The following is a 57,671-nucleotide window of genomic DNA, read 5'->3' on the forward strand; positions in this document are numbered from 1 at the left end:
GCCGTGTATCCTGATCAAAAAGTGTATACTGTTTTTGAGAATATTGAAAAAGGTTTAAAATATGCCAGACAAATCATCGAAGAGCGAAGAAATATTGAATGTATTCTTTATGGGATAGATCAAAGGGTATTGCATTGCGTGAATTGCGATAATTTTGAAGCATACTAAGGATACTGTTATTCCAGCTTTCTCATTTTTGTCTTCAATGATTCCATTAAATCGCTGCATTTTAAGGTATACTGTTCTACCTGCTGATCGCTAAAATCTTCCAGATCAGTAAACGAGAGGACTAATTTCTTTTTGATGACCGGCATTTTAACTAATTTTTCTTTTTCCTGATCATAATAATTCCAGTTTCCGATGTATTGATGAGTGATCAGATTTATGGAGGAATTTCCACTGCCATCATTTGCAGCATTTCCAAATTCGTACCTGCTCATGCTGATCAGTCTGATACTTTTGGTTTTTTTATCGTATCGGAAGAAGCAAGTATATCCAGCTCTCATCCAGTTGTTGAAAAATTCAAAGCCATTTTCCATCGGCCTGATGCCGGTCATCACCAATTCAATGTTGTCAATTTCTTTGCTTTTGATCTCTTGAAAAGCCTGACTCGATAATTTACAAATGATCCTGGCAGCTGCTTTATCAAAAAAAATACTGTCAGGATGCTGATCTGCATCCAGGTCTTTAAGTAAGGTATCTGGTTTGAGCTCCTGTCCACAGCAAAAAGAAGCTAGGACCAGGGTAAACAAGATGGTAAGGAAGCTATGTTTTCTCATTTAATTCAGGTAGGCCATAAAAATAGGATGTTTATGGTGAAATATTCTTTTTATATCCGAAATTGCCCTCATAGATCCTTCTGATCTTATATTTTGATGGGCAGTAAAATTATTCGGTTTATTTTTTTCGGAAATTACTTCGTGGGCATACTGGCTGTTGCCTTAACGCTGGAAGCGACTATGCAGCTTAAATTACCCTACAATTCCATCAATTATTATTTATTATTGTTTTTAGCACCAACCATTTATTATACCTACGCTTACCATAAAATGTCTGCGCAGCCCGTACCAAATAATCCAAGGAGTCTATGGTATTTCCGGCATAAAAATTTTATCAAATGGAGTCAGGTACTGCTGTTTACAGTGTGCCTAGGATTGGCAATAAGCCTGCTTTATCAGAATTGCCAGAATATCCTGAACCTGCCAGTCAATTACTGGCTCGCCATTGGCGTCATTGTTTTTGCAGGCGCTTTTTATTATGGCTTGCTGCCCAAATCTTTCCGGCAATTGAACCTGAGAAATACGGGCTGGCTAAAGGCTTTTGTGATTGGTTTTGTCTGGGCTTGCTGTGCCAATGTCATGCCGCTGATCATGCTCAAAATAGAAACCGGTGTCGGTTATCATGATCCGCTGCTCTGGACCTGGTTGTTTATTAAAAACTGGATGTTCTGTACAGTGAATGCTATTATTTTCGACATAAAAGATTATCCTACAGATTCTAATAAACATTTGAAAACTTTTGTAGTTCAGTATGGCTTAAGAAAAACCATTTTTTACATCTTGATTCCGTTGTTAATTATTGGGATCATGGCCTTATTCATCTTTGTCAGTTATAAAGGCTTTGGGCCAATTCCATTTCTACTGAATTTATTGCCTTTCCTACTCACGATTTATATTGCTTATACGATGAGGCGTAGAAAAAACATCTTATATTATCTCATGGTGATTGATGGATTGATTTTGTTCAAAGCCATTTGCGGGATGCTGGCCATGCAGTTTATGCCAATGCCTTAAATTTATGTCAGCTTTAATCTATGCTCTTACTTTAATTTATGCTTCTGCTTTAATTTTATGGAATTGTCTTAAACACGCGGATTGATGAAGAACAACTACGATAAAATAGCACGTTATTATGATCTACTGAGTCGCCTGGTTTTCTTTAAATCACAGGTCAATGCACAGATTGATCAGCTTCGCTATCTTCCGGGAAAAGGGAGGATTCTGATTGTTGGAGGAGGCACAGGCTGGATTTTGGAGGAAATAGCTAAAGTTATTCCGGAAGGTTTACACCTGGTCTATGTGGAGATCTCCGCGAAGATGATGGCCTTATCAAAAGAAAGATCTGTTACCGGAAATACCGTTGAATTTGTAAACCTTGGAATTGAAGACTTTTCTACTGATCAACCTTTTGATGTGATCTGTACGCCTTTTTTATTTGATAATTTTGCAGAGGAAAACGCGGTAATGGTTTTTCATCATCTCGATTCAATGCTTAGGAATGGTGGCCTATGGTTTCATACGGATTTCGATTTAGCAGTAAATAAGGGGAGAGGCGATGTCCGGCAGCCCGATAATGGAGATTGGTGGAAAACAGTTTTCTTAGCACTGATGTACCGGTTTTTTAAATTAGTAGCGAATGTGGAAGCATCGAAATTGATCAATATGAAGCCTTGTTTTGAGGCCGCGGACTATAAGGTGCTGGAGCAAAAGCACTATTACAGAAAGTTCATTCAGAGTTTAGTACTGGAAAAATCAGGTCAAAAAAGTATAGATTAACAGTAATTCAGCTACTCATTTCTCCCAATGCCGAAAACATGATAAGGAGGGCTTTGATTTTTTAGTCGTTTTTAATATAGTTAAATTGCGAACCATGATTAACCTTATCAGGGCCCTGGTGATGATATCGATTTTCTAGAAATGCACGACAACCAGTATCCGGAAAAGATCCTAGAACGCCTATGGCAAACCCCTGCTACAATGGTACATTCCTGGGGTTGGCATTCGACAGATTATAACTGGAAATCAGCGACAGAAATGTTCGGCTATCTGGTCAGCAATGCGGCAAAGGGAGGTAATTACCTATTAAATGTTGGGCCAATGCCAGATGGTAGAATGCCGGCGGCGGCCATTCATCGCCTCCGGGAAATGGGTGGCTGGCTGGTTGCCAATGGCGCAGCAATTTACGATACGCAGCCACTGAAAGATATGGCTGCACCTGCAGGTGTGGTGTTCACTGAATCCAAAAGGAATAAAGGAGATAGAATCGTATTTGCCAGCATCATTAAACCTTTAACTTCCGGGGAACTGAGCTTGCCATTTACGGCGTCATCAGTGATCAACTGCGAGATTTTAGAAACCGGTCAACCAATTGAATTTACAGTAGAAACATCAGGTAAATCATTAAAAATCAAGTTGAATAAGGCGCAGTCGCAAATGACAGATGGTATTCCCGTAATCCAGCTGCGGTTAAAAGCAATAGAAGATAAATAGGAATTTAAATATAATTGTATATTTAACCTTATACCAATGCAGCTCTTAGGCGTAAATGATTATGAAAACTTCTACAAATGATCCGTTTGAGTTAGACACTTGTATCAGAGGCTTGAGTATATTAATGTCCTCTGTTCATTCAGATTTCTATGAATTTGTTTATTACCTCACCTTTAAAAAAGCTTTTAGGCAATATTACAGCGAATTTAATGACCCTTGGGAGCTGCCAATCGAAGACGGTAATTTCTTCGATGAGGTAGACGATCCCTTTGTTCAAAGCTGTTTAAAAGCATTTACAAAAATAGGCGAGACCAAAGCTGAATTGAATGCCTGGTTTGGAATTGATGAGTATGAAGATGGGCAAACTGCGAAGTATGTTTTTGAAGGGATGCGGTTTAAACCTTATCAGTCGTTTTATAAGCGTGCTAAAAGCTACAAAAAGCTTAAATTATGTTACGAACGTTCTCTGGCAGAGTTTATTCACAGCTTATTTTTATATGCCTGTGCATTCACTGCACAGCGCAATAAAGTTCCCCTATTGCTAAAAAAACAGTTTAACTTACCCAATGATGAGGCTTTTAGATTACTCAATCGGGATGATGATCAGGTGGCTTTATTAATCGGCTTGATGAAGGAGTTGAAAAAAATCCTGAATGAGCTTCGTTTACTGATTTATACTCCAAACATCGCTGTTAAAATGCAGTCGGGTAAATCCAATGTAGATTCAAAAGGGGCGAATAAAAAATAAACTTTTGCCCTTATGCTGTAAAAGGCCTTTCTAAAATTCCTACAAACAATGTGTAGATTAATTTGGTTGTATTGACAATTCAAATGCAGCAGAGAAGTTTACGGTATGAGTTATTAGATTCTTGCCTTATTTCAATAAATTTTGATAAACTTTAATCTGTTTACTTGCATGTATTTGAAGCTTGTAAAATATGAAGGAGTTTAAAGGTAAACACCTTCATGCTATGGCAGGCAGTATGTTCCAGGATTGATTAAGATAAATCAAGATGAAAAGTGTTAAGGCTCCACATTCAGATGTCACTTTTGAAAAGCAACTTAAAGCCTATCAGAAAAGAATTTCCAACATCCTGGAAAGCTTTACAGATGCATTTTTTGAAGTAGACAACGATTGGATCGTTACCTATTGGAATAAAGAAGCAGAGCGGATACTGATGATGGCCAGAAAAAATATTATTGGCAAAAATCTATGGGAAGTATACAGTAACGCCATTCCACTTAAATTTTACAAAGAATACCATCGTGCAGTAGCAGAAAATACAGCCGTCCGTTTCCAGGAATATTTCGAACCACAGCAATCCTGGTTTGAGGTCGCTGCGTTCCCTTCCGGTGAAGGATTATCCGTTTATTTTAAAGACATTACCGCTCATAAAAATGCCACTGAGCAGCTTGAAAAGGAAAAACAGCGGTATATCGATTTATTTAACCTGAGCCCACTTCCTCAATGGGTATATGATCAGGAAACACTCGCTTTTTTGGATGTGAATGAAGCTGCATTAAAGTTTTATGGTTATACGCGTCGTCAGTTTTTAAAAATGACGATTCAGGACGTTCGTCCTGTGGAAGACCGGGATTTACAGCAGGGAGAAGTCATTAAAGCACTCAATATAGGAGATATTGGCCAGTCGATCACACGTCATTGTAAGAAGAACGGGGATTTAGTCTATGTAACTGTAGAAAGTAATGAGGTGCAATTTAATGATGTGACCGCTTGTTTGGCATTAGTGATCGACCGTACGGAACAAATTATGGCAGAATATGCTTTGTCCAGAAGCGAACAAAGATTTAAAGCCATGGTACAGAATGGATCGGACCTGATTACCATCTTAGATGCCAGAGGAGTGTATAAATATGTAAGTCCGGCTGCAATGGCTATTTTGGGCGTTGATCCCGAGCAGTTGTTAGGGAAACGACTTTTTGATTTTATTCATCAGGAAGACCGTCAGGAAACGCAGCACAGTTTCGATCGGATCAAAAAACATAAACAGATCCACTTGCGTTCATTTCGCTTTAAAAATAAACAAGGGAATTACCGCTGGATAGAAATGATTATTACCAATATGATGGATGACCCGGCAGTACAGGGGCTGGTCTGCAATTCAAGGGACATCACAGAGGGTATCGAAAACAAAAGAAAAATTGCCGAGAGTATTGGGCGCTACAATATTGTCTCTAAAGCCACTAGTGATGTGATCTGGGACTGGAATATGGAAACAGACAGTATCCTTTGGAACAAAGGTTTAAAAGAAGTTTTTGGCTATGACCAAACTGAAAATAATCGGACTTGGTTTCTGGAACGCATCCACCCGGAAGATATCACGATGGTATTGCGGGAATTTAAATTACTCACAACCAATAAAAAGACCAGGTTAAAACTGGAGTACCGCTATCGCTGTGCAGATGGAAGCTATAAATCAGTATTAGACCGTTCTTTTGTTGTATTTGATACCAAAGGAAAACCCACACGTATGATTGGTTCCATGCAGGATATTACTGAAAGAATCAACCATACTAAGGCAATAGAAGCTCAAAACAGTCAATTAAGAGAAATCGCCTGGATCCAGTCTCATGACATCAGAGCGCCCTTAGCCCGGATTATGGGTTTAGTAGAACTCCTACAGGCGTATTCTTCAGATCAGGTCTTAAAAGAATATATCGACCATTTAAAATCATCTTCCGATGAGTTGGACAAAGTCATCAGATCGATCATGAAAAATGCGGACCACCAATCCCTAGATTGAAATAACTACTTCTTATCCTACATCAATGCATAAGCGTTAAAGCTAGGGTATCTTTGTATATCATAATTATTCGCTCCGGATCATACTAAGATTTTGTTCAGGAATGAGCTCAATTAAAATCTGGCAGTTGAATCAATATGGTATAAAAAAGGTGAAGATAATGAAAAAGGTAATTGAAAAAATCGTGACAAATTCTGGCAGACCACACATGGTTGGTGATGGGTTTAGGGTATTTAATTATATCCCGGGAGCAGGTATTCCTCAGGAGAGAATCAGCCCGTTTTTACTCCTGGATTTTAATCCTGAATATGATTTTGGCCCTTCAAGTCACGTAAGAGGTGTTGGCGTCCATCCACATAAAGGTTTTGAAACGGTAACGATTGCTTATAAAGGAACGGTAGCGCATCACGACAGTACAGGTAGCCATGGCGTAATCAATTCTGGTGATGTACAATGGATGACTGCGGGTAACGGTATTTTACATAAAGAGTACCATGAAGAAGCATTTTCTAAAAGAGGCGGTCCTTTTGAAATGGTGCAGTTATGGGTAAATCTTCCTAAAAAAGATAAATCTGTAGCGCCGCATTACCAGGAGTTAACTGCTGTGGGAATGGGGAAACTGGAATTGCCGGATGCTGCAGGGCTAGTCAATGTGATTGCCGGAAATTTTAATGGAATCGCAGGTCCTGCTCAAACTTATAGTCCGGTAAATCTGTTTGATATAAAACTGAAAGAAGGTGGGACGGTTAGTACCAAGGTTTCCGCTATTCATAATACCGCTTTATTAGTGGTAAATGGTAGTGTTGAAGTAAACGGAGAACGTGTAGGAGAACATAATTTTGTATTATTTGGAAATGAAGGAGAAGAAATTCAGCTGAAAGCCAATCAGGATAGTGTGATCTTACTGATGAGTGGAGCGCCTTTGAATGAACCAATCGTGAGCTATGGCCCATTTGTGATGAATACAGATGAAGAGATCAGTCAGGCGATTGTGGATTTCAATATGGGTAAATTCGGAGAATTGGCTGATTAATCAAAATTTTAAGGTTATGAATGAGGAATATGTAAGTCTTCCCCTGGTTAAAAACCCGGAAGCAAACCGTTTTGAACTGAAAGTAGGGGAGTATACTGCATTTATCGAGTATAAAGAACGCGATAAAAAGATCTGGTTAATCCATACGGAATCGCCTGAAGAGTTGCAGGGGAAAGGCGCCACTACAGCAATAATTGAAAAAACTTTGGCTTATATAGAAGACCATGGTTATAAATTGATCCCTTTGTGTCCAATGGTGGCTGCCTATCTCAAACGGCATCCGGACTGGAATAGGGTGGTAGTTGCTTAAAATATTCCTAAATATGAATGATAAAACAGCCCGGAAATTCTGATTGCCGGGCTGTTTTATTTGTATCAATTCTTTTAGTTAAGGATAAGTTTGTGAATTACTTATTGGCCTAACCAATCGGCTTTACTGATTTCAAACCAGTCACATTTTATCCCTTCATGGTCGAAATGACCGGTGATTTTTAATCCTGATTTTTGTAAGGCATGGCGTGATCCTGCATTTTCAGCATGTGCCATGGCATATACCGTTCCCAGATTCATTTCTTCAAATGCGTATTTTAAGGACGCTTTAGCTGATTCTGTCGCATAGCCCTTGCCCCAATGTTCCTTTAAAAAGCGGTAGCCCACCTCATAAAAATGGTTGCGGTCATTTATTGGACTGGTAATAAACTTCAAACCTCCCCAACCTACAAATTCATGGCTTTCCTTGTCAACAACTGCCCATCGGCCAATGCCATTGGTTAGATATTGTTCCCTGATAAAACGAATATTGTCTTCCGACTCACTGATGTCTTTAAAAGGTTTATTGCCCAGATACTTGTGTACTTCCGGATCGGAATCCATCTTGAACATCAAAGGCGCGTCTGCCAGGGTAATTGCTCTTAAAATAATACGGTCGGTTTCTACAAAAATCTCCATGTTGATATAAAATAATATCCTTTACCTAAGGCTTAGGTCTCAGTATTTGCAAAATTGCTCAATACTTTAGAATTATAAAAGCTTTGAATTTATTTATAAATAATTGTTAAGAGTATAGTTTAAAGACTAAAATATTCTTATTATTGATCTTTGTATGACCATGAAATCAAAAAAGATAACTACGCAACGTCTTTATTTACTTCCGTTTACGCTTCAAATGGCCAGAGAGATCATGGATGGTCAATTTACTTCTTTATTCGCACTCGGGATAAAACCTGGAGCAGGCTGGCCGGATGAAGCGCTGCTGGAATGTTTACCGAGAATCATTGCGAATCTGGAAAAAGTACCGGAACCTTCTGGTTTTGAGTCCTGGATGATTATTGATAAAAGTAGTAAATCGTTGATTGGTGATGCAGGATTTAAAGGACTTCCGAATGCGGATGGAATCGTAGACCTTGGTTACGCCATTGTGGCTGCCGAAAGGCGTAAAGGCTATGCTGCTGAAGCTGCCGAGGGACTAATTAAATGGGCTTTTAAGCAGCCTGAAGTAAAGATGATTACTGCGCTCTGTGAGCACGTCAATGAAGGCTCTACAAAAACGCTGACCAATCTGGGTTTCTACCAGAAGTTTATCAGAGAAGAGATGATCCACTGGTTTTTACTCCGTGAGCCTAATAAAAAAGTATTGCAGTAAAAAAACGGGATAGTCATCTGCAAATTGATCCACTACCCCGCCGAGAATTAGAATTAGGAAATTATAAAGTTTTAGGAGAATATACTTTGATTTGTCCATCGCCTTCACTGCTCACCAGCAGCAGGCTTTTTTTAGTCGGGCTATTTTTCGCGGCAATGAAAAGCACACCTTCAGGTGCATCTCCGGTTTTTAGCAATTGAAGAAAGACCGGCTTTGCAGGACTGCTCACATCATATACTGCCACTGCATCCGCTCTTTCCATCCCCACAAAAGCGATTTTCTTGCTGCCCATACTGCCAATTGCAATGCCTTCTGGTTCTACACTTTTATCGTCACTTCTGGTCTCGTCATAAAAGCCTGCTGCGATGGTTTTTACATCCAGTTCATTTTTACTATCGTATACCTGCATTCCGGTATTGCCATTCCATGCGCTGAAAGAACGGGCCCCAAAAGAATACAGTTCGTCATAATCGCCATCTCCATCTGTATCACCTAAAGTGGTCGTGATATTTAACCTGCCCAGCTGCTCATCTTTTTTCAGCAAACTTGCATTAGGAAAGGCTGTCGGGTCTAAAACAATGCTTTTGTCTTTGATCCGCTGTAGCTCAGAAAAGCCGCCATATTCTCTGGCATCGCCTTCATTAGCCGTAAACAGATAAGGGATACCTCCAGATTCTACCAGGCCAATGGCATCAGGAAGGTACATGCCTTTCACTTTCCATTTTCCCAAAATGGTCGCATTGTCTTTATCACTGGGATCAATTTCATTGCCATCCAGGTTATAATCTTTAAAACCTAAAGGGAAAATATCGGTAATCGTTTTGCTGTCAATATTAATTTTGGCGATCGCATTGTTTTCCTGTAAGGTCACCCAGGCTGTTTTTGAATCCTCAGAAACAGTGATGTATTCCGGTTCAATCCCTTTCAGGAAGTCATTTCCAGGTCCAAATACACGGAAACCTTTACTCATCAATGCAGCCTTCTGACCGGTAAAAGCGGAGAAATCAATGGTGTTTACGGCATAATTATTAGCCACCGAGATAATTGAAACCGTCCCTGCGGGATCAACAGTATACGCATCATTAGGTTCTCCTTCATTGGCAGATAAAATGTATTTGCCATCGGGACTGAAGGTGACCATATCCGGTAAAGCACCTACGCTGACTACTTTGATCTCGGAATAGTCGCTGGTTTTAAAAACCACTACTTTTCCGTTTTCCTGTTTATTGGTAGATTCTATCGCGGCAGCAAGTTTTCCGTCATGGACACTCACACTGTTCACCAATCCACCATAAGGGGCCACAGGAATGCTGCCAATGCTTTTCATGGCGGCAGGATCTTTAAAATCGATCACTTCAATTCTATTATTGCCCTCGGTATTGTTGACTACAAATAAGCGATTGGTACTCGGATCGAAAGCCGTAATTTCTGCAGCTCCTGCTCCTCCGACGGTATAACTACCGATTTCAGCAAAAGTACCTGCATCTTCATTGACGATCACTTCTGGGATTTCCTCGGTCGGGGTACCCGCTTTTTTACAGCCCAGGGCCGCAATTAATAGTAAACCAAATAGTAAGTTTTTATTCATATCAAGCGTTTTAGGGATAGATTTCCTCAAAGGTATCTGCTGGATATAAGCAATCGTTAAGTTTTACGTTATGATATTGTTAACCGTTTCGCCTCGTAATACTCTGTTTTTGAGTAGAATTTTTAAAACTTAATCTCCCGGTTTTGCGTTATCAAAATAATTTAAAAGCTTTCTGTTCATTTAATGGTAAATCCTTGACTAAATTTTGATATATATGAACAATGCGCTTACTAGTGATTCTGGCGATTTCTACACAGGGACAGATTTTCAAAACTTCTTTAAAGTATCTTCACAGTCGGTGGTTTTCAAAGCAAATGCTCCTGATTTTACCATTTTAGCGGTAAGCGATCAATTTGTAGACATTGTTTTAAAACCCCGTAAAGCACTATTAGGCCAAAAATTCTTTGATGTTTTTCCGGCGAAGGCAAAAAATAATTACAGCAGAGTGCTGGCTTTTAAAGCCTTGGAAAAGATGCTGCTGGTTAAGAAAAGAGTAGATCTTCCGATTTATATATATGATGTGTATTCCAGTGAAACCGGTAAAATGGAGCCTTTATACTGGTCGAACTCCAATCAGCCGGTACTGGATGTGGATGGTAATGTAGCTTACATCATCAATACAACAGCCAATGTGACGGCACAAGTCATGTTGAAAGAAATGGCAAGCAGCTCAGCAGAAAAACTGCTGGAAGAACAGCAGGAGCGGTTACATAAGATGTTTATGAAAGCGCCGATTGGTATGGCACTTTATGCGAAAGATCATTTTGTGATAGAATATGCCAATGAGGCAATTTGTAAGATGTGGGGAAAAGGAGGGCCTTTAGAGGTGATGGGGCAGTCTGTTTTTGAGCTGCTGCCTTCTATGCTGGATTTCGGTTACCGGGAAATTTTTGAACGCGTCATTTCCAATGCGGAGTCTTATCAGGGCAGGGAATCGCCAGTCAAATTTGAGCGTGATGGCGTATTGGAGACTTTCTATTTTGACCTGAACCTGGAACCGGTTTTTGGGAAAGGACAGGAAGTCACCGGTTTGTTATCCGTGGTCAATAATGTGACAGGAAAGGTACTTGCCAGGAAAACAATTGAAAACGCGGAAGAGCGACTTCGTCTGGCTTCAGAAGCCACGGGGATTGCGAGCTGGGACCTTGATCTCCAAACCAAAGAGATCATTTATTCACCAAGTCTGGCGGATTTATTTGGGATGCCTGGGAAAACTGATCTCAGCTTCACTGAGCTCAGGGCAATCATTCATCCTGAGGATAAAATGATTGTGGAACAAGCTTTTGAAAATGCATTGCTTTCCGGAAAATATAATTATCAGGCTAGAATAGCCAGGCCTGATCAAATTATTTATTGGATTAAAGTAATCGGAAAGGTGATTTTTAATGACCAGGGGACGCCGGTAAGGATGTTAGGTACAGTAATGGACATTACGGAAAGCAAACAGGAAGAATTGCAGAAAAACGACTTTATTGCGATTGCCAGTCATGAGCTCAAAACACCTTTAACCTCTTTAAAAGCGTATGCACAATTGCTGAAATCCAGTAAGGCTGCTACCGACCCCGGATTTGTAAAAAGTGTAGGAGTGAGAATTGAAGGGCAGATCAATAAAATGACTAAACTGGTCTATAGCTTCCTGGACTTATCAAAAATTGAAACCAATAAGACCGAGCTGACAAAAGAACTGTTCGATGTCAATGAACTGATTAAAGAAGTGATCAACGATTACTTATTCCAGGAAAAAAACCATCCCATTGTATTTGATGCAGTAGCACTGCCCATGATTTATGCCGATAAACATAAAATAACACAAGTGATTGATAATCTGATCAGTAATGCCATCAAATATTCGCCGAAAGGGGGGGAGGTCATCGTGAATGCAGCACTGCAAAATGAAGAGGTGCTGGTTTCCGTGGAAGACCATGGGATTGGAATCGACAACAATCACCTGCATAAAATCTTTGACCGATTCTATAGGATTGATGATTTACAAGTGAAAAATGCCTCAGGTTTTGGGATTGGATTGTACCTCTGCGCCGATATTATAGCAAGGCATCATGGAGAAATCGGACTGGAAAGTGAGCCTGGCAAAGGAAGTAGGTTTTTTTTCACCTTGCCAGTTGATGCTCCTTCAAAAATCCAATAGCAATAGGTTATGCCATTACAAAAACAGTCATGTTTTTTGGACCATGGGCACCAAGGACTAATGACTGCTCAATATCGGCAGTCTTTGAAGGACCGGCGATGAAAGCACCAAAACCATAATGGGAATTTGAAATTTGTTGATAAGCTTCCTGCATATTGGATAAAATATCTTTTTATGAACTAATACCACTAGCTGCTGACAAATAAAAGGGATCACCCGCTGTCCCATAAGCGACTCCGTTACCCAAAGTGCTGCATTTTCTGCTACCCCAAAATGGGCTTTAATAATGGCCACATCTACGTCCTCATAACTAGGAGGAGGAAGGTCCTGCCAGTCTTTTTCAGTCAGTTCAGCCAACTCGGGAATAGTGGATATCACCCTTGGAAGGCCACTAAACTTTGTTTTAATCAAGCCAATCAGCTCCTCATAGTCTTTAACAGGATACATCATTCCGCCAATTCCATCTAATACGCTGCCAAACATGGCCAGAGGATCAGGATACTGAGCCAAACCGGTTAAATCTGGAGGTAAAACGGTTAAAGCAGGCTGGTTTTCTTTAACGCATGCAAGGATCTGTGCTCTGCTACTCATTGTTGTTCTTTTTATACCATTCACGAAAAGACTGTTGGGGAGGCGCCGGCATATCACGCTGCGTATACCAGGCATTTAACTTATTATTCACTAGAAAAGGCATATTTTTCATCACCCAACGGCCCGATTTTCCAGCATTTCTATATATGTAAGGATGGGAAAGGGTAAATTCCATCGCCTTCATGGCTATGGTCTTTTTAGGATCTGCATAGCCTTCCTTTACAATGACTTGCCTCCATTTGTAAAGCTGTTCATGAATGTTGATTTTCACCGGGCATACATTGGTGCAGGAACCGCATAAGGTAGATGCGAAAGGTAAGTCTGCATATTGTTTCATGTTCAGGTTAGGCGCTAAAATCGCACCTATTGGGCCAGCAATGGCAGTATGGTAACTATGGCCGCCACTTCTGCGGTATACCGGACAAGTATTCATACAGGCACCACAGCGGATACATTTTAGGGAGTTGCGAAAATCTGCTCTTCCCAGCTGCTGGGTACGTCCGTTATCTACTAGGATCAGGTGCATTTCCTGTCCTTTTCTAGGCGTTCGGAAATGACTGGAATAAGTAGTAATCGGCTGGCCGGTAGCACTTCTGGCTAAAAGCCTTAAAAATACGCTTAGATTTGCCCTTTTTGGGATGATCTTTTCAATCCCCATACAGGCAATATGGACTTCAGAAAGATGTGCGCCCATATCGGCATTGCCTTCATTGGTACAGACTACAAATTCGCCGGTTTCAGCAATCGCGAAATTGACTCCGGTGATGGCCGCTCTTCTGGTCAGGAACTTCTCCCGAAGGTGTACCCTGGCTGCTGCGGTCAATAATTGCGGGTCGGAAGCGCCTTTAGGAGTTCCTAAATGTTCATGGAACAATTCCCCGATTTCTTCTTTTTTCTTGTGGATACAAGGCAGTACAATATGGCTTGGCGGTTCTTCGGCCAGCTGCACAATGCGCTCGCCAAGGTCGGTATCAATCACCTCCACTCCGTTTTGGTGTAAATATTCATTCAGATGGCATTCTTCAGTCAGCATAGACTTACTTTTAACCATTCTGCTGATTTCTTTTGATTTTAATATAGAGAGGACAATTTGATTGTGCTCCGCAGCATCGGCAGCCCAATGTACGATCACACCGTTCTGCTGTGCATTGCTTTCGAATTCTGAAAGGTAATCGTGGAGATTGGACAATACATTGTCCTTAATCTGAGAAGCATTTTCTCTCAGCGCCTCCCATTCAGAAAGGGTATTTGCTGCTTTATCTCGCTTCGCACGTACGAACCATAAGGTCTCATCATGCCAGTCTACACGGGCTTCATCCTGATTGAAAATATCAGCTAATGCGGCGTGGTCCTTGTTTCCTTTAATCATTTCTTAAATCTGCGTTAAAATTTACCGGATTATACTTCTTCTGCATTCAGAATTTCTGCAATGTGCAGCACTTTTACCTGGCTATTCTGGCGGCGTAAAATACCTTCCATGTGCATCAAACAAGACATGTCTGCTGCCGTGATGTACTGTGCGCCATGATTGAGGTGGTCTGCTACACGGTCTTTGCCCATTTTGACAGATACCGCTTCCTCTGCGACGCAGAAAGTTCCGCCAAATCCACAGCATTCGTCCGGGCGGCTTAATTCTACCAGTTCCAGGTCTTTCACCATGTTTAACAATTGACGGGGTTTAGAAAACGGAGGAGCCACTAATTCTGTCATTTGAGACATCATCAAGCCCCTTTGTCCATGGCAGCTTTGATGCATGCCTACTTTGTACGGGAAACGTGCAGTTAGCTTTTCTACCTTTAAGATATCAGTCAGGAATTCCGTGAGCTCATATACTTTTTTACGTACACTGTTTGCTTTTTCCGCCTGTCCATCGCTATGTAAATGGTCTTTTATATGTAAAACGCAGCTCCCGGAAGGAGAAACGATATAGTCGAACGCTGCAAAGTTATCAATGAAAAGTTCGTTGCAGCCAGTCGTCAGGTGTTCAAATCCTGAATTTGCCATCGGCTGTCCACAGCAGGTTTGCTGTAAAGGATAACTGACTTTAACACCTAACTTTTGAAGGAGTTTTAAAGTGGCAATTGCTGCATTTGGGTAAAACTGGTCAATGTAGCAAGGAATGAAAAGGCCAACGGTCATAACAGAGAATTTAAGCTAAGAAAGCCGGAAGTTATCGCTTTTGATGGAATTTAGGGCACTATCGGTAATTACGCTTAATATATTGCCAAAATAACGGAGGAGAGCCACTTTCTGTAATTTTATGAAAACGTTTTCATTTTATGGAAGAAATGACTAGCTTGCCTGTGTTTAATTTACTGAAAATTCAGTTTTATAGATGAATAAGGATAAAAAACCGCAGCAAAACACCATTCTTGACATCGCGGAAGCGTTGAAACTTTCTCCGGCAACGATTTCAAGGGCGCTGAATAATCACCCCTATGTAAAGGAGAAAACGAAAAGCGATGTATTAAAAATGGCGGCGCAGCTGGGTTATAGAAGGAACCAGATGGCTTCTGGATTAAGGAGCAATAAAACGCATACTGTTGGACTCATTGTTCCGCGGATCTCCATGTTTTTTCATGCCGAAGTGATCACTACCATTCAAAACGCATTGCATAAACACGGCTATAACCTGATCATTTGCCAGTCTAACGACCTGCTCAGCATGGAGGAAGAACTCGCAGATATCCTGTATGCCTCCAGAGTGGATGCAATGATCGTTGCCTGTACATTACAAGCGACAGATTTTACTCATTTTGATAAGCTGGTGAACAGCGGAATTCCCGTGATTTTCTACGATCGAGTGCCCCTCAATTCCTATCCGGTAACCTATATTAAAGGAGATGATTTTCGCGGGGGATATCTGGCTACTTCTCATTTGATAGAAACGGGAAGTGAGCGTATTGCTCATATTTCCGGAAAATTAATTTCTAATCTTTACCAGGATCGTACCGCAGGTTTCTTCAAAGCAATGGAACAACATCAGCTGCCAGTGCGTGAAGAATGGGTTTTTCATCAGGAACTTACCCATGAGAACGCTAAAGAAGCGATGGCGAAACTATTTTCAGGAGCGGTAGTTCCAGATGCTTTATTTACTGCAAATGATGTGACAGCCATTGCAGCGTTGGAATATGCGAAGGAAAATGGAATCCGCGTACCCCAGGACCTGAAAATTATCGGGTATTCAAATGATCCGAGAACCTCGATCATTACTCCGGCTTTATCCACGATAGAACAGTATCCTGCCAAGGTAGGACAAAAAATAGTAGAAGTGTTGATCGATCAATTGAAAAATGGAGATCACCGATTAGAGCTGGAAAAAAAGCCTTACGTGATTCCTGTGGATTTGATCAGAAGGATGTCTTCTTAATAAATAACAGATAAATAAATAGTAGTACGCCCAATAAAAGCAACCCAAATAAATTAAATATAAATTTTGAACCAAACCAGTAGATTATGCGGAAGCTCGTAGTTTTTTTAAGTCTTTTAATGATGAACAGTATGGCGCTGTTCGCTCAAAATGCTCCGGCAAAAGAGGGAATGCGTCAATTAATTGATGATCAGTTTAAATTTGCCGATCAGCAGTATAAGGTGCTCAGCAAAAATGTTCCGGCAGATGTAATGCCTCAAACTTACAATGCCGAAAAAAACAAGGTACAAACCAGTGATACCAAATGGTGGTGTAGTGGCTTTTATCCAGGTACTTTATTCTATATCTATGAGTATACCAAAGATCCTGAAATCCTTGCTGAAGCTACTGCCAGACTAGGTATTCTGGAAAAAGAAAAGCACTACACCGGAAACCATGACCTTGGTTTTATGATGTACTGCAGCTTTGGTAATGCTTACCGCATCACTAAAAACCCGAGTTACAAAGCAACGATAGACACTTCAGCGGCTTCCCTGACTACGAGATATCACCCTGGGGCAAAAGTAATTCAGTCCTGGAATTCCAGCAAAAAATGGGGCGGACCAGTTATTATTGACAACATGATGAACCTGGAATTGTTAAGCTGGGTATCCGACCATGGTGGTGATAAAAAATTCAAAGAAGTGGCGATTGCACATGCCAACACCACTTTAGAAAACCATTTCCGTCCGGATTTCAGCTCTTATCATGTGATAGATTATGACATGAAAACAGGTAAAGTGATGCACAAGCAAACGGCACAAGGCGCTGCAGATTCTTCTGCATGGAGCAGAGGCCAGAGTTGGGGACTGTATGGATACACCATGATGTACCGTTTTACTAAAGATAAACGCTATCTGGATCAAGCTAGAAATATTGCTAAATTCACTTTAAACCACCCTAATATGCCGAAAGACCTGGTTCCTTACTGGGATTTTGATGCACCAGGTATTCCAAATACTTATCGTGATGCTTCTGCAGCAGCTGTAAATGCTTCTGCATTATTAGAGCTGGCACAGTATGTTAATAAAAAAGAACGCAAAACTTATTTGGATGCCGCAGAGAAAATGATCCGTTCCCTGGCCTCTGATACGTATCGTGCGAAATTAGGAGAGAATGGTGGTTTTCTTTTGATGCATAGCGTAGGTTCTATTCCGCATAAAACGGAAATTGATGTGCCTTTAACGTATGCAGATTATTACTTTCTGGAAGCGTTACACCGCTATAAAAATTGGTACTTGTAGGCAATACTGTTAATTAAATAGTCCAATGATCAGTTAAAAAAAGACGTGATCCTACTGAAAAGGGAGCACACATTAAATATTAAAATACAGAATGACCATAATACTTGTCTGAAATTGAAACAGGCAATAGCAAACAGATGATTAAAAAGAATACAATGGAAACATATTTTGACAGCAGGTTCGCGCTGAGCCCAAAGGAAGGAAAACAATTAGATACTCAAGGATTACGTGATAATTTCCTGATGGAAAAGCTTTTTGAAGCAGATGCCATTCATTTAACCTTATCTCATTTCGACAGGTATATTGCCGGTGGTGTAATGCCCGTAAAAGAAACGGTTCTTTTGTCCAACCCAGAAAATCTAAAAGCCAATTATTTCCTGGAAAGAAGAGAGCTGGGCATCATCAACGTAGGTGGTAAGGGCAGTATAGTTGCCGACGGCACTACTTACGAATTGGAGTATAAAGAAGCTTTGTACCTGGGAAAAGGTACAAAAGAAGTGAGTTTCTCTTCTGCTGATGCAAATGCACCAGCTAAATTTTACATCAATTCTGCACCAGCACACCATACTTACCCTTCCAAGAAAGTTTCTAAAGCGGAAGCAGAAGTGGTAGAATTGGGTTCTCCGGCAACAGCCAACCACAGGGTGATCAATAAACTGATCGTAAACAGTGTATTGCCTACTTGTCAGCTGCAAATGGGCATGACAGAATTGAAAAGTGGCAGTGTTTGGAATACCATGCCAGCACATACCCACGACCGTAGGATGGAAGTTTACTTCTATTTTGAAGTGCCGGAAGGACAAAGTGTGTGTCATTTCATGGGCCAGCCTCAGGAAACCAGACATATATGGATGCAGAATGAACAAGCCGTTATTTCACCAAACTGGTCAGTGCATTCCGGAGCAGGAACGAGCAATTATACCTTCATCTGGGGAATGGCAGGTGAAAACCTGGATTATGGCGATATGGACCATTGCGCCATTACTGAATTGAGATAAAAGAAAAACCAAAAGAACAGGCTGTGCTTAAATCCACAGCCTGTTTCTATAAACTGTATGAAACATGAAAAAGATTCTCCTGGTTTTATGGGCATGCGCCAGCTTACCCGCTGCGCTTAATGCACAAACTAAGCATTTGAAGGCTACCATCAGCATTCAGAACACTGCCACGCAGAAAAGAACCGCTGCAGTGACCGCCATACCCTGGCAAAATGTACTTTCCAAATTTCCTGCAGTAGATACAGCAAACTTTAAGGTGCTGAATGCAGCGCAGAAGGAAGTTCCTTTTCAATTGGAATATAAAGGATTAACAAGCCCGCAAAACTTGCTGGTACAATTAGATGTGCCGGCAAATGGAACGGTTAAATTGACCATTGTTCCTGGAAAAGCACAGAAACCAGTACAAAAAACTTTCGGCAGGTACATTCCTGAGCGTAAAGATGATTTTGCCTGGGAAAATGATAAAGTAGCTTTCCGTATGTACGGAAAAGCACTGGAAAGTACCCCTAAAGAAAATGCCTATGGCATTGATGTGTGGGGGAAAAGAGTAACCAGAATGGTGTTGAACGAGCGCTATAAAAGAGGTAAATACCATGAAGATCTTGGTGATGGTAACGATTACTACCATGTAGGCCTGACTTTAGGTGGCGGTGATATTGCGCCGATCTCCGGTGATAAAATCTATTATCCTTTAAATTACCGTACCTGGAAAATATTAGATCAAGGTGCATTGCGTTTCACTTTTCAATTGAGTTATGAAAACTGGGACGTCGCTGGGAAATTAGTGAAAGTAACGAAAACGATATCTCTGGATGCAGGTTCTCATTTGAATAGGGTAGCCGCAAACTATGAATATCCAGGTGGTGGTGATTTACCAGTGGTAGTCGGAATCATCAAAAGAGCAGAGCCCGGTGCTTTATTACTAAACGAGAGAAATGGCGTAATGGGCTATTGGGAGCCTAAACATGGCGAAGATGGTACCATGGGGATCGGTGTGATTTTATCAGATCCTAAACTGCAGATGAGGGTGACCAAAGAGCAGCTGCTGGCAGAAACAACTGCAAAAAATGCGGAGCCAGTCGTGTATTATAATGGCGCAGCATGGGATAAAGCAGGAGAAATTACGACTGCAGAGGCCTGGTTTGCCTACCTGAATAATTTTAAAAAATCATTAGAACAGCCTTTAAAGGTAACCGTTCAATAAGTCTTATTTTATAAAAACATCGTCAAATGTCGGTACTGAATTTATTTAATTTAAAAGGTAAAATAGCCCTGGTTACAGGCTGTAAACGTGGGATTGGAAAAGCAATGGCAGAAGCATTAGCAGAAGCTGGAGCAGATATTATTGGCGTATCCGCCAGCCTGGAATTGGAAAACTCCGCAGTGGAGCAATCGGTAAAAGCATTAGGTCGCAATTTCAGCGCCTACCAATGTGATTTTAATGACCGCAATTCACTGAAAACATTTATTGAAAAAGTGAAAACTGCACACCCTGTCATTGATATTCTAGTGAATAATGCAGGAACAATTTTGAGAAAACCTATCGCCGAACATCCAGATGAATATTGGGATGAAGTGATTGCTGTGAATCAAACCGCACCATTTATCCTGACTCGTGAGATCGGAAAAGAAATGATTTTGAGAGGATCAGGAAAAGTAATCTTTACCGCTTCTTTATTGACTTTTCAGGGTGGAATCACGGTTCCAGGTTATGCGGCCAGTAAAGGTGCTGTAGGGCAGCTAACGAAAGCTTTTGCGAATGAATGGGCCAGCAAAGGGGTTAATGTGAATGCAATTGCACCCGGTTATATTTCCACAGACAATACCACTGCTTTAAGGGCAGATCAAGATAGAAGCCGCTCAATTATGGAACGTATTCCCGCAGGAAGATGGGGGGAAGCGGAAGACTTTAAGGGGCCTACTGTATTTCTGGCTTCCGAAGCCTCTAACTATATGCACGGTACAGTGATGACTGTTGATGGTGGATGGATGGGGAGGTAAAATGAAAAAATCTAATCTATTTCGGCTGCTCCTTTGGGGCAGCCCATTTTTATTGGTCATATCGCTGAACGCAAATGCTCAGCAAAAGAAAAATGACCGCCCAAATGTGATCATCATTAATATGGATGATATGGGCTATGGAGATACGGAGCCTTATGGGATGACCGGTATTCCAACACCAAATTTCAATAGGGCAGCTTCCGAAGGAATGCGGCTCACACATTTCAATGCCGCACAAGCGGTATGCAGCCCCTCCAGGGCAGCACTCCTCACCGGATGTTACCCAAACAGGTTAAGTCTGGCCCATGCTTTAAGTCCGGAAGCAAAAATCGCATTAAATACTTCTGAAGAAACCATTGCCTCTATCTTGAAAAAATCAGGATACAAAACGGCGATGCTCGGAAAATGGCACCTGGGCTCAAAAGCACCATTTCTGCCTACCTATTTTGGCTTTGATAGTTTTTATGGCCTTCCTTATTCCCATGATATGTGGCCTGTTGGTTACGATGGAAAACCATTGGATTCCTCAACTTACAGAGGGAAATACCCGAGATTGCCGATTTTAGACGGTGAGAACGTGGTTGCTTATAATGATAACCTGGAAGATCAGGGGAAATTAACCGGGACTTTCACTAAGAAAGCAGTCGAGTTTATTACGGACCATCAGAAAGATCCTTTCTTTTTATACCTGGCACAGCCGATGCCTCATGTGCCTTTAGCAGCGTCAAAAGCTTTCAGAGGAAAGAGTGAACTGGGCATTTTTGGCGATGTGATCATGGAGCTAGATTGGTCAATTGGAGAAATTATGAAAACGCTGGACCGTTATAAATTATCGGAAAACACGATTTTGATCATTACCAGCGACAACGGGCCATGGCTCAATTTTGGCGATAATGCCGGTTCTTCCGGAGGCTTCCGTGAAGGAAAAGGAACTGCATGGGATGGCGGAACACGCGTTCCGTGTCTGATCAGGTGGCCCGGAAGCATTCCCGCAGGGAGCCTCAGCTCTCAATTAATGGTCAACATAGATCTGTTACCTACGATTGCTACCCTCACAAAAGCGAAATTACCAGCGCTTAAAATTGATGGGATGGACTTTTCCGCTGTACTGACAGGTAAATCAAGTAAAGGTCCGAGGGAAGTTTTTTACTACTATTATGATGTCAATAACCTAAAAGCAGTGCGCTACAAAAACTGGAAATTAGTGTTTCCGCATAGTTCCAGAGCATATACCGGTAGTTTGCCTGGTAAAGGCGGTTATCCTGGCCCGGCACCAGATGTAAAGGTGAAAATGGCTTTGTATAACCTTTCTCATGACCCTGCTGAGCAATATGACGTTCAGGAAAATTATCCTGAAATGCTAAAGCAAATACAGGTTTATGCCGAAGAGGCAAGGGTGGATCTTGGTGATGAGCTGACAAATAGAAAAGGAGCGAACAGAAGGCCAGCGGGAAAAGTATCCCCATAAAAAACATCATTAGTAAATTTTAACCAGCATACCTCATGATGAAATTGAAAATTAAAGCAGTGTCCAGTTTTTCTTTTATGCTGTTTGCCGTACTTTTTATTTTGAGTCCGAATCAAACGACAGCTCAGGATAATTGTCCTATTATACCCTTGCCTATAAGTGCTGTAAAGGGCGATGGCAGTTTTTTACTACAGGTAAATACACCTTTAGTATTAAATGATGAGGCCTTAAAACCGATCGCACAATACCTGCAGACAGAGCTGCTAAAGTCGCAGTACCTACCCATTAGCATTCAGCCAAGCGCAGGGAAATTACCTGCTATAAAACTGGTGCTTTCCCCGAAAAAGAAAATCGGATCAGAAGCTTATGCGCTGGACATCAATGGTGATGGCATTACCATCATTGCTAAAGATATTCCGGGTGCCTTTTATGGTGCAACCTCCTTGATGCAACTGATCAGACAAGTAAAAAGAGTTAAAGGAAGTTTAAGCCTGCATGCCTGGAAAATAGAAGATCAGCCTGCTTATGGTTGGAGAGGCTTTATGCTGGATGAATCTAGGTTCTTCTTCGGAATGGAAAAGGTAAAGTCAATCATCGACTGGATGGCCTTTTATAAATTAAATAAACTGCATTGGCATCTGACCGACGAGCCGGCCTGGCGTTTAGAGATCAAGAAATACCCGAAATTGAGCTTGATTGGTGGTATTGGCGACTTTAGGACTGAATTTACACCAGCACAATATTATACCCAGGAGCAAATAAAGGAAGTGGTGGCCTATGCCGCGCTGCGTTTCATCACCGTAATTCCTGAAATTGATATGCCAGGACATGCTACGGCAGCCAATAAAGCCTATCCTGAATTTAGTGGGGGCGGTGGACCTGGTCATCCGGAATTTACTTTTAATCCTGGTAAAGAAGGGACTTATGCCTATCTAACCAATATTTTAAAGGAAACTAATGTTTTATTTCCTTCCGCAATGATCCACCTCGGTGGTGATGAAGTGAGTTATGGCAACCATAAATGGGCAACGGATCCTGAGATTATCGCTTTGATGCAAAGTAAAAATCTTGCCGGTACTAAGGAGGTGGAAACTTATTTTATGAAACGAATGGCGGATTCTGTGTACCAGATGAATGCTAAACTGCTGGTTTGGGATGAGATGGCAGAAGCCGGACTACCGAAAGATAAAACCATTATTTTCTGGTGGCGCCATGACCAGCCACAGGTTTTAAAGCAAGCATTGAGCAAAGGATATGAAACGGTATTGTGTCCTAGATTGCCATTGTACTTCGATTTTGTACAGGACAGCACGCATAATAATGGGCGCAAATGGAGCAAGTTGTACAACCCTATAGAAAGCGTATATTCTTTTTCAGCAGATCATTATCAATCACAAACGGTGACTAAAAACCAGATCCTGGGGATTCAAGCCAACCTTTGGACGGAAACTGTTCCTAATAATCAGCGATTGGAATACCTGCTTTTTCCCAGGATTTCTGCGCTGGCAGAAGCAGCTTGGTCTACGAAAGCAGGAAAGAATTTTCCGGCATTCATGGAACGTTTAAAAGGACATTTTGCCCTTTATGAGCAAGCGGGGATTTATTATTATGATCCGACAAATCCAGGGAAATATCCGGAGCCGGTAAAGCTGGGTAAAAGCGCTAAACGCTTTGATACTGGCGACTAATCTGATCAAAAATGCCCCTGCATCAGGAAATCGTTCCGATGCAGGGGCTTGTACTATTTTATAAGTTACTTTCTATTGCACCTACTTTTTCACGGTATAAATCAACCGGTCCGTCTAATAACACGGCAATTACGGTTAGTTTTTTATCCAATCGATCTTCAGGAACAGGGATGTAAACAATTCCAGGAACTGAGCTCCAATATAGTTTATTGTAAATCTCTGGCTCCATCATGGTTCCTTCTCCCACAATTCTGATTCTGCTGATCTTATTTTTGATGCCTTTCAAAGCAATCGGGCCTGTTGGCTTGCCTTCTACAAATAGGAATAAGGTTTGTTTATCAGCAGATAAAGCACTTTTTCCTTGATAATGTCCTTCAGGAAGCCCTTTGGTGGTCTTATATAAACTTTCTGAATTTTTAGTGATCCAGTTGTAAAGGGTAGGAGATAGGCTTTTCTTTTCTGTTTCCATTCCCAATCCATCTATGGTTAGTTTTGTAGTTAAGAAAGGGTTATTTCCATCATGAATGGCACTGGCAATTTGTAAAATCTGATCCTGATCATTGCTGTTTTTTTGAGGAGTTATTGCGGCAGTTACCACAGTTTTTTCTGCCAATCTGATCGGTTCATTGAATTGAATCGCAATCACGGTCACATCTTGATCTGCTGCGTTTTCGGGGATTTTCAAGCTCAGGTTATTGCCGTCTTTTTTATAGCTCAGCAATTCGGAACTACCCACAATTTTCGCCGACTTAACTTTGGAAAGTACCCCATTCAAGTTGAATATTCCACCATTTGGCGCCCAATCTGCATATAGATACAAGGTTTTCTTATCCTTAGAAAGACTGGTTTTTCCATTGAAATGTTCTGCAGGAATTCCTGCACGTGTACCGTAGATCGCTTCTCCATGTTTGCTGGTCCAGCGGGCAAGACCTTTTAATACGGCTACTTGCTGCTGCGGAATTGTTCCATCAGCTTTAGGACCGATATCCAGCAGCAAATTTCCACCCATACTGATACAATCTACTAAGGTTCGGATGATCATGTTTGGTGATTTATACTTATTGTCATAAGGCTGATAGCCCCAGGAATCATTAATTGTATAACACAGTTCCCAATAATCTCCGGCTGGTTTTACCACTGGAATTCCCTGTTCCGGTGTTTCATAATCACCATGGTGGTTCAGGCGTGAATTGATGATAATATCTGAATTGTAACTACGTAGGTTTTTAAGCACTTTTTGCGCCTGCCATTCTTCGCCATTGTGCTCCCAATCTCCATCAAACCAAATCAAATCCGGTTTGAAGTTCGCAGAAAGCTCATTGAGCTGCTGCTGGTAGTAGTTAAGAAAAGTATTCCATCTTTTCGGCGCTTCTTTCAATAGATACCTTTTATGTTCTCTGGTAAACACATCATAGTCGTTGTAACTCCAGTCTGGTAAAGAAAAATAAAGCCCGGTTTTTAATCCAGAAGCTTTTAATGCCTTCACAAAGGGGCTAATCAGGTCTTTTTTTGCAGCACTATGTTTAATAGTAGTGGTGGCATTTGGTGCTTTAGTGTCCCATAAAGAAACGCCGTCATGGTGTTTTGTAGTGATGACCGAATATTTGGCACCACTTTCTTTGATCAGTTTTACCCATTCTTCAGGTTGATATTTGGAGGCATTAAAGCCATCCAATTGTTTCATATAATTATCGTGGTTGATGTAGTTGTTGAAAAATGCCCAGGATTCTGAAATCCCATTTACCGAATAAACACCCCAATGGATAAATATTCCAAGTTTGGCATCGGTAAACCATTCCATTTTTTTGGTGTTGGCAGTAGTTTTTTCTTTTGAGCTGTTCTCCTGTGCAATGCTGGCTGTTAAAGACAGACAAAAAAATAAGGCAGACAGTAAGGTCTTTTTGTTCATAGAATTGGTTGGTTTCTTTTGTTTTTGCGTGTTAAGCGTGTGATAATTTGCTGTTTTTTTAATGTATTACTGGTGCTGTTTTTTATCTTTTTCATCTTCCGATGTGCCTACGGCAGATCAACGTTTTATTTCTGCAGATAAGATTTTTGGTAATTTAACGGGCTCTTTCCGGTAATGATTTTAAAGTGTTTGTGAAAGCTGGCAAAGTTGTGAAACCCACTTTCATAGCAGATCTGCTTTACATTCATGCTGTCCTCAATCAGCAATTTGCAAGCATGACCCACCCTGATTTCAGAGATAAACTGGGTGTAAGTTTTCCGGGTTCTTGACTTAAAATACCGGCAAAATGAATTCGGACTGATGTTGGCTACGGCAGCCATTTCTTCCATCTGGATTTTTCTTTTGAAATTCGCCAGCGAATAATTGTAAATCGCATTGATGCGGTCGTTTTCAATCTCCTCGAAGTCATGTCGGAAGCCAATAGAAGATAGTAATTCATGCTGCGTACAGTTTTCAATGGCCAGCAATGCTTCCATTAAAAGAATAATCCGCTTGGATCCTTCAGAGAGTAAAATGGATTCAATGATCTCCCCGATCACTTTTTTCGCTTTGTCTGAAATTTGAATTCCTCGCTGTGCTTTTTCCAGGATTAGCTTTAAGGCCTTGTTTTCCGGTAGGTTTAAGAAATGATTTCCCCAGAAGTTTTCGCAGAAATGAACAACAACAACATCTGCATTTTCCTGTTCCTCTGCCAGGAAATAGCTGTCGTCGAATCTCCAGTAATGAGGGAGGTGTGCACCGATCAATACCACGTCTCCAGATCTGAAACGCTTGATGCTGTCGCCAATAAATTGGGTGCCATTTCCTTTCTTAAAATAGATCAATTCCACTTCTGCATGGTAATGCCAGCGGTTGTTGATGTAAGGGACTTTGTCTCTCCTTGCACTAAATGAATTCACAAGGTTGTTTGAAACTTTGAGTAATTGTGGCTTCATAAAATTTGGTTAGGTCAGGCTAAATTTATAAAAATCTTTCATAAATACCTTGTAATATCAACAATACACAAATTAACGCCAATATTGCTGAATGACTTGGGGCCGATAAAGCCGGTTAAAACATCAGGTATAACGAATTCAGGATAATTAGTTTAGAATAAACCATATTTCATAAAAACTGATAACTTTGGTTTTAACACACAACAACAACCTGAACCAACATGATGAAAAGAACCTGGAGGACCACAATAATGGTCTTTATGCTTCCAATTGCAGTTATTCCAACAAGCGTTAAAGCTCAAAATCAACAAAACAAACAAAGCCCTGTTGCCCCGAATATCATTTTCATTTTAACGGATGACATGGGCTATGGAGATCTTGGTGTTTTCTTCCAAAATCAACGTAAACAGCATAAAAGCCTGCCTTATCAATTGACACCAAATCTGGACCAGATGGCTGCTTCCGGAGCGAAATTCACAAACCAATATAGCAATGCCCCAGTATGTGCACCTTCTCGTGCCTCTTTTATAACGGGCATGAATCAGGGAAATGCGAGTGTCAGAGACAATCAGTTTGATAAGCAAATTGAAAATAACCATACCATTGCCAATATGTTGAAAAGTGCAGGATATGCCACCGCTGCAGTAGGTAAATGGGGCTTACAAGGGGAAACAAAAGAGGAGCCAAACTGGCCTGCTCATCCTTCAAAACGAGGATTTGATCAGTTTTTCGGCTATATGAGACATGCAGACGGACACGAGCATTATCCTTTTGAAGGCCTTTACAGAGGTAAAAAAGAAGTGTACGACAACTATACCAATGTGGCTGCTGACCTGAGTAAAAGCTATACGACAGATTTATGGACCGCTTATGCGAAGAAATGGATCGCAGAACATGAGCAGGGTAAATCAGCAAAACAACCGTTTTTTATGTTCCTGGCCTATGATGCGCCACATGCAGTTTTAGAGTTGCCAACTCAGGCTTACCCTGCAGGTGCAGGATTAAAAGGCGGTGTACAGTGGACAGGGAAAAAGGGGGCCATGATCAATACGGCCTCCGGTGAAATTGATACGTATGTGCATCCCGATTATACAAACGCGACTTACGATGATGATCAAAACCTGAATACTCCTGAAAAGCCCTGGCCAGATACTTACAAGCGTTATGCTACTGCCAACCGAAGAATTGATGATGCGATCGGTGATGTAATGCAGCTTTTAAAAGACCTGAAGATCGATGAAAATACACTGGTGGTTTTTAGTTCTGATAATGGACCTTCTATAGAATCTTATCTGCCGAAAGGGTATGTACCCAACAGCCCTGAGTTTTTTGGAAGTTTCGGTCCTTTTGATGGGATCAAAAGAGACGTTTGGGAAGGTGGACTGAGAATGCCCGTACTGGTACGCTGGCCTTCAAAAATTAATCCCGGACAAACGATTGCTTTACCCAGTATGCTGTCTGACTGGATGCCTACTTTTGCGGAAGCCGCCAATATTCCTGCGCCAGCAAGGTTAGATGGCGTGTCTTTGCTGCCCAGCTTAACCGGTAAGGGTAAGCAGGAGCAAGGGCAGGTGTATATAGAATATAAAGAAGGTGGGAATACGCCGGATTTCAAAGAATTTGAAGCCAGTAGAAGGGGCAGGAAACGCAACCAGATGCAAATGATTCGTATTGGCGATCTGGCTGGCGTACGCTATAATATTAAATCTGCGGACGATGATTTCGAAATCTATGATGTGGTCAAAGACCCGAAAGAAACGACTAATCTGGGCGGAAATCCAGCATATCGCAGTTTGCAGGACAAAATGAAAACAAAAGTTCTGCAAAGTAGAAAAGTAGATGCGGAGGCACCTCGTCCTTATGATACAGCACTGATTCCAGGTGTAAATCCTGCAGGCAAAATAACCCCGGGAATGAGCTGGAAGTTATTTAAAGGGGATTTCAAATGGGTGGTTACCGAAAAAGGAAGAATTCCATTGCAAAAAGGAAGTACAAGCAGCCTGGAAAATCATAAAACTCCTAAAATTTCTGGAATGATGTTATATGAAGCCTGGTTTAAAGCGCCGAAAGACGGTGAATATACCTTCTCCTTAGTAAGTAACGGAAAAGCTTATCTGCGTTTGCATGAAGCGGAATTGCTGGATGCGGATTATGACTATTCGCCGGGAAAAGAAATCACTGCTACTGTAAAATTAAAAGCCGGATATCATCCAATCAAAATCTACGCTAAGCAAGAACAGGGAAAGGCAATATCGTTGCGCTTAAAGCAAAAAGAAGCTGGAGCTAACTGGCAGAATATGAGCGGTAATAATCTTTTTAGCGTAAAATAACGGGCTTTAATCATTTCTAAAGAAGATTATGCCATAAAAAAGTGAGTTTAAACTTTCATTTAACCAAAAAGTTAATTACATTTGAGCTTACCCTTTCGAGGGTATGTTTTTCATAGGTAGATGTAGGGTCGGAAATTTATTTCCGATCCTTTTTTTTTACGACTGTTTTTAGTCGGTTTTCCATCTACACTCATTCCATACATCGTATTTGTTTTAACTTTATCTTTGCTGCTGCTATGGATAAGAAGAAAATCATTGTTGCCATTACCGGAGCCAGCGGCTCGATCTACGCGAAACTACTGCTTGATAATTTAATGACCCTTTCTGATCAGGTGGAGACGGTAGCTGTAGTGATGTCGGACAATGCGAAGGAAGTATGGCGGTTCGAACTCGGCAACGAAGACTACGATCGATACCCTTACAAATTCTACCCGAAAATGGACTTCAATGCTCCTTTCGCTTCGGGCTCCGCAAAATTTGACACTATGATTATCATTCCATGTTCGATGGGAACCCTTGGCAGAATCGCCCACGGCATCTCCAACGACCTCATCAGCAGAGCAGCCGACGTGGTCTTAAAAGAACGCAGAAAATTGATCGCTGTAGTGCGTGATACCCCTTTCAGCCTCATTCACATCAATAATCTGAAAATCGTAACCGAAGCTGGCGGCATCATTTGTCCGGCAAGTCCCTCGTTTTATTCCCTGCCAAAAACCATTGAAGCGGTCGCACAAACGGTCGTTAGCCGGGTCATCGACCTTGCCGGTCTCCGTCAGGATAGTTACCGCTGGAATGAGGAATAATCTCAGCTAAAACCTTATCTTTGCGCATTCTCAAAGAAATTTTATAAGGGCTAAATGAAGAAGGTTGCATTTTATACACTAGGTTGTAAGTTAAATTTTTCAGAAACTTCAACAATAGGAAGGTTATTTACCGATGCCGGATATGCGGTGGTGGATTTTACAGCTGGGGCGGATGTATATGTAATCAATACCTGCTCTGTAACGGAGCATGCCGATAAGAAATGCCGGAAGGTAGTTAAGGAGGCCCTGAAATATTCTCCGAATGCTTATGTAACGATTGTAGGCTGCTATGCACAGCTGAAACCAGTAGAAATTGCTGAAATTGAAGGTGTGGATATGGTATTGGGTGCTGCAGAGAAATTCCGTATTGTAGAATATATCTCTGATCTGACGAAACTTCCAAAGGCCGTTATTCATCAGCAAAACATAGAAAAAGTAAACCATAATTTTATTGCAGCTTATTCGATCGGGGACAGAACACGTACTTTCCTGAAAGTTCAGGACGGCTGTGATTATCCTTGTACTTATTGTACAATTCCTTTGGCACGTGGTGGCAGTCGCAGTGATACCATCGAAAACGTAGTCAACAGAGCCACACAGATCGCGGAAAGCGGCGTGAAAGAAATCGTGCTTACTGGTGTAAACCTGGGCGATTTCGGGATCAGAGATGGGCAGAGAGAAGATAAATTCTTCGACCTGGTAAAAGCCCTGGATGAAGTAGAAGGAATCGAAAGAATCCGCATCTCTTCCATCGAACCCAACCTGCTTAGCAATGAGATCATTGAATTTGTAGCTACTTCAAAAAGATTTGTACCCCATTTCCATATTCCATTACAATCTGGTTCTAACAAGATCCTGGGGCTAATGAAAAGACGTTATCAAAGAGAACTATATACTGAACGCGTAGCCAAAATAAAAGCATTAATTCCAAATTGCTGTATCGGTGTAGATGTGATTGTCGGTTTCCCTGGAGAAACGCATGAAGATTTTCTGGACACCTATCAGTTCCTGAATGAACTGGATATTTCTTACTTACACGTATTTACTTATTCTGAACGTGAGCAAACCGCTGCAGCAGAAATGAAAGGTGTGGTTGCTGGAAGTACCAGAGCCGACCGCAGTAAAATGCTCCACATCTTATCGGATAAAAAACGCAGGGCTTTCTATCAGTCTCAGATTGGTACCGTAGGCGAAGTGCTATTCGAAGACGATCAGAAAGATGGTTTCATGCATGGTTTCACGAAAAACTATGTGAAAGTAAAAGCAAAATACGACCCGGTTATGGTGAATGAGATTAAAAGAGTGAAATTGCTTGAACTTACTGCTGATGGTGAAGTAGAAGTTGCAGAAAGCGAAGAAGTTTTAGCTCATTAATCTTATATTCGCATAAAAACCTTTCTAAAAGTATGTTTCCAACTGTATCCCATTTTATAGAATATCTTTTCGGTGTTCAGATACCTCTTCCATTCAATACCTTCGGTGTTTTTGTAGCTTTAGCTTTCATTGCAGGTTATTGGGCATTTACAGAAGAATTTAAACGTAAAGAATCTTTGGGGATCATCCATCCGATCAAGAAATACATTACTGTAGGAAAACCTGCTACTAGCTTAGAACTCTTCTATAACGGTGTGTTCGGCTTCCTGATTGGGTATAAACTGGTTTACGCATTACTGAATTATAAGCTGTTTGTGAGCGATGCCCAAACGGTATTGCTCTCTACAAAAGGCAGTATTTTAGGCGGTCTGTTCTTTGCAGGCCTATTTGCGTACTGGGATCATAAAGAGAAAAATAGAGTTAAATTATCAGCACCAAAAACGGTAGAAGTGATCCAGCATCCTTATGAGCTGATGGGCAATATGATTGTCTGGGCAGCAGTATGGGGATTCCTTGGTGCGAAAATATTTGATAACCTGGAGCATTGGGATACATTTGTACAAGATCCAATTGGTGGATTGCTGTCTTTCAGTGGATTGACCTTTTATGGTGGATTGATTTGCGGTGGTGCTGCGGTATTATACATTGCTAAAAAGAACAATATTAAGGTATTGCACATGCTGGACATTGGCGGTCCGGGAATGATGCTGGCTTATGCTGTTGGTCGTATCGGCTGTCAGATGTCAGGAGACGGAGATTGGGGGATCGACAACCTGAATCCTAAACCAGTAAGCTGGCTGCCGGATTGGTTATGGGCCTATACTTATCCTAATAACGTGGCAAATGAAGGGGTTCCAATCCCTGGCTGTGTCGGTAAATTCTGCCATGAACTGGCAAATCCGGTGTATCCAACCCCAATTTATGAGGTGATCGTTTGCTTTATCTTATTTTTAATCCTTTGGAAAGTCCGCACCAGAATTAAAATTCCTGGTATGATGTTTGGAATTTACCTGATGTTGAATGGTCTGGAAAGATTCTTTATCGAATTGATCCGTGTCAATACCAAATACGATGTAGCTGGCATCCGCTTTACTCAGGCAGAATTGATTTCCAGCATATTATTTCTATCCGGTTTGCTGCTGGTTTTGTATTCTGTGAAGAATAAAGAAAAGCTTGCGAACTATTAAAATTTAAGATTTGAATTACGAATTACTTTGTTCTAAAGTTGTAGCTATAGCCCGTTTAACCGGTAATTTTATCCGCAAGGAGTCCATGAATTTTGACGCGAATGCGGTAGAAATTAAAGGTTTGAACGACCTGGTCTCTTACGTCGATAAAAATGCCGAAAGGCAATTGGTGAGGAATCTGGTAAAATTGATTCCAGAGGCTGGCTTTATCACAGAGGAGGAGACTTTAAATACTACTGGTGCAGTTTTCAACTGGATTATTGACCCTTTAGACGGGACCACAAACTTTATCCATGGATTGCCAACGTATGCGATCAGCATTGCCCTTTATGAGGATGGACAGCCGGTGATTGGTGTCGTTTATGAAATCAACAGGGGAGAGATGTTCTCTACTTACAAAGGTGGAGCTGCTTACCTGAACAATAAAGAAATCTCGGTATCTAAACGTACTTCTTTAAGCGAAACATTGATAGGAACTGGTTTTCCATACTATCAGTTCGATAAGCAGGAGGCCTACATGCAATTGCTGTCAGAAATGATGCGAAGCTGTCATGGTTTAAGAAGGATTGGCTCGGCGGCCACCGATTTAGCTTATGTGGCTTGCGGTAGGTTTGATGGCTTTTTTGAATACAACCTGAATTCCTGGGATGTGGCTGCAGGTGCCTACCTGGTGCAGCAGGCAGGAGGGAGTATCTTGAATTTCTCTGGCGGTGCCGAGTTTATTCAGCAGCGTGAGATCCTGGCAACGAATGGCCATATTGATGGAGAGCTGCTGGCGATTATGGAAAGACACTTCTAAAGCAGGATCATTTTAAAATGACATATCAAAGAAAAGGCCTTGATTGATAAAATCAAGGCCTTTTCTTTGATATGCTGTTATGGCTTATAAAGCTTCAGATACTACTTCTTTCACTTCAGGAACCATACGCTGTAATAAATTCTGGATACCAGATTTTAACGTAATGGTAGAAGATGGACATCCACTGCATGAACCTCTAAGTTCTACAGTAACCACACCTTCATCAAATGATTTATAGCTGATTGCACCACCATCCTGCTCCACTGCCGGACGAACATAGTCGTGCAGGATTTGCTGGATTTTGATTTCGATATCTGTTCCGGTGAATGCTGGAGCAGCTTCGTCAGTTTCTTCTTTGATTTTATATTCTGATTCTACTGCACCTTTTACGAATTCTTTCAGGATTGGCTCAATATCAGCCCATTCTGCATCTTCCGTCTTGGTAATGGTGACAAAGTTACTCGCAAAAAAAACGCCGTTTACAAAGTTGAACTTGAACAGTTCCTTTGCAAAAGGAGATAGCTCAGCACTCTCTTTAGTCGCAAAATCTTCACTGCCGTTGATCAATAATTTATTGACCATGAATTTCATGGTGGCAGGGTTAGGGGTTTGTTCTGTATATACGTTGATCGTCATTGTCTTTTTTTCTTACAAAAATAAATAATTCAAAGCTGCAAATTACGGTATCGATGTCTGTTTTAGGTCATTAATTCCTAGAAGACACCGGTGTAGTTAAATGGCGTAATTTTCTTCAATTCTGCTTTTATGGTGTCGCTTACCGCTAAACCATCAATAAAGGTGGCCATAGTGTCTGCTGTGATCTTTTGGTTGGTACGTGTCAGGTCTTTTAAAGCCTCGTAAGGGTTCGGGTAAGCCTCTCTTCTCAACACGGTTTGAATCGCTTCTGCAACCACTGCCCAGTTGTTTTCCAGGTCAGCTGCAATCGCATCATTGTTCAGGATGATTTTGTTTAATCCTTTAAGCGTAGAAGCCATCGCAATTACAGTATGTGCCATAGGAACACCTACATTTCTCAATACCGTAGAATCGGTCAAGTCTCTTTGTAAACGGGAGATTGGTAATTTTGCGGCGAAGAATTCGAATAAAGCATTTGCCAATCCTGCATTTCCTTCTGCATTTTCAAAATCAATCGGATTTACTTTATGCGGCATGGCCGATGAACCTACTTCTCCTTCTTTAATTCTTTGTTTAAAGTAGTTTTTAGAGATGTATGCCCAAATGTCGCGATCAAGATCAATAATGATGTTGTTGATGCGTTTCAAAGCATCACATTGTGCCGCAAACTGATCGTAATGTTCAATCTGAGTGGTGTGCTGTGCACGTGACAACCCCAATACTTCATTAACGAAGTTATTAGAGAAATCTACCCAGTTTACATTTGGATAAGCAATGTGGTGTGCGTTGAAATTACCTGTAGCACCGCCAAATTTTGCGCTGTTAGGGATATTTTTTAAATTGTTTAACTGAATTTCCAGACGTTCTGCAAATACCAGGAACTCTTTACCCAATTTAGTAGGCGAAGCAGGTTGTCCGTGCGTAAATGCCAATAATGGAACAGCTGCCCATTCTGTGGCCAGTTCTTTAATCTTGCTGATTAAATTGCTGATATTTGGGTAATAGACTTCATTTAAGGCCAGCTTAAACGTATATGGAATAGCAGTGTTGTTGATGTCCTGAGAAGTCAATCCAAAATGGATAAATTCTTTGTAATCCTGGAAGCCTAAATCATCAAATTGTTTTTTGATGAAATATTCAACCGCCTTCACATCATGGTTGGTTACTTTTTCAGTGTTTTTAATCTCCTGAGCATGTACATCTGAGAATTGCTCATGAATCAGACGCAGTTTACTGTAATTGGATTTATCAAATTTCGCTAATCCAGGTAGTTCTATTTCACATAGTGAAATGAAATACTCTACTTCCACATATACCCTGTATTTAATTAAGGCAGATTCAGAAAAGTACTTAGACAGGCTTTCAGTTGTATTTCTATAACGGCCATCTATTGGAGATATAGCTTGTAATGGTGATAAATTCATGGATATTAAGATTGTTTACAGCCGCGAAGTTACGTATTATTAGCCGTTTTTGGGAATGGAAGGCGCGCTAATTGAAGTTCAGGGCATAAAAAAAGGCTTTGGAATAGTCCAAAGCCTTTTTTTATGAAGTTAATTAAAACTAGTGAGCAGCTGGTTTAGCAGCTTCAGTAGTAGTTTTAACAACTGTATCTTTTACAGTAGAATCAACAACGTTAGTATCAACTGTAGTTACAACAGCACCTGAGTCAGTTAATGTAGTGTCAGTTGATTCACCTTTTTTTTCTGATGAACAAGCTGCTACTGATAAAGTGATTGCTAATGCTGCGAAACCTAATTTAAATGCGTTTTTCATTATATTTTGTTTAAATGTTAAATAATCAATTTTGTAGATTAATACCCTATATCCGAAAAGGTAACCCAGGTAATCCAATTTATTTTTATTTTTTTTCAAACTTTTTTTTCAAGGCCTGAAATCAGGGAGAAAGTGGTTATTTGGTGATTACTTTCCATTTTACGCCTGGTAATACCTGCTGATTTAGGGCAGCAAAATATAAATGCAACAAAAAAGGTGCTGGAGAAATCCAGCACCTTTTTTGTTTAGCCTTTTGAGCTTATTTTTTAGTTACAGTGTCAGTAGCAACAGTAGTAGTTTTTACAGTAGTATCTTTTACTGTAGAATCAACAACGTTAGTATCAACTGTAGTAACAACAGCACCTGAATCAGTTAATGTAGTATCAGTTGATTCACCTTTTTTTTCTGATGAACAAGCTGCTACTGATAAAGTGATTGCTAAAGCTGCAAAGCCTAATTTAAATGCGTTTTTCATTATAAGTCTATTTTAAATAATTAATTAATTTTGCAGATTAATACCTGAAAGATTAAAAGGTAACCCGTTCAATTCAAAAAAAAATAAAATATTTTTATTTGACGAATTTGGATCTGCAGACGTTATGTTAAGGTATTAGGGAAAGATCAGAAAAAAGTATTTTTTTTTGGTTAACATTGGGTTACCATTCACGTATAAATGTATTAATTGGTGAGTAATAAGTTAAGCAGTTCAGTTCCAACAGATAGAGAGGTAGTTTTAGGGATACTAAATGACTCGGAAGATACGCTAAATAAACTGTACACCGGATATTTTCCGATGGTATTGCAGTTTATCCTGAATAATAACGGTGATGAGGATGATGCAAAAGACGTGTATCAGGAAGGAATCATCGTATTATACAATAAAATAAAGGGCGGAAATTTTGAATTGAGCAGTAAACTAAAGACCTATATATACTCAGTTTGCAGAAGGATTTGGTTGAAGAAACTTTCCCAGGAAAGCCGGAAAACCAATAACATCTCGGATTTTGAGGATATCATGGCAGTAGAGGTAGATTTGGAGCAGCATGAAGAAAAAGATCAGCAGTTTGATAAAATGAACGATGCACTTCTTCATCTTGGTGAACCTTGCAAGACCATTATTCAGGATTTTTACATCAACGGTCTGTCTATGCAGGACATTTGTGAGAAATTTGGCTATACCAATACGGATAATGCCAAAACTCAAAAATATAAATGCTTACAAAGGCTGAAGAAATTGTTTTTTCAAGTTTAAAGGTGATATGAGAAACGAGATTGAGTTAGAGGGTATAATTGAAGATTATTTAAATGGTAAGCTTTCTGAGACAGAAAGAGTAGCTTTTGAGCAGCTTCGCAAGAACGATCCAACGGTGGATCATAAAGTAGTTGCGCATAAAGTTTTTCTGGATTCTTTAGGAGAGTATGCCAATAAAATGGATTTAAAAGCGAAAATGGATCGCGCCCATGCAGAGATTGATGTGGAGAGCTTAACAGAAGCGTTAAGACCTCATCCTTCCCGTATCATCAACTTATGGAGAAAAAATAAAGCAGCGATCGCCGTTGCCGCCTCTTTCATCCTTTTAACAATTGTGACCGTTTATTCTATCCAGCAAAACACCAAACAGATTGGTAGTGTTGAACTGGTCAGCAGAGAATTAACGAAAATTAAAAATTCTCAAAGCAGCCTGATCAGGATCATCAATTCTAAAAATACACCTAAAAATGTGAAACCTGCTAATTTTGGAGGAACAGGCTTTGCATTAACCGCCAACGGTTACTTACTGACCAATCTGCATGTAGTAGATGGTGCTGATTCTGTATATGTTCAGGATAGTAAAGGTGATTCTTATAAAGCTAAAGTAGTCAGAACAGATTCTCAGTACGATTTGGCCATTCTAAAAATTACAGATCGTTCATTCAGCTCGCTTTCTAACCTTCCTTACCGATTGAAACAAAGCGGAATAGGGATGGGGGATGTGGTGTATACTTTAGGGTTCCCTAAAGATGATGCCGTATTTGGCGAAGGTTATGTGAGCTCAAAAACAGGTTATAATGGAGATACGACACAATATCAGGTAGCAATTCCTGTAAACCCGGGAAATAGCGGTGGTCCTTTATTAGACCATCAGGGAAACATCATCGGTGTCATCTCTGCGAAAGAGAAACAAGTAGATGGTGCAACGTTTGCGATTAAATCAAAATATATTCAAGAGGCTTTAAACTCTATTCCTAATGATTCTTTAGGTAAAAAAGTAGCCTTCAATAAAAGAAATTCTTTGCAAGGCCTGAGCAGAAATAAACAGGTGCAGAAAATACAGGATTATGTGTTCATGATCAAAGTATACAAATAGAATTCTATTTTAAATGATTGTAAGACCCTACAGCTGATCTCGCTGTAGGGTCTTCTTTTTTAAGCCATTTTTCCTGAGTTCTTTCTTAAAAATTCCTAGTTTTATATTAAAGCGGATTTAATAACGAAGACCTAATTGTAAAAGCATGGATTTTGGAAAGGTTACCACAGATGAACTTCAAAGAATAGATTTTAGCCTGCCAGCTGATGGCGAGCAAACTGCGCTGACTTTATCCGGTAAACCTGCAGCAAAAACACCAGCTTTTTATGTGGGCTGCGCGAAATGGGGTAGAAAAGAATGGGTAAATATGATCTATCCCCCAAAGACTAAAGAGGCCAATTTTTTGGATGAATATGTGAAGCATTTTAATGCAATCGAACTAAATGCTGTTTTCTATAGTCTGCCAAAGCCGGAGCAAATCAGGAAATGGAAAGAAAAGGCAGCCCTGAATTCCAAGAATGGGTTTCTTTTCTGTCCGAAGTTTTCTCAGTCCATTACTCATATGAAAAGGCTAAAGGGCGCAGAAGAAGTCACGGATGTATTCCTCTCTGGTATCTCGGAATTCGGCGAATACCTCGGGCCCTGTTTTCTCCAGATGGGAGATAATTTTGGACCAAAAAACAAAGATGTTTTAACCTCCTATCTCGAATCCCTGCCCGCAGATTTATCCATGTTTGTAGAACTTAGAAATCCGGAATGGTTTTCGCAGGAAAGCAATAGGAAACCGCTTTTTGAAGGGTTAGCCAGGTTAAATAAAGGAGCTGCCATTACTGATGCTAGCGGCAGAAGGGACGTGATCCATATGGAACTAACCATTCCCGAAGTATTCATCCGCTTTGTAGGGAATGGCGCGGAGTTTAAAGCCTCAGATGAAGCCCGAATTGATGAATGGGTGAAACGCATTAAAATATGGCTGGACCTTGGATTGGAGAAGGTTTATTTCTTTTTACACCAGCACGATGAAAAGGATACCCCAATTATTGCCAATTATACGATTAAAGCATTTAATAAGCATTTGGGCAGTAAGATTCCGGAAATCAATTTCCTTGGCGGGAAAGATGGAGAAATTACAAAAGACCCACAATTATTCTAAAAAGTATACTAAATTTGTAGATATTATAATTTATACCCTAAAACCACACAATTATGAGTTTAAGAATAGGGGACGTAGCGCCCAACTTTAAAGCAGAAACTTCTATCGGGAACATCGATTTTTATGAATTCTTAGGAGATAGCTGGGGTGTTTTATTCTCTCATCCGGCGGATTATACTCCGGTATGTACCACTGAACTTGGTCGTACCGCTTCTCTAAAAGGTGAATTCGAAAAAAGAAATGTAAAAGTACTGGCCTTAAGCGTAGATTCAGCAGAATCACATAAAGGATGGATCAAGGATATCAATGAAACACAAAATACCAATGTAGAGTTCCCAATCATTGCGGATGAAGATAAAAAGATCGCAGATCTTTATGATATGATCCACCCAAATGCTTCGGAAACTTTAACTGTACGCTCTTTATTTGTGATTTCGCCAGATAAAAAAGTGAAATTAATGTTGACTTACCCAGCTTCTACCGGAAGAAATTTTGATGAAGTATTGAGGGTAATTGATTCTTTACAGCTGACCGCTAAATATAGTGTTGCTACGCCAGCAGATTGGAAAGATGGTGATGATGTAGTCGTCATGAACAGCATCAAAACTGAAGATATTCCTGCAAAATTCCCAAAAGGACATAGAGAAATTAAACCTTATTTAAGAATGACACCACAGCCAAATAAATAGCTGTTCGTTAATTCCTATCTGGTTATTTGATGAAAACTCCCCAAAAATCGTCTGGATTTTTGGGGAGTTTTCTATTTTACTCGTATGGATTTGTTTAGAAAGCTGGGGAGCAATTAGCCGATGGACCTCGTAAATAGGCTTTCATAATGATTGTATTTTGTTTTAAGTTCCTTGCTGAGCTCCAGCTGCTGGTGGTCCCTGCTCATCTCCTCCAATCCATTGATGATAGATAAGCCCACCTGTATATCTCTTAAGCGCCTTCTTTGCTGTTCCGGTTCCAGCGAAGAGATATATTGCAGTTCCAGATCTAAAAAGGAAAGCGTTTGTTTAGCCATCAAACTTGCCTGCTGTACATCTTTTAGTTCATAAAAAATTCTGATGGTATTGAACCTGTTGATGGTATCCTGGATAGTATAAGTTTTCAGAGGCAGATCTTTAGCGCTTTTTTTCATGACTGCCATTGCCTGCTCAGGTTTAGCTGCCAAAATCAGGTTAGTAGCCAATGTATTGTGAAAAGTCCAGGTAGTTTCTGCAATGGATCTGCTTTCAATATCCAGGTATTTTGCAGTTTTGAAGCCAGAAAAGTTCATTTTATTCATCACATTGTCGTACATCACTGCTGTATTGGTCACCTGTGATTTATCGCGTTCATCTTTAGGGTCTGTTTTTAATGGCAATAAACGGTAAGCATAACCTTCTAAATACAGGTATTTTTCTAAGCCAATATAGGTATCCGGAGATACGGAAGTGGCGAAATATATCGGTCTTTCCCAGTTGTTGTTTACCAGAATATCGTACATCGCCAGATCCGCTTTACCGATAAAGCTTTTATCAACCTTCCATTCCATTTGAGCGGTAACTTTGTCTTTATCTGCTGATTTAATGGTGTTTGTTTTGACCAGCTGATCAGCATCAATACTCATTTTAAGTTGCTTAGTCGGCAGGATATTTTCAAAAGATCCATCACTCATCTGTAATTTATCCTCCTTATTGTCGGAAGTAAGTACGGTTAACAGTTCTTTTAATTCCACACTATCGGTGATGCCGTAATCCACATAAGGAATATAATCACGTACGCCTTGCTGGTATTTCTCAGGAGCCATCGCAATAGGCAGTGCGGCAGATTTGTTCTGCGGTCTTTTCAATTGATTGATGAAATCGCCATCGCTTAAGAATTGAATGCAAATCACGCGAACATCGGTTCTGATGCCTTCCACCTCTTGTGCATACCATAATGGATAGGTATCGTTATCTGCATTGGTAAATAAAATCGCGTTTGGCGCACAGGAATTCAGGTAGTTTGCCGCCCAGTCTCTTGCTGTAGTTTTGCCGGAACGGTCATGATCATCCCAGCCCTGTACTGCCATTAAAGTAGGCGCAATCAATAATCCGGCCAGCGCGGCAACCATCAGACTCATTTTTTGAGGTACAAAGCGTGACAGTAATTCTTTGATCGCCAATACGCCGAAACCTATAAAGATGCAGAAGGCATAGAAAGAGCCGACATACGTATAATCACGCTCTCTTGGCTGCAATGGATCCTGATTTAAATAGAGAATGATGGCCAGGCCTGTGAAAAAGAATAGCGTCCCAATGACTAAGGTCGCTGGTTTGTTTTTTTTATAAAGAAAGAGCAATCCAGCCATTCCCAATAGGAAAGGTAAGCCAAAGAGCACATTGTGGCCTTTATTTTCTTGTATAGATGGAGGAAGTTTTGCTTGTGAACCAAGTCTGATGGCATCTAAGGGCTTAATTCCAGAAAGCCAGTTGCCATCTTCCAGATTACCATGCCCCTGAATGTCGTTTTGGCGGCCAACAAAGTTCCAGAAGAAATAACGCATATACATGAAACCTACCTGATAAGAACTGAAAAAACTAAGGTTGTCGGCCATGGTTGGAGATTGCCCTTTTTCCATTCCCATCCATTGCTGGTAGAAATTTTCATGGTTGGGTTTTCCACTGTACATCCTTGGGAAAAGCATGTTTTTGTCGTATTCAACTTTAAAGGATTTTCCCGATTCCTCATATTTAGAGCTGCCTTTACGGTATTGTGTGCCGTTTTCTTTAAAGTCGGTTTGCTTGGCATCAAATGTTTTTCCGTACAGTAATGGGGTTTCACCATAATTGGTACGGCCGAGGTAACTGTATAGGGAAAATGGGTTGTCGGGATTAGAGAGGTTGATACTTGGCTTGGCATTCGCCCGGATTAAGATAATGAAATAGGAACTGAAGCCGAAAATAATAAAGGCCAGACAAAGTAAACTCAGGTTTAAATGATGATTACGATGTTGGATGGAGTAATAAATGCCGTAACTGATCGAACCGATCAATAGTAAAATAAAGGCTATAGCGCCATAACCGAAACTAAATCCTAGCGTGTTGACAAAGAAAAGATCGAATTTAGCAGCGATCAGGACCAGGTACTGCACAATCACAATTTGTACAAAGCCTACAATCAGACAGGCAATAGCAAAGGCTTTTAATGTGCCAAACCAGCTGACTTTTTTTGTGGTTTTGAAATAATAAACCAATACAATGGCAGGAATGGTCAGTAAACTTAATAAGTGTGCACCGATGGATAAGCCCACAAGAAAAGAAATGAAAATCAACCAGCGGTTGTCCATGCTTTTTTCCCATTTCAATATCGCCCAGAATACGATGGCTGTGAAGAGGGTAGATAAGGCATATACCTCGGATTCTACCGCTGAAAACCAAAACGTATCGGAAAAAGTATAGGCTAAAGCGCCTACAACGCCAGCCGCAATCACGCCAAGCATTTCCAGTTTGGTTTTTTCTTTGGAATATAGTTTGGAGGCCATCGCGGTGATGGTCCAGTAAAGGAACATAATGGTGGCTCCACTGAATAGTACCGAGCTGAAATTTACCCAATAAGCGATTTTGGCAGTGTCGCCCATGGCGAGTAAGGAGAATAATTTGCCGATCATTAAGAACAATGGGGCTCCGGGTTGGTGGCCTACTTGAATTTTAGCACTGGCTGCGATGAACTCTCCACAATCCCAGAAACTGACGGTCGGTTCCATCGTCAGCCAATACACAAGGCTTGCAATTCCAAAAAGGAGAAAGCCTACCAGGTTGTTGATGCGGCAATAATTTTTCATGATGTGAGGTTTAATTTATGGTTAATCAAAAATAACCAAATCATTAAAGGATAGTCATTTAGAATTGTTAAAGTATGTTAAAGAATGTTAAATTTTGTCGGATGATGTGGAGCAAGGAACCGGTGATCATCAACAAGAAAGAGCTCATGTTGGGAAAGTAATAAATGATTTAGAAGAAGAAATGGGGAGTATTAAGAAGAGAAATAGGGGTGTATTAAGAAAGGAGATGGAGAAATTGCCTTTAGTAATGTTCCTCAATATGGGCATCAATCACCAGATACCCTTGTTTTTTACTCTGCGTAAAGATTAAAAAACGATGTTGATCAGGTTTGATCTTATATTTTTTGACCAGCTGTTCGGCTTTATCACGGTAATTTCTGGCAATCACATTTCCTCTCAGGTCTTTTTCTTTTTTAAGATCCGCAGGGGCCAAAAGGCCATTGATTTTAAATCTTCTTCCAGGAAAATCGCTGATCACCTTTGAAGAGGTATAGAGCTGTGTTTGTGAATGAAGTTTCTGCAGGCCATATCTGCTGGCAATCAGGTTGAATGCGCCTCCTTTTAACAACGCGGTATCGGGCTCGTATAAGTATTCCTGTAAATCCATTTCTGGAATTTCGGCTGCTGTATCTTCTTCTCCTTTGAAAAAAATAAAGCTTTTTTCCTGCTCATTTAGAGTTGTACACACAATTTTTACTTGTTCAGAAGGTTCATTTTCTACCAGCCAAAGCAACTCTTTACACTCATTTTTTACACTAACTATGTGGATTTCGCTTACGTTTTTTAGTTCCTTTAATCCGGCACTTAGGTCGAGTAAAGGGGCAGTTTTAATGATGATTCTTTTAGATTTCGACATCAAAAGATCCAGGTGTTCCACCACATTGGGTGTACAGTCTTTGAGCATAAACACCTTGCCTATGCTGCTTCTTCTGGCAGGATCGACGTAAATATTGTCGAATGTGATCTTGTTTTCCTGAAGATAGGCAATACCATCCAGGGCTAAGAATGTCATGTTAGCTTGTTTTAGCACTTGCGCATTGTGCGATGCAATTTCAGAAAGTTCCGGATAGAGCTCACAATGAGTGACTGATTTTAATTTCCGGGCAAAGAAAAGACTGTCTACGCCAAAACCACCAGTCAGGTCTATTAGACTTTCTCCAATCGTTAAACCCGATTTATAGGCGGCTGTACTTTCCGAAGAACATTGTTCAATGGAGAGTAATGCTGGATAGTAAATCAGTTCCTGCTGATACCAGGTAGGAAGTTTTTTGACGCTTTTCTGTTTCGCGGCAATCTGGTTGGCCAGTTCTTTAGAACTGACCTCCGGAAATGGACTTTTAGCCATAGCAATGGTAAATACATCCCCATTTAAATGGTTATTGATATATTCCTGTACTGCTGGGGCTAAAATATTTTTATTCAATGGAATTGATTTAGGTACTAGGGTTGCGGTCTTTCATTACAATCTGACAAGTGTGTCTGCTTTTAACTTCCAGCAAAATGCTTTTATTAACGGTCACACGATCAATTGTTTCCTGGTTGTAATACCTGATGGTAACCAGTTCTAGACCCGTATTGTATTTTACTTTGTACTGAACGGAAAGCTCCTCAATCAGTTTTTGTAATTTTTCAGGATCCTCATCAATACTCACTGAAAAACTGATCGCTGAGTTGAGCATCGTATTGATCTTCACTTTATGCTTATGGAAAAGACTGAAAATATCACTCAGGTTTTCTTCAATAATGAAAGAGAAATCTTTAGGGAAAATAGAAATCAGCACCTGCTGTACCTTGAAAATGAAAGAAGGAACCGGCAATTGGTTTTCTGCATTCGTAATGTCCGTTCCTTCGGCTTCCGGATGAAGGAACGAGCGCACAAAAAGTGGAATGTTTTTATTCTGGATGGGTTTAATTGTTTTCGGGTGGATCACTGTTGCCCCATAATAAGCCAGCTCAATGGCGTCATGATAGGACAGTTGGGGGATACGTTCCGTTTCGTCAAACCATTTTGGATCTGCGTTTAAAACGCCTGGAACATCTTTCCAGATGGTTAAAGAATCCGCATTCAGGCAGGAAGAGAAAATTGCTGCCGAATAATCGGAACCTTCACGACCTAAGGTAGTGGTGAAATTTTCGCTGGTACCTCCAATAAACCCTTGTGTTACACCAATGAAATGATCCAGCAAAGGCAAGAGTTCCTGCTGTACTGCTGCTTCTGTTTTCTCCCAGTTTACATTTCCTTCACGGTAATTATTATCGGTTTGGATAAAATTACGGGCATCCAGCCATTTGGCCTTTAGACCAGTTTCTGCCAAATACGCAGCAACGATTTTAGTAGAAATGACTTCTCCGATCGACACGATCTGATCGTAGATATAATCCGGACTATCTGTGATTTCTTCTTCTATCAGCCAGTCTATCTCGACAAAAGTATTGGCTACATCATTGTAAATCGGGTGCTGGTGATCCGGAAAAAGATCGCCTATAATGTTGAAATGATAAGCTTTTACAGCTTCAAAAATTTCATGAACCTTGTCTTCTTCCCCGTTTAGGTAAGCTTTATAAAGGTCTTCAAGTTTATTGGTCATCTTGCCCATGGCAGAAATGACGATCAATAGTTTTTCTTTAGGGTAGCGGCTAACAATTTGCGCAAGGTTGATGACGCCTGCTGCATCTTTCACAGAGGCGCCTCCAAATTTGAATACGAGCATAGTTATTTTGTCGGACTTAGTAAAGTATTTGGCCTGGCAATGGTTTTTAAGTCGCTGAAAGGAATGATCAATTCAGTGCTGCCATAAGCGTAGGCCTTAATTTCGTATGGGTTGTAAAGGAATTTTAATCCTTCTTTAGTAATCGTAAAATTGCGGTTCAGGTCGAACTTGTCATTTTCAAAGAAATAGTTGTCTTTAAGGCTTGCCGTCGGACTTAATTTCTCGTTTTTTCTGAAAATCTTTTCCCCAATGGCTACCAGCTGAGGCATACTGCCTTCATTGATCAGTGATTCCAGGGTGATTTCCTGTAAGGTTTTTGGGTTGATGTTCCAGTATACCATGGCGCTGTTTGGATGGGCACCACCTGCATAATTGACCAGGCTATGCTCCAATCCTAAATAATCCGGCTGATCCGTTAATACCTTTGTTTCGGCATCTATAAACCAAGCTGCTGCAGTACCTTCTGTATCCCTCAGGTTTTCATAATTTTTCACAAAAGTACTCGCTACCTGCTGGTAAGTCTGGTCTTTTTTCTCATCAGGATTGATCATGGCCTCCACCGTTTTTTGTTCCAGCAGCTGGTTGAGTTTCGGATCTGAAAAGACAGGATAAACAATACGAACATAAGTGGTATCCGTACTCTTTGTCTTCGCCGAAGGATTGGGTTTGCTGAAAACTTTGAGGCTGTCGTATTTAAAACTCAGTCCATCATTAGCAGACGTCTCCACAAGTGTGGAATCTTCCTGGTCATTTGCTTTTTTCTCACTCTGGCAAGCTGCAAAGCTTAAGGCCACTAGTAATATTGCTAATTTTTTCATCTGCTATTGATTTAAAGGTTTTCTATTATTGATTTAAAGGCTTTTATGATTTCATTGATAAAATTCATATACTCAGGAAAACTCAGTCAAGATCTGAGTTTTTTAAGACCTAATTTTTGATCCCGAAAGCCGCATTTTTATTTTTAAGACTGCTTTTTATTGTTCAGCCGGCTTTTTTATTTTTCAAGCTGTTCCTTTGAAAAAGAGCCATTCAGCCATTCCGGATCCAGTTGCGCTTCATACTTTTTATAAAAGTTGATCGCTGGTTCATTCCAGTCCAGCACCTGCCAGTTCATGCCATTAAAATTCTTGTCTTTAGCCTCTTTCATTACTCTTTCGAAAAGTAATTTTCCGATGCCTTTGCCTCTGTAGCTTTCCGTAACGATGAAATCTTCCAGGTATAATCTGCAGCCCTTCCAGGTAGAATATCTGGTGTAATATAGTGCAAAGCCGATAATCAGCTGGTCGTTCTCTACTACGAAAGCATTCCATACCGGATTGTAGCCAAAACCAGCATCTTCAAATTCTGCTAAAGTTACGGTTACTTCTTCCGGTGCTTTTTCATATAAGGCCAGTTCTTGAATTAATTCTAATAAGCGCGGACAATCCTGCTGTGTGGCCACTCTGATGTTTATATTCATTATGCTTCCTCTTTCCAGTGTTTAATTTTTCTTTTTCCAAAGATATTGCTGCCCACGCGAACCATGGTACTGCCTGCTTCAATAGCGAGTTTATAGTCTCCAGACATACCCATCGAAAGCTCTTTAAAGCTGTCGTCTTTTCTAAAGAAACTCACTTTGATGCCATCAAAAAGTACTTTCAGTTCTGTGAATTCATCTAGTGTTTGCTTCTCCTGCGCATTGTTGCTGGCGATGCCCATTAAACCGGTAATACGCACGTTTTTCATCGCTGCAAACTCTTCTGAACGCAGTAAATCAATCGCTTCATCATAGCCTAAACCGAATTTAGTATCCTCGTCAGCAATATAAATCTGTAGTAAACAATCGATCACTCTTTTGTTTTTTCCGGCTTGTTTGTTGATCTCGATCAACAATTTCAGGCTGTCTACCGATTGGATCAGGCTGATAAAAGGGGCAATGTATTTTACCTTATTGGTTTGTAAATGGCCTATTAGATGCCATTCAATGTCTTTTGGAAGTTCGGCTTGTTTTTCTACCAGCTCCTGCACAATGTTTTCTCCAAACACCCTTTGTCCGGCGTTATAAGCCTCCAGAACAGCTGAGGCATCCTGGTATTTTGAAACGGCGATCAATTGCACCGGAACCTCGTCCAATTCGTTTTTATATTTTAATAAGTTATCTGCTATACTCATTTATCAGTATTTTTGGTAAAATTAAGAACCTTAGCGAACTTTGGCTAAGAAATAATGATGTTTTAAGCATAATGAGAAACTTTTTATATATACTATCCTTTTTTTTACTGTTTTCTGCCTGTAAACCGGGGATTCCTAAAGACATCATCCAACCGGATAAAATGCCGGATGTATTGAGTGATATCCATGTAGTAGATGGATATGTATCTGCGATTCCGGTACTGGACTCTGCAAAAAAGGTGGCCAGTTCATTCTACAAAGGGATTTATACGAAATATGGGATTGACTCTGCGGTTTTAGCGAAGAGCATGACCTATTATAACAACAATCCTCAGCTGCTGGCCGACATCTATACCAAGGTGGTAGATGATTTAAGCAAACAAAAGGATGTCATTACGAAAGCAGACTCACTGAAAAACGAGAAAAATAAATTAGAATTACAGTTAAAACTGTCGGCAGATTCCATCGCTAAGAAATCACCGGATTATAAGATCCGCTTCTTGCTGAAGGATACTACTAGCCTGCAGGATACCACGAAAAAGGCTATGGAATTCATCCAGCCGAAGCTGGTTTTTAAGTACCCAAATTAGAATTATAAGTATGTTATATCCGGAGAATTGTTTAGAGCGTTTGGGTTTCAGTGAGGTCCGACAACTTATACATAAGCACTGTTTGAGTCCGATGGGACAGCAAATGGTGGATAAAATGCAGGTCATGACGAAGTATGACCAGATCAATAAATTTCTGCGTCAAACTCATGAATTTAAAAGTATCCTGGAAAATCAGGAGCCGCTGCAGATCAGTACATTTTTTGACATTAAATCTTTAGCCGATAAAATTAAAGTAGAAGGCACTTACCTGGTAGAGGAAGAACTGCATCAGATGTCTGCTTCCCTGGTTACGGTATTTTCAGTACTTCGCTTTTTTGAAGAAAGAAAAGAAGTATATCCGAATCTGGAAGCTTTATTGGAACACCTTCCGGTAGAGAAAAATATCCTGAAAAGAATTGAAATGGTGCTGGACCCGAAAGGGAAAATCAAGCCCAATGCTTCTAGTACCTTGCAGCAGATTATTGGTGATATCGCCAAGGCAGAGCAGGATGTCAGAAAGCGGATGGATTCCATTTATAAAACCGCAGTTGGCAACAATTGGGTAGCTGATGGCAGTTTAACCATCAGGGATGGCAGGATGTGTATTCCTATCCTCGCTGAGAATAAAAGAAAACTTAAAGGTTTCATTCATGATGAGTCTGCTTCCGGGCAAACCGTTTATATGGAGCCGGAAGAAGTGTTTACACTGAACAATAAGCTGCGCGACCTGGAATTTGACAAGCGTAGAGAGATCATCAAGATCCTGATTGCGCTGACCACAGATTTAAGGCCTTATACGCCTTTATTGTTATCGTACCATGGCTTCCTGACTAAGTTAGACTTTGTGCGTGCCAAGGCTTTGTTTTCTATTGATATCGAGGCTGATATGCCAGTATTGGTAAAAGAAGCCAGACTGAAACTGATCAATGCGAGGCATCCGCTCTTATATCTTTCTTTTAAGGAGGATAAAAAGACGGTAGTTCCTTTAAATGTGCACATGACTGATGAGCTGAGGATTGTCCTGGTTTCCGGTCCGAATGCGGGTGGAAAGTCGGTTTGTATGAAAACTGTTGGTTTATTACAGCTAATGGTACAATCGGGTTTGCTGATTCCTGTACATGAATCCAGTGAAGTTGGGATTTTTGAAAACATATTTGCCGACATTGGTGATGACCAGTCCATTGAGAGTGATTTAAGTACTTACAGTGCGCATTTAACCAAAATGAGGCATTTTGTAGCGCATGCAACGCCGAAAACAATGGTGCTGATTGATGAGTTTGGTACAGGTACCGATCCTCAGTTTGGTGGGCCAATGGCAGAAGCAGTATTGGAAGTGTTAAACAACAAGAAAGTGAGGGGAGTAATTACCACCCACTATTCGAACCTGAAACTTTTCGCTGGCAATACTCCGGGCTTGGAAAATGCTTCTATGCTGTTTGATAATGACCGTATGAAGCCAATGTATGTATTGGAACTGGGTAAACCAGGAAGTTCTTATGCTTTTGAAATTGCCCAGAATATTGGTCTGCAGAAAGAAGTGCTGGAACTGGCAAGGGCAAAAACCGGTACCAATCAGAACCGCATTGACAGCTTACTGGTAGATTTAGAAAGAGAGAAAAAGCAGATTTATGATACCAAACTACATTTATCTAACCAGCAGAATAAAGTGAAAAATCTGGTTGCTGAAAATGAAAAGCTGAAACTGTTTTTAGATGAAAATAAAAAGGTGCTGATCAAAGAAGCGAAACTGGAAGCCCAGGCGATCATTAAAAACGCCAATAAACTGGTAGAAAATACCATTGCAGAGATTAAAGACAAGCAGGCTGATAAAATCGTCACTAAACAGCTGCGTCAGAACCTACAAAAGGTATTGGTGCAAAATCAGGTGAAAGAAGAAAAGAAACCTGAGGTTACAGTGGCTTTAAATACGCCGATACAAGTTGGAGATTGGGTGCAGTTGAACAATAGTGAAACTACCGGACAGGTGTTGGAAATCAACAGAGACAACCTGGTGGTCGCGTTAGGAGATTTACGTTCTGTTTTGAAGAAAAACAGAGTGTACAAGATCAGTAATAAGCAGGCTAAAAAGGCGGTCCAAAATAACTCTTATACGGGCAGCATTTCTGAGGCAATTGGCAATTTTACGGCTGAATTGGATCTTCGTGGTATGCGTGGTGAGAATGCTTTGCATGAGGTGGAGAAATACCTGGACAAGTCGATCATGCTGGGTTTTCCATTCATCAAAATTATCCATGGAAAAGGGGACGGTATCCTTAGGAAACTGATTCGTGAATACCTGAGGAAATACAGTCAGGTGAACCGAGTAGAAGATGAACATGCCGATCGTGGTGGTGATGGAATTACCTACGTGTATTTCAATTAGTTAAACATATTCAGGACATTGCTTGTTATCATAATAAAGCAATGTCCTATGAAAATATTGATGATCAGTGCTTTGGCGGTTTTGCTGAGCACTGCTGCTTGTAAAAAAAGCAAATCTACGAGCGTTGATGCGCCGCTTCCTGATGCCGCATTGAAAACAAAAGTGCTGACTGGCGGTTTAGCCTTTCCCTGGGAAATTATCTATGGCCCTGATCAGCAATTGTGGATCACAGAAAGGGGAGGGAAGATCAGCAGGATTAATCCTCAAACTGGGGTCGTCACCCTTTTACATAATATTTCTGAAGTCGTTTCTACTGGAGAAGGCGGTTTGCTGGGCATGGTGCTCGACCCTAATTTCGCCACAAATCCTTATGTGTATGTGGTCTATGATTATGGCTCAGGGAACAACTACCGCGAAAAAGTAGTCCGCTTTACCTATAGTAATGGTGCCTTGACTGCTCCATTCACGATTATCGATCAAATTCCTGCCTCCAGTATCCATAACGGCTCCAGACTAATGATCAGCAAGGATCAAAAATTATTCATTACGACAGGTGATGCCAGTAATGCTGCCAATGCGCAGAATAAAAACTCCTTATCCGGAAAAATCCTCCGGTTGAATCTGGATGGCAGCATTCCTGCTGATAATCCTATTGCAAATAATCCTTTATGGAGCTTTGGCCACCGCAATCCTCAGGGATTGATCCAGGTAGGAGATAAAATTTATGCTTCAGAACATGGACCCAATAATGATGATGAAGTCAATCTGATCCTCAAAGGCCGTAATTACGGCTGGCCAAATGTGGAAGGTTTTTGCAACCTCCCCGCTGAACAGAGCTTTTGCAGTGCCAATGATGTGGTGGAACCTTTGTTTGCCTGGACACCTACCATCGCTACTTCCAGTCTTTCTTATTACAATTCAGATTATATCCCACAATGGAAAAACTCGTTATTGCTGTTGAGTTTGAAGGGAACCAAGCTTACACAGCTGAGTTTAAATGCTGCTGGGGATAAGATTGAGGAGACTAAAGATTTTCTAGTCAACCAGTTTGGACGCCTTCGTGCCATTTGTCAATCTCCGGAAGGAAAGCTCTATCTGACCACCAGCAATGGTGGGGATGATAAAATTATAGAAATCGCCAAATAAATTGTTCGAAGACGATTTATACTATAATTTAGTAGCAAAACCATATATATGATCAACAAAGTAGTTTCGGGTGCTGATGAAGCCATCAGCGATATAGAGAATGGGAATACCCTGATGCTCGGCGGTTTTGGGCTTTGCGGGATTCCTGAGAATTGCATTACCGCCCTGGTAAAAAGGGGTGTTAAAGATTTAACATGTATATCTAATAATGCTGGGGTAGATGATTTTGGCATCGGCCTGATGCTGCAAAAACGCCAGGTAAAAAAAATGATTTCTTCTTATGTAGGCGAGAACGCAGAATTTGAGCGTCAATTGCTGAGCGGCGAGCTGGAAGTTGAACTGATTCCTCAGGGCACGCTGGCCACCAGATGCATGGCTGCCGGATACGGAATGCCTGCAATTTTTACCCCTGCCGGGGTAGGCACAGAAGTAGCCGAAGGCAAAGAAGTCAGGAACTTTAATGGTAAAGATTACCTGATGGAATATGCTTTTGATGCAGATTTTGCCATAGTAAAAGCATGGAAAGGGGATACTGCCGGTAATTTGATCTTTAGATCGACGAGCAGGAACTTTAATCCGGTAATGGCCATGGCAGGGAAAATCACCATTGCAGAAGTGGAAGAGCTGGTAGAAGCGGGGGAGCTGGATCCAGATCAGATTCATACGCCAGGTGTATTCGTTCACCGCATTTTTCAAGGCGCCAATTATGAAAAAAGAATTGAGCAGCGTACAGTTAGAACAAAAAAATAATCATTTATATGTTGGATAAAGACGGAATTGCGAAACGTATCGCAAGAGAAATTAAAGATGGTTTTTATGTGAATTTAGGGATTGGTATTCCTACACTAGTGGCCAATTATATTCCAGAAGGCATCAATGTGGTGCTGCAGTCGGAGAATGGATTGCTGGGAATGGGCCCTTTTCCTTTTGAAGGAGAGGAGGATGCTGACCTGATAAATGCTGGAAAGCAAACGATCACCACTTTGCCGGGTTCTTCTATATTTGATTCGGCCCTAAGTTTCGGCATGATCAGAAGTCAGAAGATTGACCTGACGATTTTAGGCGCTATGGAGGTTTCAGAGAATGGCGATATCGCCAACTGGAAGATTCCTGGGAAAATGGTAAAAGGAATGGGTGGTGCCATGGATCTGGTGGCTTCTGCAAAGAATATCATTGTGGCCATGCAGCACGTCAATAAAGCAGGAGAAAGTAAGTTATTGCCAAATTGCACTTTGCCGCTGACAGGTGTAAAATGTATCAAGAAAATCGTCACAGAAATGGCGGTGCTGGATGTATTGCCTGGAGGTGGATTTAAACTGATCGAAAGAGCACCAGGGGTAAGTGTGGATTACATCAGACAAGCTACAACGGGTAAGTTATTTGCGGATGATGACGTGCCAGAGATGATTTTAAGCTAAGACTAAAACAAAGATATCTGATAAGGATATCCTATAAAACAAAAAGGGACGCTTCTGGCGTCCCTTTTTGTTTACTCTGCTTTGTGTTTGCAGTATTTTACTTTTAAATCTGCAGAGATTTCCTCTGTAATTTTGATGATGTCATCAGGAGTATTGAAATTGTTGGTGATCAATTGATCACAAGTCTCCCTATAAGGTAATAAGAACTCTTTATAGGCAGGAACCACGTGGTTGTGCCATTTATAAGTTACATCCTCTTCCGGATATCCTCTTTCCATACCATCGCGTTTAATGCGGCGAGCTAAAGCAACAGATTCTTCTGCTTCTACAAAGATGCGGTGGTCTAATAACGCTGCGATTTCTTTGAAATGCAGAATGAAAAGCCCCTCTACAATAATGATTGGAGCAGGATTGATTTCCAGAATTTTAGTGATGGCCAAAGGATTGTTGAAGTTGTATTCCTTTTTATAAATCACTTCTCCTTTGATCAATTTCTTAATGTCCAAAAGGAATTGCTGATCATCAATGGTTGATGGCAGGTCGAAATTGTAAAGTTTGTTTTCTTCCTGGCTCAATTCGCCCACAGGAATATAATAGTCATCCTGAGAAACCAGGGTTACTTCATCGTTCTTAAAATGATGTAAGAAACAATTTAAAAAAAAGGTTTTACCGGAACCACTTCCCCCCGCAATACCAATGATAAATGGCTTATTGTTCATTATCTTGTCCACCGTACGTTAAATTACAAAAAAATCTTTTATCTATAGCACCCAACGCGTCCGCTACTGCTTTAGTCATCACAATGATCACATCTTTAGTAGATTCATTTTCGGTGAATTTACCCACTACCTTCGCAAAGGTAGACCTGTTGCTCATCGGGTTGGTAATTTTCATAACCGTTCCAATTGGCGCACTGCGATGTAATACTAACATTTTTGAGGGGTCAAGATCTGGATCTGCAATCCATATTCCTGTTCCTTTTTCGTCCATTTGGTTTAAGCCGTATCTACTGGCTGGCAACCTTAATGACGGATTTTTTATAGAGTTCAAAGTATCCACAGGATTCTCCGCCTGGTGGTTCGCAGAGGGAACTGGTTTTTGTGGGTATTGTCCTTTGATCAGTAATTTCTGACCCACTCTTAGAGAGTAACCGGTCAGGTTATTTTTAGCTTTTACCTGATCCATTGATAACTTGTAACGGGTGGCAATGGAGTAAAGCGTTTCGTTAGAGGCTACGGTATGTTCGATAAAGTCTTCTGAACTATTGTCAGGAACATTGACTGCTGCGGGTTGGTTTTGAACTGCTGCAGCTGGGTTCGGTTGTTTTTTCGGGAAAATAGGAATCAGAATTTCTTCTTTCTTCTTCGTATCTGCAGGAACTGTTTTTTCTGTTTTAACTGGCTGCTGAGCAACAACTGCTGGGGCAACGGTTGCTGGTGTTGTGGTTTGCTCAGTTTCTACACCCTCATTTGCCGGCATTTTTAAAACTTGTCCGATAGAAAGGTTGATGGTTTTGAGGTTGTTGATTTTTTTGATCTCCTCCACTGTGGTGCTGTATTTCTTCGCCAGCATGCCCAGGTTTTCTTTTTCTGAATGGTATGTTCTATGAAAATGCCATCAGGATCTGTGTTTTCATTCTTTTTCGGAATAACATTTTTATGGGCTGCATTTACTGGATTTTTCTCCGCTGCAGGTCCAGTGAAAGGGATATTGGTAGGTACTTTAATGATGACACCGATCTGGAGGAACTTGTTGTCATTGAAAGTCATGATGTCTTTCGGTGTCACATTATATCTTCTGCCGATGGCGTAATAAGTGTCTTTGGCAGCTACCTCATGGATAATTAACTTTTTGCCATTCCGGTTTTCTACTCCTATAGAATCCCTTGTATTGGTATTGGCATTGGCAGTGGGTAGTTTTAAAAGCACTGCAAATAACGATACTATATAATATTTATACATTAATGTCTCTGTTAAATTTAATGAGCAATTATACGAATAATAAAAGAAAGCGGGAATTTTGAATATTTAACGTCGATTCCAAAGGGGTATTGTCTGTCAAAATAACATTTTTCAAAACCATTTAATTTTCGTGTTGTTGTATAGGCAAATCCTATAATCGGACAAAAATAAAACAATATATACTATGGACGCAAAAGAAATCAGTTTAAATGAAAAAGAAGTGAAACCTGTAGTGGACATGCTGAATGACTATCTGGCTAATTATCACGTACATTACCAGAAATTAAGAGGTTGTCACTGGAATGTAAAAGGTCAGAACTTCTTCACTTTACACATTAAATTTGAAGAATTATATACCAATGCCCAGTTAACGATTGATGAAATTGCCGAGCGTGTCCTTACTTTAGGTAAACCACCGCATAGCCGTTTCGCAGACTATATTAAAGAATCTACACTTAAAGAAGTGAATACCATTGGCATGAAAGACATGGATATGGTAGAAGAGATTCTAGCTGATATGGCGCATCTTATTCAGCTGGAACGCGAACTGTTGGATGCTACTGCGAATGCAGGCGATGATGGTACGAACGACATGGTGAACAGATTCATGCAGTTTAAAGAGAAAAATACCTGGATGTTACGTTCATTCTGCGGTAAAAAATAACTGATCATTCCTCCTAATGGTCTTACAGCCACTTCCAGCATATTCAGGCAGTGGCTTTTTTATGCTTAAAGTTCTGGATTGGTAAATTGCTGCAGGTAGCTGTGCGGGGTAGTTCCTTTCTGTTTTTTAAACTCGTAGAAAAAAGAACTGCGGGAGGAGAATCCAGCTTCAGAACCTAAGCCATCCAGACTATATTGTTTATGGTGTTTACTTTGCAGCTGTGCTAAAATGTAGTTGACGCGATAAGTATTGATGAAATGACTGAAATTTTGCTGGAAGTATAAGTTGAGCAAATGTGATAGGGTATGCGAACTTACTTTGAACATCTGTGCCAATTGCGCCAGTGACAATTTCTTCTGGCGGTAGGGGTGATGTTCTTCCAGATAAGCAATGATGCTTTCTTTCGACAGCTGTGCTTCCTCTCTTTTTTTATGGTAAGCGCCCACGATCTTTTTTAGGGTAGTGATTTTTATGTTCAGGTAAGAAGCAATTAGCTCCAAAGGAATCCGTGTGGCATGATGCGGGTAGTTGTTTAAAAAGTCTGCATATTTATCTGATGCGGTGCCGATCCGGAAGAATACAGACCTGTGGTGTGCGATCTTATAATAAAGCTCCATTACTTTCCTCATCACAATGTGCATTTCAGGGAAGTTTGTCGACAGCTTTTCCAGATCATCTACATGTATGCCGAGCAGCAAAGCGTCTTCTGCCGCTTTAATGTCTTCCGTAGCAGGAACAACCCCATAAATTCCTTCTATGGCAGATACAAATTCACCCTGTACACAAATGAAACTGGTGATGACTTGTTTTCCGGAAGTAGCCTCTCCGGTTAGAATGCCTTCAATAATAAAGTATACAAAATAGCTGTAATCTCCTTTTCGCAACAAGTATTCATTCTTTTTTACACGAATTTCATAACAGCTTTCAGCGAGCTGCGCCTTTGCAGCCAAAGGAAGTTGAAAAAAATAATCTAAACGTTCAAATACAGCAGCTAAATATTTTTGATCCGGCTTTTTTTGATGGTGAAGAGGTGTTGACATGAAAGAGGTTATAGTTTGCGTCTGCAAAATAGTTAAAAGTGGGTGTAAGATTATAATGTTGTACTCTTTAGACCTAAAATTTTACTAATTCATAATGATTCACTCTTACTTTTGTCAAAAATGTAAACGTATTGTCTTCGATTAATCGTTGTTGTATTTATTGTAAAATATTTTATATCAATGATTTTTTAGTAGTCCTATTATAGTTATTCAAGGTTATGGAACGCTCCATTTGTAATTGCTTCGCCTGCTACCCTAGCAGCGGAGCTTTTATTTTTTATAAAAGGATTGTAATTTACGGCTTTTCTGCAGCCTCATTTTAGGCCAGATAACAATAGTTTAATACCTTTGGTAGGTAATGGGATATAAAAGTTTAGCAGAATGTGTTGCCGATTTAGAAAAACACGGCCATTTAATCAGGATTAAAGAAGAAGTTGACCCATATCTGGAAATGGCGGCCATCCATTTGCGCGTTTACGAGCAGCAAGGACCCGCTTTATTTTTTGAAAAGGTCAAAGGAAGTCCTTTTCCAGCGGTCTCCAACCTATTTGGTACGCTGGAGCGTTCAAAATTTATGTTTAGGGATAGCTTGGATAAAGTGGAGCAATTGGTAGGATTGAAGTTTGATCCCATGAGTGCAATAAAGAAGCCGCTTCAGATTCCCGGAATTGCCCTGACTGCACTTACCGCTTTACCCCTTAAGCAAA

Annotated in this window: 56 protein-coding genes (2 of these 56 running past the window's edge); 33 read left to right on the forward strand and 23 right to left on the reverse strand. The window is 40.6% G+C overall.

Annotated features, from left to right (window positions below; translation table 11 throughout):
* Positions 1-168, forward strand: the 3' end of a protein-coding gene (locus AQ505_RS06655) for a hypothetical protein (protein WP_062547461.1). The gene continues 198 nt to the left of window position 1, outside the view; the window shows 168 of its 366 coding nt (coding positions 199-366); its start codon lies beyond the left edge, outside the window; the stop codon is at positions 166-168.
* Between the two features lie 8 nt (positions 169-176).
* On the opposite strand, the gene AQ505_RS06660 is transcribed toward AQ505_RS06655, so the two are convergent.
* Positions 177-779 (reverse strand): hypothetical protein, encoded by a 603-nt coding sequence (locus tag AQ505_RS06660; protein WP_062547462.1) that lies wholly within the window; start codon positions 777-779, stop codon positions 177-179.
* A 96-nt stretch (positions 780-875) separates the two neighbouring features.
* On the opposite strand from AQ505_RS06660, the gene AQ505_RS06665 reads away from it, so the two are divergent.
* From AQ505_RS06665 to AQ505_RS06695, 7 genes are all read left to right on the forward strand, one after another.
* Positions 876-1,793, forward strand: coding sequence for a UbiA family prenyltransferase (locus AQ505_RS06665; protein WP_062547463.1), 918 nt, complete (start codon positions 876-878; stop codon positions 1,791-1,793).
* An 84-nt stretch (positions 1,794-1,877) separates the two neighbouring features.
* Positions 1,878-2,555, forward strand: coding sequence for a class I SAM-dependent methyltransferase (locus AQ505_RS06670; protein ID WP_062547464.1), 678 nt, complete (start codon positions 1,878-1,880; stop codon positions 2,553-2,555).
* A 141-nt stretch (positions 2,556-2,696) separates the two neighbouring features.
* Positions 2,697-3,269, forward strand: a complete 573-nt coding sequence (locus AQ505_RS06675; RefSeq protein WP_062547465.1) for an alpha-L-fucosidase — start codon at positions 2,697-2,699, stop codon at positions 3,267-3,269.
* 61 nt (positions 3,270-3,330) lie between these two features.
* Complete coding sequence (locus AQ505_RS06680) at positions 3,331-4,017, forward strand: hypothetical protein (RefSeq protein WP_157262231.1); 687 nt, start codon at positions 3,331-3,333, stop codon at positions 4,015-4,017.
* Positions 4,018-4,282: 265 nt separating this feature from the next.
* Entirely contained in the window at positions 4,283-6,034 is a 1,752-nt protein-coding gene (locus AQ505_RS06685; protein ID WP_062547467.1) for a PAS domain S-box protein, read from the forward strand.
* A 160-nt stretch (positions 6,035-6,194) separates the two neighbouring features.
* Entirely contained in the window at positions 6,195-7,067 is an 873-nt protein-coding gene (locus AQ505_RS06690) for a pirin family protein (RefSeq protein WP_062550906.1), read from the forward strand.
* 16 nt (positions 7,068-7,083) lie between these two features.
* On the forward strand, positions 7,084-7,377 hold the full coding sequence (locus AQ505_RS06695) for a GNAT family N-acetyltransferase (RefSeq protein WP_062547468.1): 294 nt from the start codon (positions 7,084-7,086) through the stop codon (positions 7,375-7,377).
* A 101-nt stretch (positions 7,378-7,478) separates the two neighbouring features.
* On the opposite strand, the gene AQ505_RS06700 is transcribed toward AQ505_RS06695, so the two are convergent.
* Entirely contained in the window at positions 7,479-8,015 is a 537-nt protein-coding gene (locus AQ505_RS06700) for a GNAT family N-acetyltransferase (RefSeq protein ID WP_062547469.1), read from the reverse strand.
* 154 nt (positions 8,016-8,169) lie between these two features.
* Here AQ505_RS06700 and AQ505_RS06705 point away from each other — a divergent pair, with 154 nt between their 5' ends.
* The gene (locus AQ505_RS06705; protein ID WP_157262233.1) at positions 8,170-8,709 is read left to right on the forward strand and encodes a GNAT family N-acetyltransferase; all 540 of its coding nucleotides are present in this window, start codon (positions 8,170-8,172) and stop codon (positions 8,707-8,709) included.
* A 61-nt stretch (positions 8,710-8,770) separates the two neighbouring features.
* Here the strand turns inward: AQ505_RS06705 and AQ505_RS06710 are convergent, their stop codons facing one another.
* Positions 8,771-10,297, reverse strand: a complete 1,527-nt coding sequence (locus AQ505_RS06710) for a choice-of-anchor I family protein (RefSeq protein WP_062547470.1) — start codon at positions 10,295-10,297, stop codon at positions 8,771-8,773.
* 214 nt (positions 10,298-10,511) lie between these two features.
* On the opposite strand from AQ505_RS06710, the gene AQ505_RS06715 reads away from it, so the two are divergent.
* On the forward strand, positions 10,512-12,443 hold the full coding sequence (locus AQ505_RS06715; protein ID WP_062547471.1) for an ATP-binding protein: 1,932 nt from the start codon (positions 10,512-10,514) through the stop codon (positions 12,441-12,443).
* A 7-nt stretch (positions 12,444-12,450) separates the two neighbouring features.
* On the opposite strand, the gene AQ505_RS27325 is transcribed toward AQ505_RS06715, so the two are convergent.
* The 4 genes from AQ505_RS27325 to AQ505_RS06730 are packed head-to-tail and all read right to left on the reverse strand — an operon-like array spanning position 12,451 to position 15,173.
* Positions 12,451-12,543 (reverse strand): LUD domain-containing protein, encoded by a 93-nt coding sequence (locus AQ505_RS27325; protein WP_442952123.1) that lies wholly within the window; start codon positions 12,541-12,543, stop codon positions 12,451-12,453.
* Complete coding sequence (locus AQ505_RS27330; RefSeq protein WP_442952131.1) at positions 12,501-13,034, reverse strand: lactate utilization protein B/C; 534 nt, start codon at positions 13,032-13,034, stop codon at positions 12,501-12,503. Before AQ505_RS27330 ends, AQ505_RS27325 begins: the two co-directional genes overlap by 43 nt.
* Complete coding sequence (locus AQ505_RS06725) at positions 13,027-14,403, reverse strand: lactate utilization protein B (RefSeq protein WP_062547472.1); 1,377 nt, start codon at positions 14,401-14,403, stop codon at positions 13,027-13,029. Before AQ505_RS06725 ends, AQ505_RS27330 begins: the two co-directional genes overlap by 8 nt.
* Positions 14,404-14,432: 29 nt before the next feature.
* Complete coding sequence (locus AQ505_RS06730; protein WP_062547473.1) at positions 14,433-15,173, reverse strand: (Fe-S)-binding protein; 741 nt, start codon at positions 15,171-15,173, stop codon at positions 14,433-14,435.
* Positions 15,174-15,369: 196 nt separating this feature from the next.
* On the opposite strand from AQ505_RS06730, the gene AQ505_RS06735 reads away from it, so the two are divergent.
* The 7 genes from AQ505_RS06735 (at position 15,370) to AQ505_RS06765 (ending at position 23,842) form a co-directional block, all read left to right on the forward strand.
* Positions 15,370-16,404: a LacI family DNA-binding transcriptional regulator gene (locus tag AQ505_RS06735; protein WP_062547474.1), complete on the forward strand. Its 1,035-nt coding sequence runs from the start codon at positions 15,370-15,372 to the stop codon at positions 16,402-16,404.
* 86 nt (positions 16,405-16,490) lie between these two features.
* The gene (locus AQ505_RS06740; protein WP_062547475.1) at positions 16,491-17,687 is read left to right on the forward strand and encodes a glycoside hydrolase family 88 protein; all 1,197 of its coding nucleotides are present in this window, start codon (positions 16,491-16,493) and stop codon (positions 17,685-17,687) included.
* Positions 17,688-17,842: 155 nt separating this feature from the next.
* Positions 17,843-18,685: a 5-dehydro-4-deoxy-D-glucuronate isomerase gene (kduI, locus tag AQ505_RS06745; protein ID WP_082461766.1), complete on the forward strand. Its 843-nt coding sequence runs from the start codon at positions 17,843-17,845 to the stop codon at positions 18,683-18,685.
* A 64-nt stretch (positions 18,686-18,749) separates the two neighbouring features.
* On the forward strand, positions 18,750-19,889 hold the full coding sequence (locus AQ505_RS06750; protein ID WP_062547476.1) for a DUF4861 family protein: 1,140 nt from the start codon (positions 18,750-18,752) through the stop codon (positions 19,887-19,889).
* A 26-nt stretch (positions 19,890-19,915) separates the two neighbouring features.
* Positions 19,916-20,686, forward strand: coding sequence for an SDR family NAD(P)-dependent oxidoreductase (locus AQ505_RS06755; RefSeq protein WP_062547477.1), 771 nt, complete (start codon positions 19,916-19,918; stop codon positions 20,684-20,686).
* A gap of 1 nt (position 20,687) precedes the next feature.
* The gene (locus AQ505_RS06760) at positions 20,688-22,154 is read left to right on the forward strand and encodes a sulfatase family protein (RefSeq protein WP_062547478.1); all 1,467 of its coding nucleotides are present in this window, start codon (positions 20,688-20,690) and stop codon (positions 22,152-22,154) included.
* Between the two features lie 35 nt (positions 22,155-22,189).
* Positions 22,190-23,842, forward strand: a complete 1,653-nt coding sequence (locus tag AQ505_RS06765; RefSeq protein ID WP_231635030.1) for a beta-N-acetylhexosaminidase — start codon at positions 22,190-22,192, stop codon at positions 23,840-23,842.
* Positions 23,843-23,900: 58 nt separating this feature from the next.
* Here the strand turns inward: AQ505_RS06765 and AQ505_RS06770 are convergent, their stop codons facing one another.
* Both AQ505_RS06770 and AQ505_RS06775 read right to left on the reverse strand, forming a co-directional pair.
* Positions 23,901-25,751 carry an alpha-L-fucosidase gene (locus AQ505_RS06770; protein WP_062547480.1) on the reverse strand — a complete coding sequence of 617 codons (1,851 nt, stop codon included), beginning with the start codon at positions 25,749-25,751 and terminating at the stop codon, positions 23,901-23,903.
* A gap of 125 nt (positions 25,752-25,876) precedes the next feature.
* Positions 25,877-26,746 carry an AraC family transcriptional regulator gene (locus tag AQ505_RS06775; RefSeq protein WP_062547481.1) on the reverse strand — a complete coding sequence of 290 codons (870 nt, stop codon included), beginning with the start codon at positions 26,744-26,746 and terminating at the stop codon, positions 25,877-25,879.
* 221 nt (positions 26,747-26,967) lie between these two features.
* Here AQ505_RS06775 and AQ505_RS06780 point away from each other — a divergent pair, with 221 nt between their 5' ends.
* The 5 genes from AQ505_RS06780 (at position 26,968) to AQ505_RS06800 (ending at position 33,239) form a co-directional block, all read left to right on the forward strand.
* Positions 26,968-29,076: a sulfatase-like hydrolase/transferase gene (locus AQ505_RS06780; RefSeq protein ID WP_082461437.1), complete on the forward strand. Its 2,109-nt coding sequence runs from the start codon at positions 26,968-26,970 to the stop codon at positions 29,074-29,076.
* 236 nt (positions 29,077-29,312) lie between these two features.
* The gene (locus AQ505_RS06785; protein ID WP_062547482.1) at positions 29,313-29,879 is read left to right on the forward strand and encodes a UbiX family flavin prenyltransferase; all 567 of its coding nucleotides are present in this window, start codon (positions 29,313-29,315) and stop codon (positions 29,877-29,879) included.
* A 54-nt stretch (positions 29,880-29,933) separates the two neighbouring features.
* Entirely contained in the window at positions 29,934-31,253 is a 1,320-nt protein-coding gene (gene mtaB / locus AQ505_RS06790; protein WP_062547483.1) for a tRNA (N(6)-L-threonylcarbamoyladenosine(37)-C(2))-methylthiotransferase MtaB, read from the forward strand.
* Positions 31,254-31,285: 32 nt separating this feature from the next.
* Positions 31,286-32,440 carry a prolipoprotein diacylglyceryl transferase family protein gene (locus tag AQ505_RS06795; protein WP_062547484.1) on the forward strand — a complete coding sequence of 385 codons (1,155 nt, stop codon included), beginning with the start codon at positions 31,286-31,288 and terminating at the stop codon, positions 32,438-32,440.
* Positions 32,441-32,450: 10 nt separating this feature from the next.
* Entirely contained in the window at positions 32,451-33,239 is a 789-nt protein-coding gene (locus AQ505_RS06800; protein ID WP_062547485.1) for an inositol monophosphatase family protein, read from the forward strand.
* Positions 33,240-33,323: 84 nt separating this feature from the next.
* On the opposite strand, the gene AQ505_RS06805 is transcribed toward AQ505_RS06800, so the two are convergent.
* The 4 genes from AQ505_RS06805 to AQ505_RS06820 all read right to left on the reverse strand — a co-directional run bounded on the left by AQ505_RS06805 (position 33,324) and on the right by AQ505_RS06820 (position 36,126).
* Positions 33,324-33,875, reverse strand: coding sequence for a NifU family protein (locus tag AQ505_RS06805; RefSeq protein ID WP_062547486.1), 552 nt, complete (start codon positions 33,873-33,875; stop codon positions 33,324-33,326).
* Positions 33,876-33,952: 77 nt separating this feature from the next.
* The gene (purB, locus tag AQ505_RS06810) at positions 33,953-35,299 is read right to left on the reverse strand and encodes an adenylosuccinate lyase (RefSeq protein ID WP_062547487.1); all 1,347 of its coding nucleotides are present in this window, start codon (positions 35,297-35,299) and stop codon (positions 33,953-33,955) included.
* A gap of 139 nt (positions 35,300-35,438) precedes the next feature.
* On the reverse strand, positions 35,439-35,750 hold the full coding sequence (locus AQ505_RS06815; protein ID WP_231635031.1) for a hypothetical protein: 312 nt from the start codon (positions 35,748-35,750) through the stop codon (positions 35,439-35,441).
* A gap of 160 nt (positions 35,751-35,910) precedes the next feature.
* On the reverse strand, positions 35,911-36,126 hold the full coding sequence (locus AQ505_RS06820; protein WP_062547488.1) for a hypothetical protein: 216 nt from the start codon (positions 36,124-36,126) through the stop codon (positions 35,911-35,913).
* A 210-nt stretch (positions 36,127-36,336) separates the two neighbouring features.
* On the opposite strand from AQ505_RS06820, the gene AQ505_RS06825 reads away from it, so the two are divergent.
* The 4 genes from AQ505_RS06825 (at position 36,337) to AQ505_RS06840 (ending at position 39,781) form a co-directional block, all read left to right on the forward strand.
* Positions 36,337-36,903, forward strand: a complete 567-nt coding sequence (locus tag AQ505_RS06825) for an RNA polymerase sigma factor (RefSeq protein WP_062547489.1) — start codon at positions 36,337-36,339, stop codon at positions 36,901-36,903.
* Positions 36,904-36,910: 7 nt separating this feature from the next.
* Entirely contained in the window at positions 36,911-37,999 is a 1,089-nt protein-coding gene (locus AQ505_RS06830) for a S1C family serine protease (RefSeq protein WP_062547490.1), read from the forward strand.
* Positions 38,000-38,144: 145 nt separating this feature from the next.
* Positions 38,145-39,092 (forward strand): DUF72 domain-containing protein, encoded by a 948-nt coding sequence (locus AQ505_RS06835; protein WP_062547491.1) that lies wholly within the window; start codon positions 38,145-38,147, stop codon positions 39,090-39,092.
* A gap of 53 nt (positions 39,093-39,145) precedes the next feature.
* Entirely contained in the window at positions 39,146-39,781 is a 636-nt protein-coding gene (locus tag AQ505_RS06840) for a peroxiredoxin (protein ID WP_062547492.1), read from the forward strand.
* Between the two features lie 113 nt (positions 39,782-39,894).
* Here the strand turns inward: AQ505_RS06840 and AQ505_RS06845 are convergent, their stop codons facing one another.
* From AQ505_RS06845 to AQ505_RS06870, 6 genes are all read right to left on the reverse strand, one after another.
* The gene (locus tag AQ505_RS06845; protein ID WP_062547493.1) at positions 39,895-42,900 is read right to left on the reverse strand and encodes a glycosyltransferase family 117 protein; all 3,006 of its coding nucleotides are present in this window, start codon (positions 42,898-42,900) and stop codon (positions 39,895-39,897) included.
* 241 nt (positions 42,901-43,141) lie between these two features.
* On the reverse strand, positions 43,142-44,323 hold the full coding sequence (locus AQ505_RS06850) for a hypothetical protein (protein WP_062547494.1): 1,182 nt from the start codon (positions 44,321-44,323) through the stop codon (positions 43,142-43,144).
* A gap of 10 nt (positions 44,324-44,333) precedes the next feature.
* Entirely contained in the window at positions 44,334-45,611 is a 1,278-nt protein-coding gene (locus AQ505_RS06855) for an aspartate kinase (RefSeq protein WP_062547495.1), read from the reverse strand.
* A gap of 2 nt (positions 45,612-45,613) precedes the next feature.
* The gene (locus AQ505_RS06860; protein WP_062547496.1) at positions 45,614-46,429 is read right to left on the reverse strand and encodes a DUF3298 and DUF4163 domain-containing protein; all 816 of its coding nucleotides are present in this window, start codon (positions 46,427-46,429) and stop codon (positions 45,614-45,616) included.
* 176 nt (positions 46,430-46,605) lie between these two features.
* Complete coding sequence (locus AQ505_RS06865) at positions 46,606-47,070, reverse strand: GNAT family N-acetyltransferase (RefSeq protein ID WP_062547497.1); 465 nt, start codon at positions 47,068-47,070, stop codon at positions 46,606-46,608.
* Complete coding sequence (locus tag AQ505_RS06870; protein ID WP_062547498.1) at positions 47,070-47,762, reverse strand: YggS family pyridoxal phosphate-dependent enzyme; 693 nt, start codon at positions 47,760-47,762, stop codon at positions 47,070-47,072. The genes AQ505_RS06865 and AQ505_RS06870 overlap by 1 nt, the downstream gene beginning before the upstream one ends.
* A 71-nt stretch (positions 47,763-47,833) precedes the next feature.
* Between AQ505_RS06870 and AQ505_RS06875 the strand changes: the two genes are divergently transcribed.
* From AQ505_RS06875 to AQ505_RS06895, 5 genes are read left to right on the forward strand one after another with little or no spacing between them, the layout of a single operon-like run.
* On the forward strand, positions 47,834-48,352 hold the full coding sequence (locus AQ505_RS06875) for a DUF4296 domain-containing protein (RefSeq protein WP_062547499.1): 519 nt from the start codon (positions 47,834-47,836) through the stop codon (positions 48,350-48,352).
* 10 nt (positions 48,353-48,362) lie between these two features.
* Entirely contained in the window at positions 48,363-50,735 is a 2,373-nt protein-coding gene (locus AQ505_RS06880) for an endonuclease MutS2 (RefSeq protein WP_062547500.1), read from the forward strand.
* A 48-nt stretch (positions 50,736-50,783) separates the two neighbouring features.
* Positions 50,784-51,881 (forward strand): PQQ-dependent sugar dehydrogenase, encoded by a 1,098-nt coding sequence (locus AQ505_RS06885; protein WP_062547501.1) that lies wholly within the window; start codon positions 50,784-50,786, stop codon positions 51,879-51,881.
* A 48-nt stretch (positions 51,882-51,929) separates the two neighbouring features.
* A complete protein-coding gene (locus tag AQ505_RS06890; protein WP_062547502.1) occupies positions 51,930-52,631 on the forward strand; it encodes a CoA transferase subunit A in 702 nt (233 codons plus the stop codon).
* A gap of 8 nt (positions 52,632-52,639) precedes the next feature.
* Complete coding sequence (locus AQ505_RS06895; RefSeq protein ID WP_062547503.1) at positions 52,640-53,299, forward strand: 3-oxoacid CoA-transferase subunit B; 660 nt, start codon at positions 52,640-52,642, stop codon at positions 53,297-53,299.
* Between the two features lie 71 nt (positions 53,300-53,370).
* Here AQ505_RS06895 and AQ505_RS06900 read toward each other — a convergent pair whose 3' ends face one another.
* The 3 genes from AQ505_RS06900 to AQ505_RS26835 are packed head-to-tail and all read right to left on the reverse strand — an operon-like array spanning position 53,371 to position 55,260.
* The gene (locus tag AQ505_RS06900; RefSeq protein ID WP_062547504.1) at positions 53,371-54,018 is read right to left on the reverse strand and encodes a uridine kinase family protein; all 648 of its coding nucleotides are present in this window, start codon (positions 54,016-54,018) and stop codon (positions 53,371-53,373) included.
* The gene (locus AQ505_RS06905) at positions 54,008-54,871 is read right to left on the reverse strand and encodes a DPBB and LysM peptidoglycan-binding domain-containing protein (RefSeq protein WP_231635032.1); all 864 of its coding nucleotides are present in this window, start codon (positions 54,869-54,871) and stop codon (positions 54,008-54,010) included. The genes AQ505_RS06900 and AQ505_RS06905 overlap by 11 nt, the downstream gene beginning before the upstream one ends.
* Positions 54,781-55,260 (reverse strand): LysM peptidoglycan-binding domain-containing protein, encoded by a 480-nt coding sequence (locus AQ505_RS26835; RefSeq protein ID WP_231635033.1) that lies wholly within the window; start codon positions 55,258-55,260, stop codon positions 54,781-54,783. The genes AQ505_RS06905 and AQ505_RS26835 overlap by 91 nt, the downstream gene beginning before the upstream one ends.
* Positions 55,261-55,444: 184 nt before the next feature.
* Between AQ505_RS26835 and AQ505_RS06910 the strand changes: the two genes are divergently transcribed.
* Positions 55,445-55,924 (forward strand): Dps family protein, encoded by a 480-nt coding sequence (locus AQ505_RS06910; protein ID WP_062547505.1) that lies wholly within the window; start codon positions 55,445-55,447, stop codon positions 55,922-55,924.
* A gap of 65 nt (positions 55,925-55,989) precedes the next feature.
* Here AQ505_RS06910 and AQ505_RS06915 read toward each other — a convergent pair whose 3' ends face one another.
* On the reverse strand, positions 55,990-56,964 hold the full coding sequence (locus AQ505_RS06915; protein WP_062547506.1) for a helix-turn-helix domain-containing protein: 975 nt from the start codon (positions 56,962-56,964) through the stop codon (positions 55,990-55,992).
* Positions 56,965-57,322: 358 nt separating this feature from the next.
* Here AQ505_RS06915 and AQ505_RS06920 point away from each other — a divergent pair, with 358 nt between their 5' ends.
* A protein-coding gene (locus AQ505_RS06920; RefSeq protein WP_062547507.1) for a UbiD family decarboxylase crosses the window boundary here: on the forward strand, positions 57,323-57,671 show its start. The gene runs 1,478 nt beyond the window's last position; the window shows 349 of its 1,827 coding nt (coding positions 1-349); it begins with the start codon at positions 57,323-57,325; the stop codon falls past the right edge of the window.

The organism is Pedobacter sp. PACM 27299 (assembly GCF_001412655.1).
Classification (GTDB): domain Bacteria; phylum Bacteroidota; class Bacteroidia; order Sphingobacteriales; family Sphingobacteriaceae; genus Pedobacter.

What these genes read in the sequence shown, in the direction of transcription:
- AQ505_RS06870 (WP_062547498.1), bottom strand. Translation starts at nt 47,762, where the DNA reads ATGAGTATAGCAGATAACTTATTAAAATATAAAAACGAATTGGACGAG.
- AQ505_RS06710 (WP_062547470.1), bottom strand. Translation starts at nt 10,297, where the DNA reads ATGAATAAAAACTTACTATTTGGTTTACTATTAATTGCGGCCCTGGGC.
- AQ505_RS27330 (WP_442952131.1), bottom strand. Translation starts at nt 13,034, where the DNA reads ATGAGTAGCAGAGCACAGATCCTTGCATGCGTTAAAGAAAACCAGCCT.
- AQ505_RS06775 (WP_062547481.1), bottom strand. Translation starts at nt 26,746, where the DNA reads ATGAAGCCACAATTACTCAAAGTTTCAAACAACCTTGTGAATTCATTT.
- AQ505_RS06890 (WP_062547502.1), top strand. Translation starts at nt 51,930, where the DNA reads ATGATCAACAAAGTAGTTTCGGGTGCTGATGAAGCCATCAGCGATATA.
- AQ505_RS06675 (WP_062547465.1), top strand. Translation starts at nt 2,697, where the DNA reads ATGCACGACAACCAGTATCCGGAAAAGATCCTAGAACGCCTATGGCAA.
- AQ505_RS06820 (WP_062547488.1), bottom strand. Translation starts at nt 36,126, where the DNA reads ATGAAAAACGCATTTAAATTAGGCTTTGCAGCTTTAGCAATCACTTTA.
- AQ505_RS06670 (WP_062547464.1), top strand. Translation starts at nt 1,878, where the DNA reads ATGAAGAACAACTACGATAAAATAGCACGTTATTATGATCTACTGAGT.
- AQ505_RS06740 (WP_062547475.1), top strand. Translation starts at nt 16,491, where the DNA reads ATGCGGAAGCTCGTAGTTTTTTTAAGTCTTTTAATGATGAACAGTATG.
- AQ505_RS06905 (WP_231635032.1), bottom strand. Translation starts at nt 54,871, where the DNA reads ATGCTGGCGAAGAAATACAGCACCACAGTGGAGGAGATCAAAAAAATC.
- AQ505_RS06665 (WP_062547463.1), top strand. Translation starts at nt 876, where the DNA reads ATGGGCAGTAAAATTATTCGGTTTATTTTTTTCGGAAATTACTTCGTG.
- AQ505_RS06895 (WP_062547503.1), top strand. Translation starts at nt 52,640, where the DNA reads ATGTTGGATAAAGACGGAATTGCGAAACGTATCGCAAGAGAAATTAAA.
- AQ505_RS06660 (WP_062547462.1), bottom strand. Translation starts at nt 779, where the DNA reads ATGAGAAAACATAGCTTCCTTACCATCTTGTTTACCCTGGTCCTAGCT.
- AQ505_RS06695 (WP_062547468.1), top strand. Translation starts at nt 7,084, where the DNA reads ATGAATGAGGAATATGTAAGTCTTCCCCTGGTTAAAAACCCGGAAGCA.
- AQ505_RS06865 (WP_062547497.1), bottom strand. Translation starts at nt 47,070, where the DNA reads ATGAATATAAACATCAGAGTGGCCACACAGCAGGATTGTCCGCGCTTA.
- AQ505_RS06755 (WP_062547477.1), top strand. Translation starts at nt 19,916, where the DNA reads ATGTCGGTACTGAATTTATTTAATTTAAAAGGTAAAATAGCCCTGGTT.
- AQ505_RS06770 (WP_062547480.1), bottom strand. Translation starts at nt 25,751, where the DNA reads ATGAACAAAAAGACCTTACTGTCTGCCTTATTTTTTTGTCTGTCTTTA.
- AQ505_RS06840 (WP_062547492.1), top strand. Translation starts at nt 39,146, where the DNA reads ATGAGTTTAAGAATAGGGGACGTAGCGCCCAACTTTAAAGCAGAAACT.
- AQ505_RS06680 (WP_157262231.1), top strand. Translation starts at nt 3,331, where the DNA reads ATGAAAACTTCTACAAATGATCCGTTTGAGTTAGACACTTGTATCAGA.
- purB (WP_062547487.1), bottom strand. Translation starts at nt 35,299, where the DNA reads ATGAATTTATCACCATTACAAGCTATATCTCCAATAGATGGCCGTTAT.
- AQ505_RS06875 (WP_062547499.1), top strand. Translation starts at nt 47,834, where the DNA reads ATGAGAAACTTTTTATATATACTATCCTTTTTTTTACTGTTTTCTGCC.
- AQ505_RS06760 (WP_062547478.1), top strand. Translation starts at nt 20,688, where the DNA reads ATGAAAAAATCTAATCTATTTCGGCTGCTCCTTTGGGGCAGCCCATTT.
- AQ505_RS06715 (WP_062547471.1), top strand. Translation starts at nt 10,512, where the DNA reads ATGAACAATGCGCTTACTAGTGATTCTGGCGATTTCTACACAGGGACA.
- AQ505_RS06750 (WP_062547476.1), top strand. Translation starts at nt 18,750, where the DNA reads ATGAAAAAGATTCTCCTGGTTTTATGGGCATGCGCCAGCTTACCCGCT.
- AQ505_RS06805 (WP_062547486.1), bottom strand. Translation starts at nt 33,875, where the DNA reads ATGACGATCAACGTATATACAGAACAAACCCCTAACCCTGCCACCATG.
- AQ505_RS06730 (WP_062547473.1), bottom strand. Translation starts at nt 15,173, where the DNA reads ATGACCGTTGGCCTTTTCATTCCTTGCTACATTGACCAGTTTTACCCA.
- AQ505_RS06860 (WP_062547496.1), bottom strand. Translation starts at nt 46,429, where the DNA reads ATGAAAAAATTAGCAATATTACTAGTGGCCTTAAGCTTTGCAGCTTGC.
- AQ505_RS06785 (WP_062547482.1), top strand. Translation starts at nt 29,313, where the DNA reads ATGGATAAGAAGAAAATCATTGTTGCCATTACCGGAGCCAGCGGCTCG.
- mtaB (WP_062547483.1), top strand. Translation starts at nt 29,934, where the DNA reads ATGAAGAAGGTTGCATTTTATACACTAGGTTGTAAGTTAAATTTTTCA.
- AQ505_RS06900 (WP_062547504.1), bottom strand. Translation starts at nt 54,018, where the DNA reads ATGAACAATAAGCCATTTATCATTGGTATTGCGGGGGGAAGTGGTTCC.
- kduI (WP_082461766.1), top strand. Translation starts at nt 17,843, where the DNA reads ATGGAAACATATTTTGACAGCAGGTTCGCGCTGAGCCCAAAGGAAGGA.
- AQ505_RS06780 (WP_082461437.1), top strand. Translation starts at nt 26,968, where the DNA reads ATGATGAAAAGAACCTGGAGGACCACAATAATGGTCTTTATGCTTCCA.
- AQ505_RS06725 (WP_062547472.1), bottom strand. Translation starts at nt 14,403, where the DNA reads ATGATTAAAGGAAACAAGGACCACGCCGCATTAGCTGATATTTTCAAT.
- AQ505_RS06690 (WP_062550906.1), top strand. Translation starts at nt 6,195, where the DNA reads ATGAAAAAGGTAATTGAAAAAATCGTGACAAATTCTGGCAGACCACAC.
- AQ505_RS06700 (WP_062547469.1), bottom strand. Translation starts at nt 8,015, where the DNA reads ATGGAGATTTTTGTAGAAACCGACCGTATTATTTTAAGAGCAATTACC.
- AQ505_RS06855 (WP_062547495.1), bottom strand. Translation starts at nt 45,611, where the DNA reads ATGCTCGTATTCAAATTTGGAGGCGCCTCTGTGAAAGATGCAGCAGGC.
- AQ505_RS06705 (WP_157262233.1), top strand. Translation starts at nt 8,170, where the DNA reads ATGACCATGAAATCAAAAAAGATAACTACGCAACGTCTTTATTTACTT.
- AQ505_RS26835 (WP_231635033.1), bottom strand. Translation starts at nt 55,260, where the DNA reads ATGTATAAATATTATATAGTATCGTTATTTGCAGTGCTTTTAAAACTA.
- AQ505_RS06795 (WP_062547484.1), top strand. Translation starts at nt 31,286, where the DNA reads ATGTTTCCAACTGTATCCCATTTTATAGAATATCTTTTCGGTGTTCAG.
- AQ505_RS06885 (WP_062547501.1), top strand. Translation starts at nt 50,784, where the DNA reads ATGAAAATATTGATGATCAGTGCTTTGGCGGTTTTGCTGAGCACTGCT.
- AQ505_RS06765 (WP_231635030.1), top strand. Translation starts at nt 22,190, where the DNA reads ATGATGAAATTGAAAATTAAAGCAGTGTCCAGTTTTTCTTTTATGCTG.
- AQ505_RS06685 (WP_062547467.1), top strand. Translation starts at nt 4,283, where the DNA reads ATGAAAAGTGTTAAGGCTCCACATTCAGATGTCACTTTTGAAAAGCAA.
- AQ505_RS06830 (WP_062547490.1), top strand. Translation starts at nt 36,911, where the DNA reads ATGAGAAACGAGATTGAGTTAGAGGGTATAATTGAAGATTATTTAAAT.
- AQ505_RS06835 (WP_062547491.1), top strand. Translation starts at nt 38,145, where the DNA reads ATGGATTTTGGAAAGGTTACCACAGATGAACTTCAAAGAATAGATTTT.
- AQ505_RS06735 (WP_062547474.1), top strand. Translation starts at nt 15,370, where the DNA reads ATGAATAAGGATAAAAAACCGCAGCAAAACACCATTCTTGACATCGCG.
- AQ505_RS06845 (WP_062547493.1), bottom strand. Translation starts at nt 42,900, where the DNA reads ATGAAAAATTATTGCCGCATCAACAACCTGGTAGGCTTTCTCCTTTTT.
- AQ505_RS06910 (WP_062547505.1), top strand. Translation starts at nt 55,445, where the DNA reads ATGGACGCAAAAGAAATCAGTTTAAATGAAAAAGAAGTGAAACCTGTA.
- AQ505_RS06915 (WP_062547506.1), bottom strand. Translation starts at nt 56,964, where the DNA reads ATGTCAACACCTCTTCACCATCAAAAAAAGCCGGATCAAAAATATTTA.
- AQ505_RS06880 (WP_062547500.1), top strand. Translation starts at nt 48,363, where the DNA reads ATGTTATATCCGGAGAATTGTTTAGAGCGTTTGGGTTTCAGTGAGGTC.